Annotated in this window: 52 protein-coding genes and 2 riboswitches (1 of these 54 running past the window's edge); of the genes, 48 read left to right on the forward strand and 4 right to left on the reverse strand. The window is 38.4% G+C overall.

Annotation, left to right across the window (positions count from 1 at the left end):
- Positions 1–37: 37 nt before the first annotated feature.
- Entirely contained in the window at positions 38–1141 is a 1104-nt protein-coding gene (locus tag AB3K24_RS04335) for an ABC transporter ATP-binding protein (RefSeq protein WP_367973972.1), read from the reverse strand.
- Between the two features lie 352 nt (positions 1142–1493).
- Here AB3K24_RS04335 and AB3K24_RS04340 point away from each other — a divergent pair, with 352 nt between their 5' ends.
- The 5 genes from AB3K24_RS04340 to AB3K24_RS04360 all read left to right on the forward strand — a co-directional run bounded on the left by AB3K24_RS04340 (position 1494) and on the right by AB3K24_RS04360 (position 8738).
- Entirely contained in the window at positions 1494–2726 is a 1233-nt protein-coding gene (locus AB3K24_RS04340; RefSeq protein WP_367973973.1) for an extracellular solute-binding protein, read from the forward strand.
- A gap of 61 nt (positions 2727–2787) precedes the next feature.
- Entirely contained in the window at positions 2788–4149 is a 1362-nt protein-coding gene (locus AB3K24_RS04345) for a carbohydrate ABC transporter permease (protein WP_367973974.1), read from the forward strand.
- A 2-nt stretch (positions 4150–4151) separates the two neighbouring features.
- The gene (locus tag AB3K24_RS04350) at positions 4152–5000 is read left to right on the forward strand and encodes a sugar ABC transporter permease (protein WP_367973975.1); all 849 of its coding nucleotides are present in this window, start codon (positions 4152–4154) and stop codon (positions 4998–5000) included.
- Between the two features lie 61 nt (positions 5001–5061).
- Complete coding sequence (locus tag AB3K24_RS04355; protein ID WP_367973976.1) at positions 5062–6054, forward strand: LacI family DNA-binding transcriptional regulator; 993 nt, start codon at positions 5062–5064, stop codon at positions 6052–6054.
- 425 nt (positions 6055–6479) lie between these two features.
- Positions 6480–8738 (forward strand): glycoside hydrolase family 65 protein, encoded by a 2259-nt coding sequence (locus AB3K24_RS04360; RefSeq protein ID WP_367973977.1) that lies wholly within the window; start codon positions 6480–6482, stop codon positions 8736–8738.
- A gap of 189 nt (positions 8739–8927) precedes the next feature.
- Here AB3K24_RS04360 and AB3K24_RS04365 read toward each other — a convergent pair whose 3' ends face one another.
- Positions 8928–9920 (reverse strand): LacI family DNA-binding transcriptional regulator, encoded by a 993-nt coding sequence (locus AB3K24_RS04365; RefSeq protein WP_367973978.1) that lies wholly within the window; start codon positions 9918–9920, stop codon positions 8928–8930.
- 110 nt (positions 9921–10030) lie between these two features.
- Here AB3K24_RS04365 and AB3K24_RS04370 point away from each other — a divergent pair, with 110 nt between their 5' ends.
- From AB3K24_RS04370 to AB3K24_RS04425, 12 genes are all read left to right on the forward strand, one after another.
- Positions 10031–11707 carry a glycoside hydrolase family 13 protein gene (locus tag AB3K24_RS04370; RefSeq protein ID WP_367973979.1) on the forward strand — a complete coding sequence of 559 codons (1677 nt, stop codon included), beginning with the start codon at positions 10031–10033 and terminating at the stop codon, positions 11705–11707.
- 69 nt (positions 11708–11776) lie between these two features.
- Positions 11777–13144, forward strand: a complete 1368-nt coding sequence (locus tag AB3K24_RS04375; protein ID WP_367973980.1) for an SLC45 family MFS transporter — start codon at positions 11777–11779, stop codon at positions 13142–13144.
- A 3-nt stretch (positions 13145–13147) separates the two neighbouring features.
- Complete coding sequence (locus AB3K24_RS04380) at positions 13148–14824, forward strand: glycoside hydrolase family 13 protein (protein ID WP_367973981.1); 1677 nt, start codon at positions 13148–13150, stop codon at positions 14822–14824.
- A 360-nt stretch (positions 14825–15184) separates the two neighbouring features.
- Positions 15185–16483: a histidine--tRNA ligase gene (gene hisS / locus AB3K24_RS04385; RefSeq protein ID WP_367973982.1), complete on the forward strand. Its 1299-nt coding sequence runs from the start codon at positions 15185–15187 to the stop codon at positions 16481–16483.
- On the forward strand, positions 16483–18249 hold the full coding sequence (aspS, locus tag AB3K24_RS04390; RefSeq protein WP_367973983.1) for an aspartate--tRNA ligase: 1767 nt from the start codon (positions 16483–16485) through the stop codon (positions 18247–18249). The genes hisS and aspS overlap by 1 nt, the downstream gene beginning before the upstream one ends.
- Before the next feature lie 132 nt (positions 18250–18381).
- Positions 18382–19248, forward strand: a complete 867-nt coding sequence (locus AB3K24_RS04395) for a YitT family protein (RefSeq protein WP_367973984.1) — start codon at positions 18382–18384, stop codon at positions 19246–19248.
- A gap of 93 nt (positions 19249–19341) precedes the next feature.
- Positions 19342–20163: a peptide-methionine (S)-S-oxide reductase MsrA gene (gene msrA / locus AB3K24_RS04400; RefSeq protein WP_367973985.1), complete on the forward strand. Its 822-nt coding sequence runs from the start codon at positions 19342–19344 to the stop codon at positions 20161–20163.
- Positions 20164–20219: 56 nt separating this feature from the next.
- Positions 20220–20310, forward strand: a riboswitch (TPP riboswitch).
- Between the two features lie 150 nt (positions 20311–20460).
- Entirely contained in the window at positions 20461–20964 is a 504-nt protein-coding gene (thiW, locus tag AB3K24_RS04405; RefSeq protein ID WP_367973986.1) for an energy coupling factor transporter S component ThiW, read from the forward strand.
- A 77-nt stretch (positions 20965–21041) separates the two neighbouring features.
- A complete protein-coding gene (locus AB3K24_RS04410; protein ID WP_367973987.1) occupies positions 21042–22487 on the forward strand; it encodes a cryptochrome/photolyase family protein in 1446 nt (481 codons plus the stop codon).
- Between the two features lie 100 nt (positions 22488–22587).
- Positions 22588–23628 carry an FtsX-like permease family protein gene (locus AB3K24_RS04415; protein WP_367973988.1) on the forward strand — a complete coding sequence of 347 codons (1041 nt, stop codon included), beginning with the start codon at positions 22588–22590 and terminating at the stop codon, positions 23626–23628.
- Between the two features lie 7 nt (positions 23629–23635).
- A complete protein-coding gene (locus tag AB3K24_RS04420; RefSeq protein WP_367973989.1) occupies positions 23636–24307 on the forward strand; it encodes an ABC transporter ATP-binding protein in 672 nt (223 codons plus the stop codon).
- Positions 24308–24432: 125 nt separating this feature from the next.
- The gene (locus tag AB3K24_RS04425; RefSeq protein WP_367973990.1) at positions 24433–25074 is read left to right on the forward strand and encodes a YcjF family protein; all 642 of its coding nucleotides are present in this window, start codon (positions 24433–24435) and stop codon (positions 25072–25074) included.
- 289 nt (positions 25075–25363) lie between these two features.
- Here AB3K24_RS04425 and AB3K24_RS04430 read toward each other — a convergent pair whose 3' ends face one another.
- On the reverse strand, positions 25364–26767 hold the full coding sequence (locus AB3K24_RS04430) for an amino acid permease (RefSeq protein WP_367973991.1): 1404 nt from the start codon (positions 26765–26767) through the stop codon (positions 25364–25366).
- A gap of 126 nt (positions 26768–26893) precedes the next feature.
- Positions 26894–28441 carry a PucR family transcriptional regulator gene (locus AB3K24_RS04435; RefSeq protein ID WP_367973992.1) on the reverse strand — a complete coding sequence of 516 codons (1548 nt, stop codon included), beginning with the start codon at positions 28439–28441 and terminating at the stop codon, positions 26894–26896.
- Positions 28442–28586: 145 nt separating this feature from the next.
- Between AB3K24_RS04435 and AB3K24_RS04440 the strand changes: the two genes are divergently transcribed.
- The 31 genes from AB3K24_RS04440 to aroC all read left to right on the forward strand — a co-directional run.
- On the forward strand, positions 28587–29852 hold the full coding sequence (locus AB3K24_RS04440; protein ID WP_367973993.1) for an MFS transporter: 1266 nt from the start codon (positions 28587–28589) through the stop codon (positions 29850–29852).
- A 46-nt stretch (positions 29853–29898) separates the two neighbouring features.
- The gene (locus AB3K24_RS04445) at positions 29899–31395 is read left to right on the forward strand and encodes a carboxypeptidase M32 (RefSeq protein WP_367973994.1); all 1497 of its coding nucleotides are present in this window, start codon (positions 29899–29901) and stop codon (positions 31393–31395) included.
- A gap of 29 nt (positions 31396–31424) precedes the next feature.
- Positions 31425–31868 (forward strand): ASCH domain-containing protein, encoded by a 444-nt coding sequence (locus AB3K24_RS04450; protein WP_367973995.1) that lies wholly within the window; start codon positions 31425–31427, stop codon positions 31866–31868.
- Between the two features lie 92 nt (positions 31869–31960).
- Positions 31961–32146, forward strand: a complete 186-nt coding sequence (rpsU, locus tag AB3K24_RS04455) for a 30S ribosomal protein S21 (protein WP_010017424.1) — start codon at positions 31961–31963, stop codon at positions 32144–32146.
- Between the two features lie 214 nt (positions 32147–32360).
- Positions 32361–32972, forward strand: coding sequence for a MarR family winged helix-turn-helix transcriptional regulator (locus tag AB3K24_RS04460; RefSeq protein WP_367973996.1), 612 nt, complete (start codon positions 32361–32363; stop codon positions 32970–32972).
- A gap of 54 nt (positions 32973–33026) precedes the next feature.
- A complete protein-coding gene (locus tag AB3K24_RS04465) occupies positions 33027–34796 on the forward strand; it encodes an ABC transporter ATP-binding protein (protein ID WP_409201748.1) in 1770 nt (589 codons plus the stop codon).
- A 313-nt stretch (positions 34797–35109) separates the two neighbouring features.
- Positions 35110–35553: a GatB/YqeY domain-containing protein gene (locus tag AB3K24_RS04470; RefSeq protein ID WP_367973997.1), complete on the forward strand. Its 444-nt coding sequence runs from the start codon at positions 35110–35112 to the stop codon at positions 35551–35553.
- Between the two features lie 93 nt (positions 35554–35646).
- Entirely contained in the window at positions 35647–36513 is an 867-nt protein-coding gene (locus AB3K24_RS04475; RefSeq protein WP_367973998.1) for a CvfB family protein, read from the forward strand.
- A complete protein-coding gene (xerD, locus tag AB3K24_RS04480) occupies positions 36513–37409 on the forward strand; it encodes a site-specific tyrosine recombinase XerD (protein WP_367973999.1) in 897 nt (298 codons plus the stop codon). Before AB3K24_RS04475 ends, xerD begins: the two co-directional genes overlap by 1 nt.
- 28 nt (positions 37410–37437) lie before the next feature.
- A complete protein-coding gene (locus tag AB3K24_RS04485) occupies positions 37438–37806 on the forward strand; it encodes a riboflavin biosynthesis protein RibT (RefSeq protein ID WP_367974000.1) in 369 nt (122 codons plus the stop codon).
- Entirely contained in the window at positions 37773–38549 is a 777-nt protein-coding gene (locus tag AB3K24_RS04490; RefSeq protein WP_367974001.1) for a segregation and condensation protein A, read from the forward strand. Before AB3K24_RS04485 ends, AB3K24_RS04490 begins: the two co-directional genes overlap by 34 nt.
- On the forward strand, positions 38542–39144 hold the full coding sequence (scpB, locus tag AB3K24_RS04495) for an SMC-Scp complex subunit ScpB (protein WP_367974002.1): 603 nt from the start codon (positions 38542–38544) through the stop codon (positions 39142–39144). The genes AB3K24_RS04490 and scpB overlap by 8 nt, the downstream gene beginning before the upstream one ends.
- On the forward strand, positions 39137–39886 hold the full coding sequence (locus AB3K24_RS04500; protein ID WP_367974003.1) for a pseudouridine synthase: 750 nt from the start codon (positions 39137–39139) through the stop codon (positions 39884–39886). The genes scpB and AB3K24_RS04500 overlap by 8 nt, the downstream gene beginning before the upstream one ends.
- 44 nt (positions 39887–39930) lie before the next feature.
- Positions 39931–40066, forward strand: a riboswitch (FMN riboswitch).
- A gap of 67 nt (positions 40067–40133) precedes the next feature.
- Positions 40134–40721, forward strand: coding sequence for an ECF transporter S component (locus tag AB3K24_RS04505; protein WP_367974004.1), 588 nt, complete (start codon positions 40134–40136; stop codon positions 40719–40721).
- A gap of 77 nt (positions 40722–40798) precedes the next feature.
- Positions 40799–41344, forward strand: a complete 546-nt coding sequence (locus tag AB3K24_RS04510; RefSeq protein WP_367974005.1) for a peptidoglycan-binding protein LysM — start codon at positions 40799–40801, stop codon at positions 41342–41344.
- Between the two features lie 13 nt (positions 41345–41357).
- Positions 41358–42029, forward strand: coding sequence for a (d)CMP kinase (cmk, locus tag AB3K24_RS04515; RefSeq protein ID WP_367974006.1), 672 nt, complete (start codon positions 41358–41360; stop codon positions 42027–42029).
- Positions 42030–42131: 102 nt separating this feature from the next.
- The gene (gene rpsA / locus AB3K24_RS04520) at positions 42132–43325 is read left to right on the forward strand and encodes a 30S ribosomal protein S1 (protein ID WP_220734435.1); all 1194 of its coding nucleotides are present in this window, start codon (positions 42132–42134) and stop codon (positions 43323–43325) included.
- A gap of 104 nt (positions 43326–43429) precedes the next feature.
- Complete coding sequence (der, locus tag AB3K24_RS04525) at positions 43430–44743, forward strand: ribosome biogenesis GTPase Der (protein WP_367974007.1); 1314 nt, start codon at positions 43430–43432, stop codon at positions 44741–44743.
- A gap of 209 nt (positions 44744–44952) precedes the next feature.
- A complete protein-coding gene (locus tag AB3K24_RS04530; protein WP_010385704.1) occupies positions 44953–45228 on the forward strand; it encodes an HU family DNA-binding protein in 276 nt (91 codons plus the stop codon).
- A 212-nt stretch (positions 45229–45440) separates the two neighbouring features.
- Positions 45441–45668: a CsbD family protein gene (locus AB3K24_RS04535; protein WP_367974008.1), complete on the forward strand. Its 228-nt coding sequence runs from the start codon at positions 45441–45443 to the stop codon at positions 45666–45668.
- A 253-nt stretch (positions 45669–45921) separates the two neighbouring features.
- Positions 45922–47187: a tetratricopeptide repeat protein gene (locus tag AB3K24_RS04540; RefSeq protein WP_367974009.1), complete on the forward strand. Its 1266-nt coding sequence runs from the start codon at positions 45922–45924 to the stop codon at positions 47185–47187.
- Between the two features lie 90 nt (positions 47188–47277).
- The gene (locus AB3K24_RS04545) at positions 47278–48477 is read left to right on the forward strand and encodes a CCA tRNA nucleotidyltransferase (RefSeq protein WP_367974010.1); all 1200 of its coding nucleotides are present in this window, start codon (positions 47278–47280) and stop codon (positions 48475–48477) included.
- On the forward strand, positions 48474–48974 hold the full coding sequence (locus AB3K24_RS04550; RefSeq protein ID WP_367974011.1) for a dihydrofolate reductase: 501 nt from the start codon (positions 48474–48476) through the stop codon (positions 48972–48974). Before AB3K24_RS04545 ends, AB3K24_RS04550 begins: the two co-directional genes overlap by 4 nt.
- Before the next feature lie 7 nt (positions 48975–48981).
- Entirely contained in the window at positions 48982–49833 is an 852-nt protein-coding gene (locus AB3K24_RS04555) for a DegV family protein (protein ID WP_367974012.1), read from the forward strand.
- A 155-nt stretch (positions 49834–49988) separates the two neighbouring features.
- On the forward strand, positions 49989–50987 hold the full coding sequence (locus AB3K24_RS04560) for a nucleoside hydrolase (protein ID WP_367974013.1): 999 nt from the start codon (positions 49989–49991) through the stop codon (positions 50985–50987).
- Complete coding sequence (locus AB3K24_RS04565) at positions 50984–51529, forward strand: ECF transporter S component (RefSeq protein ID WP_367974014.1); 546 nt, start codon at positions 50984–50986, stop codon at positions 51527–51529. Before AB3K24_RS04560 ends, AB3K24_RS04565 begins: the two co-directional genes overlap by 4 nt.
- A 331-nt stretch (positions 51530–51860) precedes the next feature.
- Positions 51861–53798 carry a transketolase family protein gene (locus tag AB3K24_RS04570; protein WP_367974015.1) on the forward strand — a complete coding sequence of 646 codons (1938 nt, stop codon included), beginning with the start codon at positions 51861–51863 and terminating at the stop codon, positions 53796–53798.
- A 1-nt stretch (position 53799) separates the two neighbouring features.
- The gene (locus AB3K24_RS04575) at positions 53800–54624 is read left to right on the forward strand and encodes a shikimate dehydrogenase family protein (protein WP_367974016.1); all 825 of its coding nucleotides are present in this window, start codon (positions 53800–53802) and stop codon (positions 54622–54624) included.
- Positions 54625–54628: 4 nt separating this feature from the next.
- On the forward strand, positions 54629–55630 hold the full coding sequence (gene aroF, locus AB3K24_RS04580; protein ID WP_367974017.1) for a 3-deoxy-7-phosphoheptulonate synthase: 1002 nt from the start codon (positions 54629–54631) through the stop codon (positions 55628–55630).
- Between the two features lie 33 nt (positions 55631–55663).
- Positions 55664–56725, forward strand: a complete 1062-nt coding sequence (gene aroB, locus AB3K24_RS04585; protein WP_367974018.1) for a 3-dehydroquinate synthase — start codon at positions 55664–55666, stop codon at positions 56723–56725.
- A 58-nt stretch (positions 56726–56783) separates the two neighbouring features.
- On the forward strand, positions 56784–57671 hold the 5' portion of the coding sequence (aroC, locus tag AB3K24_RS04590) for a chorismate synthase (RefSeq protein ID WP_367974019.1). It continues 291 nt past the right edge of the window; 888 of the gene's 1179 nt are visible here — the first part of the coding sequence; the start codon lies at positions 56784–56786; its stop codon lies off the right edge, out of view.

Genomic DNA, 57671 nt, shown 5'->3' on the forward strand with positions numbered 1-57671 from the left:
CCCTCGTAAGTTATTTTCTAAATGTATCGCCTATGAATTAAACGATACGGTTTGTTGTTTCAGAATCGAAGAAATGGCCTTTGTTCATATTGAGAGCCAATGAAATGGTGGCACCAGGTTGATGGTAGTCTCTGGCATTAACACGCGTAATCAATTGCAATGAACCAACTTTGGTGTAAAGCATTGAATCCGCACCCATAAGTTCAGCAATGGTTACCGTGGCAGTCACAGAGTTACTTGGGTAGGTGTCTAAGGCAACTTGTTCTGCATGAATATCTTCTGGACGAATACCAAATACAACTGATTTACCTTCGTAGCCTCGTTCAATCAGTTGCTTGGCCATTCCTAATGGCACATTGAGTGATAAGCCGTCATTAGTTGTGAGAGCATTCTGGTTAAATTGACCTGTGATCAGGTTCATAGAAGGCATGCCGATGAAGGTTGCGACAAATATATTTGTTGGTTTATTGTAAAGTTCTTGCGGTGTGCCAACTTGTTGAATGTCACCATGGTCAATGATAACAATTCGATCAGCCAGTGTCATAGCCTCAGTTTGATCATGTGTAACATAGATTGTGGTTGCACCAATACGCTTGTGAATTTTTGTAATTTCAGCTCTAATTTCGACACGTAACTTAGCATCTAGGTTGGATAATGGTTCGTCCATTAATAAAATTTTGGCGTCCCGAACAATGGCTCGACCCATTGCAACACGTTGTCGTTGACCGCCTGATAAATCCGCAGGTTTACGATCTAAATAATCTTCGATACCCAATATTTTGGCAGCCTCCTGTACGCGCTGTGAAATTTCTAATTTTGGAATCTTTCGTAACTTCAAGCCAAAAGCAATATTATCAAACACGCTCATGTGAGGATAAAGCGCATAATTTTGAAATACCATGGCAATATCACGGTCTTTAGGAGCGACATCATTCATTAATTTATTGTCAATGAAAAATTCACCGCCAGATATTTCTTCTAAACCAGCAATCATGCGTAGAACTGTCGACTTTCCTGAACCAGAAGGACCAACAAAGACAATAAATTCTTTGTCGCGAATTTGAAGATTATAGTCGGCCACTGACGGTATGGTCATGTGGGGATATGTTTTATTGATGTGTTCCAAACGAATTTCAGCCATTTTTTATTCCTCATTTTTTGAAGTATCTTTCGGCACAAGTATTTTATGATAACGCTTACATTGTTTAGATTAGCATATTTTAAAATAAATGCAAGCGTTTCCACAAAAGTGTTATACCAAAGCACAAATCATTCTGATTAATAGAGTGAATGATGTCAAATAGGTAGACGTGATTCACTCAAAATAATAGCTTTTTTCCTTTAAATCATGCTCACATATTATCAAAGGGAATACTATTACTTGACTAGACCAATTTATAAAAATAAAAATGTAAGCGCTTGCATTGTAGGTTAAAATGTTTTATGATGATTGCATAATCAAAAAAAGAAAATTTTATGGAGGAAAACACATCATGATTAAAATGATGAAGATGACGACTGGTGCAATGGTAACTCTGATGGCAGCCTCTGCCGCAGTTGGTTTGTTGAGTATGTCAATTGACTCACCAACAGTCAGTGCTGCTAAAACACAAAAATTGAAGCTATGGGTCGATACAGATACCAAGCCAACCTATGTTCAGGCTGTCAAGGATTTTGAAAAGGCTAATCCAAGTGTCAAGGTAACAATTAAGTACACTAATTCAACTGATGCACTTAAAAATTTACAAAAAGATCCTTCTGCAGCTGCCGATGTTTTCATGTTCCCGCATGATCAAATTGGTTCGTTGGCTTCACAAGGTTTGCTCTATCAAAATACCAAGTATGCGAAGAGTTTGAAATCAACACAGATTACTAACGCAATGAAAGGCGCAACTTATAAGGGCAAAGTATATGGTTATCCTTATGGTATTGAATCTCAAGTTTTGTATTATAACAAAACACAACTTAGTGGTGATGACATCAAATCTTGGGCTAACTTAACAACAAAAGGCAAAATTGGCACTAATTTGGCATCAGCCGGTGCTAATTATATTTTCGCGCCACTCTTTTACACAGCTGGTGATACATTGTACGGTTCAAATGGTGAAAAGGCCAAGGGCACTAATATTGACAACAAAAATGGTGTGTCGGTTCTGAATTGGATTAAAGCACAAAAGGATAACGCCGGCGTTGTTCAAGCTAGTACAAATACGCTGAGTTTGTTACAATCGGGTAAAATATCTGCGACATTGTCAGGCCCTTGGTCATACAATGATTATAAAAAGGCACTAGGTGATAACTTAGGGATTGCACCTTATCCAACTATAGATTTGGGTTCTGGTGAAAAGCAAATGCAAGCGTTCTTAGGCGTGAAGTTGTTTGGTGTTAAGCAGGATACAAAGCAACCACTTGCAGCTATGAAACTAGCAAAGTACTTGTCAGGTGATAAAGCACAAGAACTTGGATTCAAAAATTCACATTACATTCCTTCTTCAAAGAAGGTTCAATTGTCAACTGACATTCAAAATGATGCTTTAGCTAAGGCTGTCGTTGATATGTCAAAGAAGGGATTCTCAACTCCGATGCCTAAATCACCAGCAATGGCTAATTTTTGGACGTCATCTGATGCTTTGTTTAACGACACATACAAGGGTAAAATTTCAGACAGTAAAATGTTACCAAAGCTTACAACTTTGGTTAAAAACGCTTCAAAGTCGGTGAAGTAAAAGTCATGCAGTGAATATCAGTTATTCACTGCGTACATATTTATGAAGGATGGGAAGAAAGATGTTTAAAAGGAAGAAGCACGCGACTTTTGAAGAGCATGTGTCACTAACTAAGTTATTTCAAAAAGCTGATGGCGCAACCAAAGCATCTTATGTTATCATGGGTGCTGCAAATATTGCTAACAAACAGTATTTCAAGGGCGTTGTCTTTTTACTCTTAGAAATCAGTTGGGTCGCATGGTTGTTCACGACGGGTTTGAAAGCCTATCATAATATGATAACTTTGGGCACGCACGCGCAAGGATTAGTTTACGACAAAAAAATGGGTATTTCCGTTTTAAAAGCGGGAGACAACTCAATGCTGTTACTGCTTTGGGGGATGTTGGCGGTAATTATTACTGTGTTGTTTATTCTTCTATATCGTGCTAACTTGTCTTCGGCCCGTAAAATTTGGGAACTTAAGCAAGCTGGGGAGTTATTGCCAACGTTGAGACAGGATTTTGCATCTTTGTTAGACGAAAAAATGCACATTACTTTGATGGCAATCCCAATGACAGGTGTGTTATTTTTCACTATTCTACCTTTAATTTATATGATTGCGATTGCTTTTACATCCTACGATCATAATCATTTGCCACCGAAAAATTTGTTCAGTTGGGTTGGATTTGCTAATTTTGGTAACGTAATTTCTGGGCAAATGGCTGGCACTTTCTTTCCTGTGTTAGCTTGGACGCTCATTTGGGCTGTGGCAGCCACTGTGTCGTCATTTTTCTTCGGTGTGATTTTGGCTATGATGATCAATGCCAAGGGCATCAGGGGGAAAAAAGTTTTTCGGACAATCTTTATTTTAACAATGGCTATTCCAGCATTTATTAGTTTATTAATTATGAACAATATGTTTGCTGATGGCGGCCTAGTGAATACGCTTTTAATTAACTCAGGTTGGATTAAAACATCACTACCATTTTTTACTAATCCTTTGTTTGCCAAATTCACTATTATCGTTGTTAACTTATGGATTGGTATTCCAGCAACGATGCTGGTGACAACTGGTATCTTACAAAACCAATCTGAGGAACAAATTGAAGCTGCCGAAATCGACGGTGCGAATAAATTTCAAATTTTCAAGTCAATTACATTTCCGCAGATTGTTTTTGTCATGGCACCTAGCCTGATTCAACAATTTATTGGCAACGTGAACAATTTCAATGTGATTTATTTGTTAACAGGTGGCGGTCCAGCTAATTCTAATTATTACGGTGCTGGTTCAACAGATTTGCTGATTACGTGGCTGTATAATTTGACATTGAATACTGCCGATTATAATTTGGCTTCGGTTATTGGCATCTTAATCTTTATCCTATCAGCATTGTTCTCGCTTATTGCGTATAAGAAAATATCGAATTCTGGAATGGAGGACTAACTATGCATAGTCTAAAAGGCATAAAACACCGTAATACGCTGATTTTATATGCATTACTTACTGTTATGGCAATTGTTTGGCTCGCACCCATTCTATGGATTGTATTGACTAGTTTCCGTGGTGAGGGTGGTGCATTTGTCAATTACTTTTGGCCCAAAACCTACACCTTTCATAACTATGTGCAATTATTTACTAATGAACAATACCCATTTGGACGTTGGTTCTTGAATACTTTATTTGTTTCAGTTGTGAGTGGTATTATTTCCACAGCGTTGGTGCTTGCAATGGCATACTCGTTGAGTCGCCTGAAATTCAAACTAAAGGGGCCATTTCTGAAAGTTGCGTTGGTTTTGAACATGTTTCCCGGATTTATGGCTATGTTTGCAATTTACTATATTCTGAAGGCAGCTGGTTTAACACAAAGTTTGTTTGCTCTGATTTTGGTTTACGTATCAGGTGCGGGCTTAGTATTTTATATTCAAAAAGGATTTTTTGATACGATCCCGTATTCACTAGACGAAAGTGCCATGTTGGATGGGGCAACTAAATGGCAAATTTTTACTCAAATTACGTTGCCGTTGTCTAAACCAATCATTGTCTTTACAGCATTGACAGCATTTACTGGACCATGGATGGATTTCATTTTTGCACAGGTCATTATGGGCGACAATGTCAAAAACTATACAGTTGCCATTGGTTTATATTCGATGATGACTAAGGAAACTGCTAATTCATTGTTCATGAGTTTCGCTGCAGGAGCAGTAATTATTGCCATTCCTATTACGATTTTATTCATCGTTTTGCAACGTTTCTACGTTTCCGGTGTAACGAGTGGTTCTGTCAAAGGCTAAAAAGATTGGGGCGTCTGTTCCAATCTTTTTCATGTTAAAATAACGTGTACAGGAGGTCAGTATGGTAACAATACAAGATATTGCAAATAATTCCGGCGTTGCTATTTCAACGGTTTCACGCGCGTTAACAGATTCACCAAAAATTAGCGTCCAAACAAAGGAACGCATCAAAAAAATTGCTCAAGAAATGGGCTATACACCAAATTTTGCTGCACGTAACTTAACACAAAGTGAAAGTAACACTGTCGGTGTCGTGTTTCAACCACGGCCATCAGGGAGTGCTGGAAATGACTTTGCAATGCAGTTATTATTTGGAATCAATTCACAATTGGTGGCCCGTCGATATTTACTCACAACTGCAACTGGTAATAATTGGTCAGAAGTTTTTAACGCTGTTAAAATGATGGTTGAGGCTGGTCAAGTACGCCGTTTCATTTTGTTGTATACGGTTGAAAATGATCCTATTACTGAGTTGTTGCGTGAAAATAATGCGCGTGTTGTGGTGACAGGTGAGCCTGAAAAATCGAATAACGTATTGTACGTTGATAATGACAATCGACGGGCAGGGGAGGAAGCAACACGTCTGTTAGTTGAATACTTTGATCTCAAAGCCCCTTTGTTTGTGCGAACGTTGGCGGACTGGCGCTATGAAAGAAATCGTGAAATAGGGTTTCGTGTCGCACAGCCAAATGGTGAAGTTCTGTCGTTACCGATAGATCTTCAAGCACAAAAACAAGTGTTGGAATCTTACTTTGATGCGCACCATGAAATTGATGGGCTAATTGCTAGTGATGACAAAATAGGTTACTTGGCGCGTAATCAGGCACAAGCACATCTCCAAACACATCCAAAATTACCGACGATGGCTTTTAATCGCTCAGAATATGCGCGGTTAGGAGGAAAAGATTTCTACTCAGTCGATGTGTTATCTCGCAGTTTGGGTAGCGAAGCAGTACGATTATTATTCAATGATCAACGCCCATTACTTGAGCAAACAAAGGCAACAAGTGTGATTGTGCCTTACCGTCTGCCTGAAATGGATAACGACACATGATAAATTTGAACGATGTAGCTTGAATTGCTCATGTTTTCAAAAAAATTGAACTAACAATAATGCGAGTGCATCAGAAAATTTATCAAATTAAAAAATGTCAGTAATAGTATTGTGCAAACGCTTCCATTAAATTAAAAAAGAGGTTATACTGTTAAATGTAAGCGGTTACTTTTTGCGGAATTAATCTGCTGAGTGACAGGTCAATATGTGTGGACAGGTGGCATAGTACCTGTAATTATCAACATTTTCCACGCGCTGGATCTAATGAATAATTGGTTGTTAATACGGTGATGACTTGTATTTTAATGCTAATTGTGGTTATTAATGTCGGTTAGATCAACTAAGTTCACAGTAATCTTATGAATGCACAGTAATGTCTAGCGCTGAATCTAAGCCTTAAGAAATGGAAAAGGGTAGAAAATATTATGAAGCGAATTTTTGAAATTGATCCATGGACAGTCACATCACATGATTTGAATTCGACTGATAAGCGTCTCCAAGAATCTATGACGAGTTTGGGTAATGAGTACATGGGCATGCGTGGTATGTTTGAAGAAGTGTACTCCGGCGACACGCATCAAGGTATTTACATTGGTGGGGTCTGGTTCCCCGACAAAACACGTGTTGGCTGGTGGAAAAATGGTTATCCACTTTACTTTGGCAAAGCGATTAATGCTTTGAATTTTGTCAAAGCAGACATTTATGTCGATGGTAATCAAGTTGACTTGGCAAAAAATGATGTCACTGATTTTGAAGTATCTTTGGATATGAAAACTGGTGTTTTGAATCGTACTTTTACTGTGTTTGATGTCACATTCAAAATTACGCGTTTGGTTTCAGTAGCAGTTAAGGAATTGGCAGGCATTCATTATGAATTATCGTCTGCTGATGGTCAAACTCACCAAATTCGCTTTGACGCCAGTATCGATGCTGATGTCGTCAATGAAGACGCTAACTATGATGAAAAATTCTGGCAAGTATTAGATGCTGGAAATGAAACAAATTCATCATTTGTTGCCACGCAAACAATTGAAAATCCGTTTGGCGTACCACAATTTACAGTGGTTGCTCGCCAAAGCTTTGTTGGTGGTGAGAAACATGGCACGAACCGTTCTGAGAAAGAAGTGACCGATAACTTTGATATCGAAGTACCAACTAAGGGTTCGGTGACCTTTGAAAAACGTGTCATTGTCACAACTTCGCGTGATTACGATAGTTTGGAAAAAGTAATCGCTGCAGGTGAAAAATTAACAGCAGAGGTCGCCACAAAATCATACGCAGATATTTACAATGCGCACGCGCAAGAATGGGCTGATCGCTGGGAAAAGGCCGATGTCCAAATTGCGGGTGATGATGCTGCACAACAAGGTATTCGCTTCAATTTGTTCCAATTATTTTCAACCTATTATGGTAACGATTCGCGCTTGAATATTGGGCCAAAAGGTTTCACTGGTGAAAAGTATGGTGGTGCCACTTATTGGGACACTGAAGCGTTTGCTATTCCGGTTTATCTTGGTGTCGCTGATCCATCAGTGACACGTTCATTGCTCCAATATCGCTTTGATCAATTAGGTGGTGCTTTCCACAATGCCAAAGAACAAGGTTTAAAGGGTGCTTTGTATCCAATGGTGACCTTTGATGGGATTGAATCACACAACGAATGGGAAATTACGTTTGAAGAGATTCACCGAAACGCAACCATTGCTTATGCGATTTACAATTACACCAACATTACAGGTGATCACTCATGGTTAGTGGGTGATGGGGCACAAGTTTTGTATAACATCGCCCGTTTCTGGGCAGATCGTGTTCATTATTCGGCACGCAATGACAAGTATATGATTCACGGCGTTACTGGGCCAAACGAGTATGAAAATAATGTGAATAACAATTTCTACACCAACTGGATGGCTAAATGGGTGTTGCAATATGCGCTTGAACACTATGATGAAATTAATGCTGATGAAAAAGCTCAGTTGGCACTGACAGACGACGAATTGGCTAAATGGCAAGAAATTGTTGATAAGATGTATTTGCCAGAAGCTGATGTTGAGACTAAGACAGGTAAAAAGCACATCTTTGTGCAACACGATACATTCTTGGATAAGGATTTGACGCCAATTGCTGACATGCCACAAGATAGTCGACCAATCAATCAGAACTGGTCATGGGATCGCATCTTGCGTTCGCCATACATTAAGCAATCTGACACATTGCATGCGATGTTCTATTTTCCAGATGCCTTCACAGAAGAAGAGAAGCGTAACAACTTTGAATTTTACGAACCATTGACGGTGCACGAATCGTCATTGTCACCATCTGTTCATTCAATTTTGGCGGCTGACTTGCAAATGGCAGACAAAGCCGTTGCAATGTATGAACGTGCGGCACGTTTGGACTTAGATAACTACAATAACGATACATCTGATGGTTTGCACATTACGGCGATGACAGGCTCATGGTTAGCTATCGTGCAAGGTTTTGCTGGTATGCGTGTACGTGAAAACAAGCTTTATTTGAAGCCATTCTTGCCAAAGAACTGGACGAAGTATGCGTTTCGTTTGGTGTTCCGCGGTCATGTACTTGAAGTGTCAGTAGATGAGCAAGGTTCCCATGTTAATTTGATTTCAGGTGAACCATTGGTCATTGATTTGTTGGGCCAAGATGTTAGTTTGACAAAGTAATGAGCGAGAAAACGGTATCATTGAAGGTAGTAGGAAAAGAATTTTGACGGTTACCTGACGGCAAAATTGTGATGGCGAAAATCAGAAATTGCTAGTACAGTTTGATGAGATGCAGACGCTGCCTGACAGTTTTGAAATGAAATAAATGGTCAATAAAAAACGCCGGTTTAACCGGCGTTTTTTGCTATTTTAACCGATTGTTGCAACTGTTCCACCCGGAATAAGGGTGATGTCGGTAAAAATAACGCTATGTGGTGAGCGTGAAGGATTCGCGAGATTAGTAATCGCCAATTCGCCCATTTGAGCGAAATTTTGTTGCGTGGCTGTTAAAATAGGACGCGTTAATTGTGTTAATTCCGTACCATCAACAGTTACAATAGATAAATCGTTGGGCACAGAAATACCAGCATCTAGGGCACCATTAAGTAAACCAATGCTGATGATATCAGCTGATCCAATGACGGCAGTAAATGGTAGTGGTAAGCCAAATTTTTTAATGGCATCTATTCCAGTTTGAAAAGCCATTTCAACGCCCCAAATAAAATCGGGATTGTACGTGATGCCGTGAGATGCCAAAGCATCAATATATCCCTGACGTCTCAAAATTGCAACAATAGGGTCGGGATCAGAAGCGCCAATTAGCGCCATTTGACGATGACCATGTGCGTATAAATAATCAACAATGGTGTGCATCATGGCATAATTATCAGACGAAATTGAAGGAATATCATTATTAAGCTGGTTAGAGACACTCAAAAGCTTAACATCAGCACTGTTTAAAACATCAAGCACAGCGTCTTCAATATCAATCGCTAGCATGACAACTGCTAACAATTGTCGCGACAAAAGTGATCGCACAGTTTTTATTTGTTGTTGACTATCAGTTTCAACAAAAGCAATTAATAATTCATAGCCTAGTTCGTAAGCTTTTTTTTGCATGCCTTTTATGATTTCATCAGCGAAATTTGTATGGTTTGTAGGCACTAAAATACCGATCACGCGACTTGTTTTTTGTGACAGGTCTGCGGCTGATTGATTTTTAAAGTAACCCATTTCATTAGCTAATTCTCGTACCCGCTGTGCCGTTTCTTCACTAAAACGCCCACGATTTGTTAAAATTCGTGAGACGGATGCTGCTGATATGCCAGCTTTATTTGCAATGTCTTTAATTGTAATAGCCATAATTTATATTATAACTCAAAACGGGTTGACAAATATAATGAAAGCGTTTACAATAATAATGCGTAAACGTTTACTCAATTTATTTAACTAAGAACTAGTGAGGCGAGATAATGGTCAAAAATAATTGGTGGCAAAAAGCGGTTGTCTATCAAATTTACCCATGGAGTTTTCAGGACAGCAATGGCGACGGCGTTGGTGATATCCATGGTATCGTCCAACGGCTGCCATACTTAAAAGAACTGGGTGTGCAAGTGATTTGGTTGAGTCCAATTTACCAGTCACCAAATGATGACAATGGTTACGATATTAGTGACTATCGTAAAATTTTACCGGAATTTGGTACGATGGCTGATGTGCAAGAAATGATTTCGGTCGCCCATCAGCTGAACTTAAAAATTATGATGGATTTAGTTGTTAATCACACGTCTGATGAACACGAATGGTTTCAGCAAAGTCGTCAATCGCGAGATAATCCGTACCGTGATTACTATATTTGGCGGGATCCGGTTGCGGGGCATGAACCAAATAATTGGTTGTCAGATTTTGGTGGATCAGCTTGGGCATTTGATGACAAAACTGAGCAATACTACTTGCATCTTTTTTCAAAGAAACAACCTGACCTAAATTGGGAAAATCAAATGCTGAGGCAAGACATTTACGATACGATGTCTTGGTGGCTAGAACAGGGGATTGATGGCTTCAGAATGGACGTCATTAATTTGATTTCTAAGCAGAAAAGTTTACCAAATGATCCAAATGTTAATGCTGACAGTCATGGTTCATCGATGACATTTGTGGCTAATGGGCCAAAAGTGCACCAATATCTGCAAGAAATGAATTCAGAGGTATTATCACAACATGATATTATCACAGTGGGTGAGACACCTGGGGTGACGACCACAGATGCGATTCAATATGCTGGTTTCGATGCTCGCGAGTTACAAATGATTTTTCAATTTGAGCATACTGAAATAGATAATAGCCAGGAAGGTCTTGGTAAGTGGAGTGATGCGCGCTTTAATTTAGTTGATTTAAAGAAAATTTTCTCTAAGTGGCAAAATGATTTGGCAGGAAAAGCTTGGAACAGTCTATATTGGAATAACCATGATCGTCCCCGCGTTGTGTCACGTTTTGGCAATGATTCTGAAAAATATCGTGCTTTATCTGCCAAAATGTTGGCGACAACGTTACATTTTATGCAGGGTACGCCTTACATTTACCAAGGTGAGGAAATCGGCATGACTAATGTCAATTGGTCGTCAATCACTCAGTATCAAGATATTGATACGCTAAATGCCTTTGAAGATTTAGTTAATCAGCAAAAACGTGTCACCTCAGAAAAAATGATGACGTATGTGCACCATTCATCCAGAGATAATGCTCGGACGCCGATGCAATGGGACAGCAGTGAAAACGCTGGTTTTACAAAAGGGAAACCATGGCTAAGTGTAAACGATAACTATTCAACGATCAATGTTGCGCAATCACTAGCCGATCAGCAATCTATCTTCTATTTTTACAAAAAGTTAATCACTTTACGGCAACAAATGCCAATTATCACCAATGGTCATTATCAGGTCTTGGATATGGATGATGAGTCAGTATACGCCTACAACCGCATTGACCAAGATTCAGAGTTGCTAATAATTAGTAACTTTACAGATCAAATTCAAACGCGTCATTATTCATTGAAGGATAGCGCGAACCTGCTTATCAGTAATTACGAAGATGATCAAGGTGACAGATTACGACCTTATGAATCAAAAGTTTATTTTGAAGGCACTTAACTTTCAAAAATGTAAGCGGTTACTTAAGTGCGTAATCACTAACTAAAATCACTTAAAAGGAGAGTGAATATGTTAAATAGTAAGACGCAAACAAAAGGTCAGTTACCAAAGCTCACAAGTATGCAATTGTTTTTAATGACATTTGGTTATGCTGGCGTACAAGTTGCTTTTTCAGTTCAGACCGGTAACATGGGCAGAATATTTCAAACATTAGGAACTGATCCAACCAAGTTAGGCTTTTTCTTCATTTTACCCCCATTGGCTGGTATGATAACGCAGCCACTAATTGGTTTATTTTCCGATAAAACATGGCTACCAAAGTTAGGGCGGCGTATACCGTATTTGATTGGTGGTTGTTTAGTATCGATTATTGTCTTATTATTATTACCCAATACAGGTTCGTTTGGCTTTGGCTATGGGTCTATGACCGCACTGTGGTTTGGAGCGGTCACTGTCTTATTTATGGATTTATCTGCGAATGTTTCCATGCAGCCATTTAAAATGATCATTCCAGATATGGTCAGCGAGCAACAAACAGATAAAGCATGGACACTACAGAATATGTGGGGAAGTTTAGGCGGTGTGATTGCCTTTATATTTCCATTTGTTTTAACGGTTTTTGGCATTTCTAATACGGCGGCTCGAGGTGTCGTACCTGATTCGGTCAAAATATCATTTTATGTTGCAGCAGCAATTTTGTTGCTGTCTACAATTTTTACTGTCATCAATGTGAAAGAATATGATCCAGAAACACTGGCTTATTACCACGGTATCACAGTTAATAACGACAAACGTGATTCGCTTGTTGATATCTTAAAGCATGCGCCTAAAGTATTTTGGACACTAGGCATCGTCGAATTCTTTGTTTGGTTTGGTATTCCATATATGTGGACCTATTCAACTGGTGCTTTATCAGAGAATATCTGGCGTGTTTCTGATCCTGCCTCTGCAGGATATCAAGCAGCAGGTAATTGGTTTGGTATTTTACAGGCAGTCTATTCAGTAGTAGCAATATTAGTAGGTATTTTTTTCCAACATCTCAATAAGAAGACACGTAAATGGGCGTTTTTCTTTAGTTTAATTGCTGGGGGAATTGGGTTTATCGTTGTTGCATATGGGCATACACATATGTCATCGTTGCTTGGCTTCATATTAATAGGTATTGGCTGGATTGCTATTATTTCTATACCCTTTACCATATTAACAAATGCTTTAAATGGCAAACATGATGGTATTTATCTCGGATTATTTAATTGTTTCATATGCATTCCCCAAATTGTCGCTTCAATTGCAAGTTTCGCTATTTTCCCAATGGTTGGCCAATCAATGGCACATATGCTGGCCATTGCTGGTGTGGCTTTAATAATTGGTGGTTGCTTAATTTGGATAGTTCAAGAAGACGATTCACACACGAAAAAAATAAAAAAAGGAATATAAATCATGACAGAAGATATTAAATGGTGGCAAAAAGCAGTTGTGTATCAAGTTTATCCGCGCTCATTTCAAGATGCTAATGGCGATGGCATTGGTGATTTACAAGGCATTGAACAACGATTAGATTATATTGAAAAATTAGGGGCAGATGTTATTTGGTTAAATCCAGTATATGCATCACCTGATAAAGATAATGGTTATGATATTTCAGATTATGAAGATATTAATGCTAAATTTGGTACAATGGTAGATTTTGATCGTTTACTTAGTAAGGCACATGCTAAAGGCATTAAAATTTTAATGGATTTGGTGGTTAATCACACGTCTGACCAACATCAATGGTTTATTGAAAGTCGGTCATCTAAAGATAATGACAAACGTGATTTTTATATTTGGCGTGACCCTGTTGCGGGCCATGAACCAAACAATTGGGGTTCATTCTTTTCAGGTCCAGCTTGGAAATATGATGAACGTACTGGGCAATATTATCTGCACTTGTTTGTGGACGAACAACCTGATTTAAATTGGGCTAACCCTGAGGTACGTCAATCTGTGTTTGATATGATGAATTTTTGGGTTGATAAAGGGATTGATGGTTTTAGAATGGATGTCATCTCACTAATTTCAAAACCAAATGGCTTACCAGACGGTGATGTGCCTGCAGGTGGGGATTATGGCAACGCCGACAAAGCAGTAGCCAACGGACCGCATGTACATGCGTATCTACAAGAAATGCGACAAAAAGTATTGAACCGTGCCGATATGATGACGGTTGGTGAGGCTTCTGGTGTTGATATCAATAACGCGATTAAATACGCTGACAAGAATGCCTCCGAATTGAATATGGTCTTTCAATTTGAACATATGGGATTAGATAATAATCCTAATTCAGCACTTGGTAAATGGTATGATAAAAAAGTTTCGTTGCTTGATTTGAAAGAAAATCTATCTAAATGGCAAAATAAGTTGGCTGGAAAAGCTTGGAATTCGCTGTATTGGGATAATCATGATCAGCCACGTGCTGTTAGTCGGTATGGTGATGATAGGCCAGAATATCGCGTCGTGTCAGCTAAAATGGTTGCCACATTATTGCACTTTATGCAAGGAACCCCATATATTTACCAAGGTGAAGAAATTGGTATGACCAACGCTTATAATTTAGAGCGATCTGATTTTGACGATATTGAGATTAAAAATGCTTTTAAGTACTTAGTTGATAAAGATCATTTGATTGATGATGAAACTATGTTGTCTTATGTACACGCTAAAGGACGAGACAACGCACGAACACCTATGCAATGGGATGAAACGAAAAATGCTGGCTTTACAACAAACACGCCATGGTTGAAATTAAACGATAATTATCAAGATATCAATGTGAAACAGGCCTTAGCAGATGAGCATTCAATTTTTTACTATTATCAAAAATTAATACAATTACGTCATGAAATGCCCATTATTACAACAGGGGAGTATCAGTTGTTGGATGCAGAAGATGATCAAGTATATGCTTACCGTAGACTTGGGGATGGCGAGCAGTTGTTAATTATCAATAATTTCACCAATCAAAAATTAACACGTCATTTTGACGTACCAAGTCAGGCAACAATGCTGATTGGCAATTATGATGATGACCAGGGTGATCGATTACGACCTTATGAGTCGAAAGTGTATTATTTTTAGGGTCAGTAGATTATAGTGGACTTGACTTTACAGTTAAATAAAGCTATGATTAAAACAATATTAAAGCCGATGAATTGGAAAAATCATAGTTTGGACAAGTAGAAATTTTGCGGATGATGCAAGCAAAACGATAACGTGATTTGCGACACCTTGGAGGTCACTGTTGTTTAAGGCAGTGCGTGGTTGCGCGATAAGCAGACCAAGAGATACATAAATGTGTATCAGTATTTAAGGTGGTACCGCGCAAAAGCGCCCTTAACGAGCAGTCGTTTGGGGGCGCTTTTTTCAGGTTAAATATTAAAATTTTAAAGGAGAACGTTGTTACCTTAGGATAACTGATGATAGCAACGGTTAAATAAAATGGCAAAATCAACATTTCAACGACCAAAAGGAACGGCCGACTTATTACCGGACCAAACAGCACAATGGCAGCATATTGAAAGTATCGCGCGTTTATTATTTGGCGATTATCATTTTAAAGAAATACGGACGCCAATATTTGAAAATTTTGATGTCTTTTCACGATCAGCAGGAGATACATCTGATGTTGTGACCAAAGAAATGTACGATTTTCATGATAAAGGTGAGCGTCATATCGCGTTACGTCCTGAAGGAACGGCTGGCGTTGTGCGTGCATATGTTGAAAATAAATTATATGGCCCAGAATTTGACAAACCTTATAAAACCTATTATATGGGACCAATGTTTCGTTATGAACGTCCGCAAGCCGGTCGTTTTCGTCAATTTCATCAAATCGGCGTCGAAGCATTTGGATCAAAATCACCTGCTTTAGACGTTGAAATTATCGCAATGGCTGTCGACTTATTTAAAACATTAGGACTTAAAAATTTAAAAGTAGCCATTAATACATTAGGTGATCAAGCCTCACGATCAGCTTATCGTCAAGCTTTGATTGATTATTTAAAACCACATGTTAATGAGCTATCGGCTGATTCACAAAATCGTCTAGAACAAAATCCATTACGCGTTTTGGATTCAAAAGATCCGCGCGATAAAATATTTGTCGCTGGTGCACCAGTCATATTAGATTATTTATCTGAAGAAGCCATGCAACATTGGCAACAAGTACAGGAAATGTTGCAGGCGCTAAACATTAATTTTGATATTGATGCCACAATGGTTCGTGGTTTGGACTATTACAATGATACAATATTTGAGATTATGACGATTGATGACAGTTTGAAAGGTGCTGCCACAATTGCTGGTGGCGGCCGTTATTCTGGACTAGTAGCAGAATTCGGTGGGCCAGAAACACCTGGTGTTGGCTTTGGCATTGGAATGGAACGCCTGATAAGTTTACTTAACGCGCAAAAGGTGACGCCAATAATTGATGACAGCTTAGATTTTTACGTGGTTAACATTGGGGAAGATACGGACGTTGCGGCAATGCAGACATTGCAAGCTATTCGATCATTTGGCTATGTTGCAGAACGCGATTATCTTGGTCGTTCTGCCAAGGCGCAGTTTAAAAGTGCTGACCGTAACCATAGCAAATATGTTGTGACAATCGGTGATCAAGAATTGGTTGACCATGTTGCTAATGTCAAAAATATGGCAACTGGCCAGCAGCAAACTGTAAAATTAGCAGATTTGTATACAGACTTACCAACAATCATTGCTTCAGAAGGAGATAAATAATGAAACGAACAACATATGCAGGATTAATAGATGAAAAATATCTTGGGCAAACGGTTACTTTGTCAGGATGGGTACAAAAACGTCGTGATTTTGGAGATCTCATTTTCGTTGATTTGCGTGATCGTGAAGGCATCGTTCAGTTGACCTTTAGTGCGATGAATCAAACTGCATTATTAGTGGCAGAAGAGATGCGTAGTGAATATGTGATAGCAATTACCGGTTTGGTTGTTAATCGAAATGATAATCAAGTCAATAGCAAAATTCAGTCTGGAAAAATTGAAATTAATGTTACTGATGCAAAAATTTTAGCCACTTCGAAAACACCACCATTTTATATTGAAAACGGTGTTAATGCTAACGAAGAATTGAAATTAGAATATCGCTACTTAGATTTACGACGTCCAGAAATGCAACAAAATTTGCGCATTCGTTCAAAGATCATGTCGAGTGCGATGCATTTTATGGATCAAAATGACTTCATTAATATTGAAACGCCAATTTTAGCAAAATCAACACCTGAAGGGGCACGTGATTACCTTGTCCCATCACGAATCTTTCCTGGCTCATTTTATGCATTACCACAATCGCCACAGTTGTTTAAACAGCTTTTAATGGGTGCTGGATTTGACCGTTATTTCCAAATTGCACGTGCATTTCGTGATGAAGATTTAAGAGGCGATCGGCAACCAGAATTTACGCAGTTGGATGTTGAAATGTCATTTATGTCTGCTGATGAAATCCGTGATTTGGTAAATGCTTGGGTTAAGACTATGATGCACGATGTCATCAATTTTGATCTCAACACAGCAGAAATACCAACGTTGACTTGGCAAGAATCAATGGCTAGATTTGGTACAGACAAACCTGATTTACGTATTGCTTATGAATTAAAAGAGATATCATCTATTGTCAAAACGTCAGATTTTGGTGTTTTTGCTAATGCAATCAAAGCTGGTGGTGTAGTTAAAGCTATTGCTGTCCCAGGTGGTGCGGATAAGTATTCACGTAAAGACATTGACAAATTGGCACAGTATATTGAACGTTTCGGGGCTAAAGGTTTAGCTTGGCTAAAAGTGACTGATGAAGGACTTACGGGACCCATTGCAAAGTTTTTCCCAGAAGCTGCTGACTTAATTGCGGCAATTGGTGGAAAAGTTGGGGACTTATTGTTATTTGGTGCCGGCCGGGCTGATGTGGTTAACGCAACTTTGGATTACCTGCGTCGTCAGACAGCTGAAGAATTAGAACTAATCGATCAAGAAAAGCCATGGGCTTTTGCTTGGATTGTTGATTGGCCATTATTTGAGTATTCTGAAGACTTTGATCGCTGGATTGCAGCGCATCATCCATTTACCATGCCAAATGAAGAAGATTTACATTATTTGGACGAAGGTGAGGATCCTCATCAAGCGCATGCACAAAGTTATGACTTAGTATTGAATGGTTACGAACTGGGTTCAGGTTCAATTCGTATCCACAATATGGCGGTTCAAGAAAAAATGCTTAAGGCACTTGGGTTCACACCCGAAGCAGCACATGAAGCGTTTGGTTTCTTGCTCGAAGCCATGGCATTTGGTTTCCCACCAATGGGCGGAATTGCGCTAGGATTAGATCGTTTGGCAATGTTACTGGCTGGACAGAAAAATATTCGTGAAGTGATTGCTTTCCCTAAAAATTCTCGTGCTACTGAGCCTATGACAGAAGCACCAACACGTGTGGACGGGAAACAATTGAATGCACTTGGTTTGTTTGTGTCAGAAGTTTAATCATCAAAATATAAAGATGTTATAATTACAGCATAAAGAATTTACAAATTATAACGCTTATTTTCTAACGTTCACTAGCAAGACAGTTAAAATACTTTATTTAAAAGGAATGTACGAATAAGTACAAAAATCATGCAAAAATTTTTCCATAATTTTATGAAACATCGTTACACTGGCCGCGTTGGTGGTGCCATATTCTATGCCGTGATTGTTGCTGTTGCAATGAACTATTTTTGGCGACCAGGGCACGTTTATTCGTCCGGTTTTACAGGATTTGCGCAGCTCGTTTCAACATTAACAGGTGGGAGAATACCTGTCGCATTAGCATTAGCACTGGTCAATTTACCCATGTTAATTATTGCGTGGTGGAAACTGTCTTGGCGATTTGCAACTTTTACAACGCTAGCAGTGCTATTGAGTGCCGCACTAATGCCGCTATTTGATACCACACGTGTGTTAACACCTGATCCGTTAATTAACGCATTATTTGGTGGTGCTTTAAATGGGATGGCAGTCGGAACTGCACTCAGGTATGGGGTAGGTACTGGTGGTCTTGATGTCATTGGCATGCTAGTGAAAAAGAAGTTCGATCTTAAAATGGGACCGGTAAATCTAGGCTTTAACGCGTTAATTATGATTGGTGCCGGCTTAACTTATGGTTGGAAGTATGCGCTTTACTCTATTGTCGGTGTTATTGTGAGTTCGCGGATGATTGATGCCTTCTTTACACGACAACAGCAAATGCAAGTTATGATTATTACGACAAAACCTCAGGAAATGGTACAAGGTATTTATGATAAAATGCGGCGTGGCGTCACAATTATTAATGACGCGCGTGGGGGCTATACTGGTGAAGATCGTGCGGTGTTGTTAACTGTTATTACACAGCAAGAACGTTTTGAATTACGGGAAGCCATTAAATCTGTTGATGATCATGCTTTCTCATCAACTTGGAAAATTGAACATACAGTTGGTCGATTCTATGAACCAGAATTATAAAAATAATTAAGGTGTTGATAGCGTTAGTTTGATAATCATGAGCGCTTGGACAGTTAAATATACTGAAAAAATAGTATACAGGTGGTGTGACATATGCGTTTAAATCCAGATGACATACAACAAGAAATCTATAATTTAATTCTGAATCCTGCCACAAGGGAATGGGAACGCGATTTGCTAGTACAGGCAAAAGACGACCAGTCTGGCGTACGTTTTAATGAACGCCTTGATGTACTAAATAATGGCCTGAAACCTTTAGCTACAAGAAATAATTTGACACCAGATGTGATGGATTTTTATTTAAAAATAAATGGGCAACCACAAAAAGATTCGCAAGATAAACTGGATCTGCATGCTGCATCAAATCCACCTTATCAAGAGCGTGCAATTTTTGCTGGTGGCTGTTTCTGGTGTATGGTGGAACCTTTTGATACACGTCCTGGTATCATAGCGGTTATTTCAGGTTATACTGGCGGTAACTGGCAGTCACCTACTTATGATCAGGTTGTTGGGCAGTATACTGGACATGTTGAAGCAGTTGAAATATTATTTGATACGCGATTGATAACTTATCAACAATTAGTTACTATTTATTGGCAGCTGATTGATCCAACTGATGATTTAGGTCAAATTGATGATCGTGGTGATAATTATCGACCAATTATTTTTGTAAATAGCGCGCAACAACGACAAATTGCTGAGCAATCAAAGCAAGCAATCATTGCGTCGCAACGTTATTCACGACCAATTGTGGTAGCAATTGAAAGCGCCACCACATTTTGGCCGGCTGAAAACTTTCATCAAGATTTTTATAAAAAAAATAAAGTGCGTTATCGAAAAATAAAGCATGCACGACAACTATATTTGTTTTTACAACGCTTAACTAACAAGGCTCATAGAATATTTAAAAAATAAATCGTATATTAATTTGATGTGGCTGATGCGCGAAAGATAGTTATATGATACAATAGTTTTTGTACTAGGGGCGCCGGAAATGGCTGAGAAGAACCCTTTGAACCTGAACCAGATTATACTGGCGTAGGAAAGTGCTACACTGATGACTTTTTAGGTAGCATTTTTCTCTAGTATGAGAAAAATGCTTTTTTATTGTGGTGAATTTATAATGCAATTGTAACATCACTTTAAAAAAACAATCCGTATCAGTGACGATAGTTTTGAGAACTAAACCAATCATATTAGGGAGCTCATATAATGACTGTACAAATCAAGAAAATAACTATTGTGACAATCATGGTAGCATTAGATGTTGTGTTATCACCAATTTTTAGAATAGAGGGCATGGCACCAATGTCAAGTGTGATGAATATTATTGCGGGTATCCTATTAGGACCGTTTTATGCTGTGATTATGGCAATCATTACTGGTGTTATTCGAATGATGGTATTAGGTATACCGCCATTGGCGTTAACTGGTGCGGTTTTTGGTGCTTTTGGTGCCGCAATTTTTTATAAGTATGGCCATCATATTTTTTGGTCTATGTTTGGCGAAATTTTAGGAACAGGTATCGTAGGTTCGTTATTATCATACCCAGTTATGGTTTGGTACACTGGTTCTCAGCAAAGTATGTACTGGTTTATTTATACGCCACGTTTTGTTGGGGCAACTTTGATTGGTTCAGTCATCGCTTATTTTATTTTAGGTAGGTTAACAAAAATTTCTGCTTTTAAAGATGCACAAAGCATATTTTTACATTAAAAAAATGCACGTCATTATGATGAAAAAGTGTCGTTAACTTGCTAGACTTTAAATAATTTACGGGTTACGATAGAAATATGGAAAAAAATTTGAGTCAAACAAGTGTCATGTGGTTTCGTAGGGATTTAAGAATAACTGATAATGTGGCTTTGGCAGAGGCAATAAAGTATAGTGACAAGGTGTTACTGATTTTTATTCTAGATCCACAGCAAGTAAATAAACGAAGTACGGTTAATCAAAGCGCATTTTTTGCTAGTGTTAAACAATTGAAAGATGATTTAATACATAAAGATATTCATCTTCAGATTTTACAAGGTGATTTAATATCGGTTTTTAGCAAAATAAAGCAGTTGCTGCCTAACTGGCACAACCTTTATTTTAATAATGATGAGAATGGTTATGGTAGGTTACGAGATCAAAAAGTGGCAAAATACTGTCGAGAAGTGTTAGGTGTTAGCTCACATTCATTTGTTGATTATAATTTACATGGGGCAACTGAAATTAAAAAAGATAACGGGGAAAGCTATAAAATGTTTACCCCATACTTTAAAAAATGGCTTCAGTTACCAAAAAAAGCACCTATTCAAATACAATTTGATGATATACGTCAAAAAAATATGAGTTTATCACTCACAAATTATGATGGGCAATTGAATCAACTCATCAATGAACATCACAAATATGCAGTGATTGATCAAGTTGGTGAAGCATCTGCAAATAAACTATTAAAGGCGTTCATTCAAAATAAAATAAGTTATTATGAAGAAAAACGCGATAATCCGATGTTTGACGGTACGAGTCACTTGTCAAGATATTTGAGAACGGGTGAAATCTCTATTAGAACAATTTATGAAGCTGTCAGACAAGCACCAGATGGTGATGGACGTCTCACGTTTATAAAAGAACTTTGTTGGCGAGACTATTATAATATGATTTATGCAAATTACCCTGACCAACAAACGCATGCTTTACGATCTGAATTTCAAAATATTGTTTGGAAAAACAATGCAGTAGACTTTAAAAAATGGCAAACTGGACAAACTGGTTTTCCACTTATTGATGCAGCCATGAGACAGCTCAATACGACGGGATGGATGCATAATCGTTTACGAATGATTGTTGCCTCTTTTTTAACAAAAGATTTATTAATTGATTGGCGCTGGGGAGAGGCATATTTTCGTGATATGCTAGTTGACTATGACCCAGCAAGTAACATTGGTGGGTGGCAATGGGCAGCATCTACAGGCACAGATAGCGTACCTTATTTTAGAGTATTTAATCCAACGTTGCAATCAAAAAAATTTGATCCAAAGGGGCAGTTTATTGCCAAGTTTGTGCCAGAATTAGCGCGTATAAAAGGACAAAAAATTCACGAGCCAAATTTATTAACATTGGTTGAACAAAAAGAATATGGTGTTAAGTTGGCATTAACTTACCCATCACCAATTGTCAATCATAAACTTGCTAGAACGCGAGCCATTGCTGTCTATGAGGAAAGCAAAGATGTTTTTAATAAGGCTTAGTAAACTTATTTTTACTTTTGAAAAGGGTTATTAATAGATTTTATCAAGCGATAAGTGTAAACTGATTGTACAGTAAAAATTTGTATATGAGGAGATATCAATGTTTTTAGCCATTAAAGAAATACGATATGAAAAGTTGCGATATGGATTAATTATTGCACTCATATTTTTAGTCAGTTATTTATTGATTATTTTAACCGGCTTGTCATCAGGTTTGGCCAATCTCAATAAGGCGGCTATTAATGAGTGGGGCGCTAAAACAATTATTTTAGATAAGGACTCTGAGGGGCGATTAAGTCAATCATTTTTATCTGCTCAAACACTCAAATCTACTCAAGGAACGCAGATTTCGCAATATAGTTCGTTGGTCAAGTCTGACAAGGATTTAAAAGAAAATGCCCAAATCATTGCGTTGCCTAAAAAGTCATTTGTTTATAAAAATTTAAAAGTGACACAGGGTGATAAGTTTTCAGCTAAAAACACAGCTTTTGTATCAGATGTTTTTAAAAATGATGGGTTTAAAATTGGGGACAAATTACAAGTAGCTAACTCAAATGTAAAATTAAGCATTGTTGGTTTTACACCTCGTGCAACGCTGAGTGTGTCACCGGTTATTTATACATCGTTTGAGACAATCAAACCAATTAATCGTGGTGTCATCAGTGCTATTTTAACGCTAGACGCCCCGGGGAAATTGGCAAAATCCAATAACACTTTAGCGATGAGCATGAATCAATTTATTAATAAATTACCGGGATATCGTGCTCAAAATTTAACCTTTAATTTTATGATTGGTTTTCTGTATGTTATTATTTTTATTGTTATTTCAATTTTTTTGTATATTTTAACGGTCCAAAAATTACCAAATTTCGGTGTCCTCAAGGCACAAGGCATTTCAACCAGTTATCTTGTGTTAAATACGTTGGTCCAATCGTTAATTATGTCAGTTATTGGCGTCGCTTTAGCTATTATTATTGGTGCAATAACTGCTATGATTATTCCAAGTGAAGTACCAATTATGATTAATGTGTCTAATATCTTATCAACGAGTGTTGGCGTAATCATGATGTCGTTGTTTGGTAGTATTATTCCAGTTCGTCAAATCACTAAAGTTGATCCGTATACAATTATTGGAGGTTGAATAGCATATGGCAAATTTTGTTTTTTCATCAGTTAGTAAAATATTTGGCCAAAATACCAGTGAATATGTTGCCTTGGATAAGGTTAATTTTGAGGCAAAGAGCGGGCAACTGATCGTTGTTGTCGGACCATCAGGTTCTGGAAAAACGACATTTCTGACAATTGCCGGTGGGTTACAGACGCCAACGTCAGGCAGGGTGATGATTAGTGGCCAGTCAATAACCGAACTCACAAAAAAAGCGCAGGCGCAGTTGAGACTAGAAAAGATTGGTTTTATTTTACAATCTTATAACTTGGTACCATTTTTATCCGTTAAAGAACAGTTTACTTTAATTCATAAGATTAAAAAAGACAACATGTCAACGCATGAGTTGAATCAATTACTTGATGATTTAGGCATTCTTGCTTTAAAAGAAAAATATCCTAGTCAGCTGTCTGGTGGTCAAAAACAACGTGTTGCCATTGCACGTGCATTATATACTAATCCCGAATATATCTTAGCTGATGAACCAACAGCGGCTTTGGATACAGAACGCTCATTAGAAGTAATGATGCTCTTAAAAAAATTGGCACATCAACATAACAAATTAATTATTGTTGTAACGCATGATTTACGACTCAAAGAAATGGCTGATAAAGTATATCAAATTATAGATGGAAAAATGTCTACTTTATCATAAGATGTGATAAAAAATAAGTAGTCAGATGAAGCAGCAAAGTGGAAATCATTCTGTCAAGTATGGTAAATTTAACATTGAAGCAGAGTATTGTATATTATTGATAATTTGAGGAAAGCAGGTATTTTATGAAGAAAAATCGTCAAAATAATAACGTCGAAATTAATTCAGATGAAGCGGAGTTTAAATCATTTTTTTCAGATGTGTTAAAACAAATGCCAACTAAAACATCAAAAATTATACAGCATACCTTTGATAAATCCAGAGTTCAAGCTGAAAAAGTATTATCTAAGAGTCAACATCAATTCAAACGTACTTTTTCAGAATTTTTAGTTGGTGTAGATGATCAAACTAAAATAAAATGCCATCGAATTATTCATGCAGCCTCTCTAAGTGCAGCAATTGTTGGTTGTTCACCAATACCGTTTTCGGATGCTTTTTTGCTCGTACCTATCCAGCTCACAATGATGTCACGATTACACAAATTGTTTGGCCAATCATGGTCGGCAAGTGTAGGAAGGAGTTTATCTAAGGAGCTTGTAGTGGTTGGCTTGGGCAGGAGCGCTGTTGGTAATATCATCAAGTTTGTTCCTGCTGTCGGCACTGTGGCAGGCGCCGCAATAAATGCATCTGTGGCTGTGTCCATCACGGAAGCTCTGGGATGGACAACCGTGAAAATGTTAAATGATGGCGAGGATTTATTTGAACAAGCGATGTCTTTTAGAGGCCAGTTTAATATCTTGTTTAAAGCATTGTATAAATCAAAGTAGCAATAATCTATTCAGCTCTAATGTTTGTTTGAAAGTAGCCGTAATTTGTCGTTGTCCCGTGTAATTGCGGCTAAAAAACCTTTCATTTGCTGTTAATATAAAATTAATAAACAAAAATTTCTCATTGCTATTGTTTTCAAATCATAACAAAATAATAATTATCATGTTTGAGTCAGTTTCCGGAATTGAACCCGGTGATTGGCTTTTTTAATTTTATTTCCGTAATAAAATACCCGAAATGTTAGACAACATTTCGGGTATAAGGCGTGCTATTTTAAAGTGTTTTTAATTATATATCAGTAGCTACCTTTGCAAACTTTCGATGAGCTAGATACCCAAAAACAATGGTAAATATAACAGCACCAATAGCAGATACGCGAGAATCTGATTGGAAGAATAGACTGAAATAGATAGCAACAAAGAATAGTAATGTCAGGGGACTTGTGAATTTATATCCTGGCATTGTAAAGCCATCTGGTAGATAGTCAGATGATTCACGGAACTTGCGATGGGCATACATTGTCATAGCATAAACAATAATGTACATGTTTGAAGAAATTGATGTGATGAAACTAAATGCAGAAGTAATTTGTGGTATAGCATTAATAACGGGTGAGAGTAGTACTAATACTGCTGTCAAAAGAATTGCATTAGCAGGAACCCCATGTGTTGAAATTCTGCTAAAGTGAGACATGAGTGGTGTCTTTGAGTCCTCTGCGAGTTGATAAAAATGACGACCAGCAGAATATATTGCAGAATTTAAAGCTGAAGCAGCAGATGTCAAGACAACAAAGTTAATGATAATAGCGGCGGCTCGTAAGCCAGCTAATTGGAATACCATAACGAAAGGACTTTGATCTGGTGTTCTGGCAATAACGTGCCAATTAATAATTGACATAATGATAGTCATTGCCCCTAAATAAAAGATTAAAATACGAATAATAATTGTATTAATGGCCTGTGGTAACACAGCCCGAGGATTTTGCGTTTCAGCTGTTGTGATGCCAATGAATTCCATACCTTGAAAAGCGAAGAAAACCATCGGGAAAGCAGCAATGAACATGCTTGGACCATTTGGGAACATTGAGAAATTGTGTGTAATGTTGCTAAAGGATGCAACCGTGTGGCCACCTGAAGCAGGGGCTTGAAAGCCAGTAAAAATCAAAACCAAACCGGTAACAATCATGGCAACAATTGCAATAATCTTAATCATGGCAAACCAGTATTCTGTCTCACCAAAAATTTTAACGGCAACCAAATTAATTAGTGTTAAAACAGCTAAAAAGGCAATTTGTATGATCCAAGTTTGCCAATGCGGGAACCAAAATTTGACATAAGTTGAAACAGCGGTTAACTCGGCCATTGCCACGAAAACTAAACCGATCCAGTATGACCAACCTGCGAAATAACCAGCACCAGGACTAACGTACTTACTGATAAAGGAGACAAATGTATGCTGCGAAGGATCTGCGTACAACATTTCGCCAATACCACGCATCATAAGGAAGAAAAAGGCACCTAAAACAGCATAAACAATTAAAATTGATGGACCAGTACGGGCAATAGAATTACCAGCACCTAAGAAAAGTCCTGTTCCGATGGTACCGCCAATCGCAATCATTTGGACGTGTTTCTTTTTGAGACCACGTTTAGTGCCATCAGCGTTTGTTGTGATATCTGTCGACTCGATCATATAAATGAACCTCCCAATTTGTAAATGACTATGAAAATAGTCGTTGAAACTATACTATCATTTTCATCATTTTTTACTCATTTAAAAAGCACAAAAAATATTTTTTGTTTTGTGCAACATGCACAGTTAAATCAATAATAATGCCAATTGAATATCCGCAAGGACATCCGGCATGTCTAAGTCAATCTCTAATAGTGCGCTAATGCGTTTAAGACGATAATTAATTGTGTTGCGATGTACAAATAGAGCTGTCGCAACAGCAGTGACGTTTTGATGTAAAAAAATGTAGCTTTTTAGCGTTTCCAATAATTCCGGATTTTTTAAAATCTTACCCAACGTTTTTTCTACAAAAACATCACGTTCTTGTGTGGGTAGTAGATGTAGCAATTCTTGTGCATTTTTTGGTCGAAACTGCATGATTGGGTGTTGACTCGAGGTTAATTTTAAGGCATTATTTGCTTGATCATATAGGTCCGCTAACTTATGTATAGGCTGAGCAATTCTTGAAAAACCAATTGTAAAAGGATAATGTAGTGCTTTTTGCAATTTTAAAAATTGAAATAATTGTTTCAAAAATTGCCGTGTATCGATATCTTCATCAATCAGTAGTACAAGCTGCTGACTATGCGAAAAGGTTAGGACTGGCAAATGGTGTTCGGAAATAAACCACCGTACGAGTTGTTGGCGAATTTCAAATTGATGTGATTCTATGATTTTATTTTGTTGAACAAAATCTATTATGGCCACACGAAAACATTGTTTGTTGTCAATATTTGCATCGTGTAAATAATTATCTATGGCCGTATCGCTTAAGCCACCTTGCATCACATTCAAGAAAAATCCGGAACGGTTACGAAAATCAGTTTCGTTTAATAAGTCCGTTCGAGAATTAGCGAGGCCTAAGGTATTCATTACTTGTTGTTGTCGTAACATTTGAAAATCTGATGGTTCTGATTCGTTGACAACAAACGCAGCAAACGCTTTATTTTCGTTTAACGCTGAAAAAATTGGTAAGATATCAATCTGTTGATGATTAAACGTCATGCGCGTTGCTGTTGATAAGTTAAGATAATCGATACCAGATTCATGGCGCAAATAATATGTTAAAAATTCACGTTGAGCAACCCACTCACTACTAGCATATATTGCTGTAAAATGAGAATTCAATAAAGCCAGTGGTGTTTTTAACACTTTAGCACTTTGATCAAGTAAATGTTGATAGGTAATGTTTTGCGCGTTTAAGTCTGATAATCGCTGGTTAATAGCGATGATTTGCCGTAGTTCAGTATTTTGTGTTTCCAAAATAACGGCTGTGAGACGCTTGACCGTTAAAGATAAAAAATCATCCGCAGGTGTCCAAAGTATAGGAACAGCTAATTTATCTGCTAAAATAACAATGTCTGCTGGTAAGCTAGATATGTAACGGCCTGATTTGATTGCAATGCCGCCTGCATTTATGTCATGCATACCAACAATGAGATCATGTAATAAACGCGGATTTTTAGTAAAGTGAAAACCAGAAGTCACTAATAATTGGCCTTCAAAAAGGAAATCCTGAATATCGGGTGCATCGATCATACCCACTTGGGATACATCACGAGATAAACCGCTGACACCAGCAGCGACTTGAATGTTCTGAAGTGACGGGTGTTTTAGTATATCGTTTAGTTTCATTATTTTAACCTCATAATTTTATTGTTATTCTACCGTACTTGTCTATTATGCACAAGGATTATATAAGTATTATGCAATGCGTACGAAGACGTTCATGCGATAACATGTTAAATTACGTCATAACAGGGTTGTAGGAGGATTGATTATGCGATCAGAAAAGAAAATTATTAGTAACGTCCTAAAAGGATCACTAGGCAATTTAATTGAGTGGTTTGATTGGTATGTTTATGCATCTTTTGCAGTTTATTTTGCACCATCATTTTTCCCGTCACATGATAAAACGGCTGAGCTACTTAGTACAGCTGCGGTATTTGCAATAGGTTTTTTGATGCGTCCGTTAGGTAGCTTAGTGTTGGGGAAATATGCGGATCAACATGGCCGACGAGCTGCATTAACGCTGTCAGTGCTTATCATGGCAAGCGGCTCATTTGTTATTGCTCTTACACCAAGTTACGCTCAAATAGGTATTTTTGCACCAATTATTTTAATTTTAGCACGTCTATTTCAAGGTCTATCTTTAGGTGGTGAGTATGGCACTTCCGCCACCTATTTGTCAGAAATGGCCAGTGCTGGGCATCGGGGATTTTATGCATCATTTCAATATGTGACACTGATCAGTGGTCAATTGATTGCTCTGGGTGTTCAGATTATTTTGCAAATGACAATGACAGAAATAACTTTGATGGCATGGGGTTGGCGTATACCATTTTTTATTGGCGCTATGGGAGCACTTGTGGTGCTAATATTACGATTGAGCATGGAAGAGTCTGATCAGTTTATGGCTCAAAGTAAGAAGGCAAAAGGCAATTTGCGTGAATTGATGCGCTATCCGAAGGCGATTTTAACGGTGGTTGGTCTCACATTAGGCGGTACGATTGCTTTTTATACTTATACAACCTATTTACAAAAATTTATGATTAATTCTGTGGGTTTGCCAAAACAACAAGTTGCTTGGATTAATTTTGTAGCGCTGTTTATTTTTATGATTTTGCAACCGTTGGCAGGCGCACTTTCTGATAAAATTGGCCGTAAGCCATTACTGTTTTGGTTTGGTGGCTTAGGAACTGTATTGACGATACCAATCTTAACGTTGTTATCACATGTTAAAAGCGGTTGGGCAGCTTTTGGCCTGATGATGGCTGGCCTAATTATCGTAACGGGTTATACATCAATCAATGCTATTGTTAAAGCAGAGATGTTTCCAACTGAAATTAGAGCGCTGGGTGTTGGCTTGCCTTATGGTTTAACTGTTGCTATTTTTGGTGGGACTGTTGAATATGTCGCCCTATATTTAAAAAAGATAAATCATGAAAATTGGTTTTTTATTTATGTTACGCTGGTGATCGCGATTAGTTTGGTCGTTTATTGGCGAATGACAGACACAAAACACACTTCTAAATTAGATGAATAAATGATAAGATAATTATAAACAAATATTTAATTTATTAGGAGTAAATATGACGACACAGCAAGATTTATTTGAATCAGTTAAGGAGCAAACAGTATTATCGCAACTTTCAGCACTTTCAGGTTGGGATGCCTTAACGGGCATGCCAAAGGATGCTGGACACTTTCGAGCGGATACTGATGCTTATTTGGCTGAAAAGTTATTTCAGGTAGCAACGGGCGATAAAAGGCGCCAAATTTTAACAGACTTAACCTCTGATGGACAGGCATTAAATGAATTGGGCCAGCTCGTGTTGAAAAAGGCACGCGAAGATTTTGAAATCACTGGTAAAATTCCTCAAACAGATTTTGTTGCTTTTGAAAAAACGCTTTCTGAGGCACAAGATTATTGGTCAAGAGCACGCGAAGCAAACAACTATAACATTTTTAAACCTTATGTTGAACGCATTATTGGTTACTTGAAACAGTTTATTCCTTTGTGGCAAAAAGAAGAAGCAACGCCTTATGATGTGTTGCTTAATCAGTATGAACCAGGTTTAACGGTCAAAAAATTAGATGACATATTCGAACAATTAAAGGTGGGCATAACGGCTTTAAGGTCGCGATTGTCTGTGTCAGGTACAGTACCCGAAAACATGTTTTTATATCGTGAAGTGTCTAAAAGGCAGCAAAGTCAATATGCCATGTCAGCCGTACAACGACTAGGTTATAATTTAAATAAGGGGCGTTTGGATGATACAATTCACCCTTTTATGGAAGCTTTGAATCGCGATGATGCGCGTATAACGACGCGATGGGACGAAAAAAATTTTCAAATGGCAGTGCTTGGTATTTTTCATGAAGCAGGGCACGGCGTATTTGAACAAAACGTTGATCCAAAATATGATGATGCACGTGCTGTATTGCCAATCAGTATGAGCATCCATGAATCTCAGTCGTTATTTAATGAAGTCATTATTGGCCGTTCAAAAGAATTTTGGACATCGGAATACCCGAAACTTCAAGCGACTTTTTCACCTGTATTAGATGATATTTCAGTGAATAAATTTTATAAAGGGTGGTTAAAAACGGATGCAACTTTGATACGTACAGAAGCTGACCCACTAACTTATCCGTTGCACATCATTATTCGTTATGAAATTGAAAAAGCTATTTTTAATGATCATGTCGACCTGGCTGATTTGCCAGCGCTTTGGCAAGCCAAATATAAAAAATACCTTGGCCTAGAGGTACCAGATGATTTAAACGGTATTTTACAAGATATCCATTGGGCAGGCGGATCATTTGGCTATTTTCCAAGTTACGCTTTGGGACACCTATATGCTGCGCAATTTAAGGCAACAATGGCTAAGACGCTTGATTTCGAAGCTATTTTTAAATCAGGTGATTATTCACCTATCTTTGATTGGCGGCAAGCACATATTTGGCAGCATGGTGGCGCAGTGGATCCAAATGAAATTTTGGAAAATGCGACGGGTGAGTCATTGAATCCAAAATATTGGCTTGATTTTATGACAAAATTATATGAAGATGCTTATCAGTTATAACTTTATCGGTATTATTATAGGAGAAAGACATGGCACACGAGCAAATTTGGCTTGATTTTATGACGGAATTTCCAATTTTTTCTAATAGTCCACGTACGTCATGGCAGTTTGGTGTTGATCCAACGGCGTTGGCACAATTAGTCATTGCAGGCAAAAAAACAGCCACTTCAAGTTATTTTTTGGATTACACAAATGATAATGAAATAGTCCCCACTGTCGGTCATGTGAATTTAATTTTAGACAATGCCGCGCAACCAAAGGTAATTACAGTCAACACAAAAGTTGTCTTACAACCTTACAAACAAGTTGATGACGAAATCGGTTATTTAGAGGGTGAGGGGACACGAAATTTGGCTTACTGGCATAAAGTACATGCGCCTTTTTTTAGTGATGTGGCGCAAGAAATTGGACATACTTTCACGACAGATGATTTAATAGTCACAGAGTTTTTTAAGGTATTGAAAGTTTTATAACATTGACAACAAGTATTATTTCTGATAGAATTAGTGAGTATTTACAGCATGTCGTTAAAACGAAATAAAATGCGAGAGAGGAGGGTTATCACATGGCAAAGGTCATCGTACGTAAGAGCGAGTCTTTGGATGATGCATTGCGTCGCTTTAAGCGTGGTGTTTCAAAAGACGGTACTCTCCAAGAATACCGTAAGCGCGAATACTATGTTAAGCCTTCAGTTGCTCGTAAATTGAAGTCTGAAGCAGCACAAAAGCGTAACAAGAAGAAGGGCCGTTAAAGGTTCTAAACGTCACTTTGGTGGCGTTTTTCTTTTGCGTCAAAACGACTGAAGTATAAGTTGTAAGGAAATGTCACGCCTTACAATTTTTTTACATCAATTAGTTAGTTTCTAATTGACTAAACTAACTAATTGATGTAAACTGAATTTATATTAAATTAGTTAGTATAAAAATAAATAAACTAAATAAAATAACCGACAAGAGGAAATCAAAATGAATAATCAGACATTATTTAATGAGTTGGGCGAATTAGTCCAACAGCCACTAATTTGGTTGGCTGCACAGCATAGCGTTGGTGGCGGTAACGGGCGATCGAATAACAGTCATCGCTTGTTACGTATTTTGTCGGAAACTGATAAAGAATTAACGGCCGGTGCAATTGCTGAAATTTTAGATATTCGCCCAGCATCAGTTACAGCTTTAATTAATAAACTTGCAACTGACAGCTTAGTTGTTCGTGTGAAAGATGGTAATGATGCCCGTGTCGTTAAAGTTAAAATTACAACAACTGGTCGTCAACAATTGCAAGATGTTGATGATTCACGTCAAGGATTTCAAGAATCGCTATTCAGTGTTTTAAATGATAACGAACGTCTACAACTTGCTGAAAGTTTGCATAAATTAAATACACATGTGGCTTCGGAAGAATTTACAGAACAATTGACGAAAAATATGGATAAGCATCGCAAGATGATGTTTGAACACTTAACCAAAGCACGTGGTCATCAGAATGATCATATGCGACGAGGATTGAGTCAATTAAAACGTCAAATAGATCGTGAAACATTTGATAAGCATGAAGGGCATTGGCCGTGGTGGCCTTAATTTCATAACTGAATGACCCATGTTTCAAAAAATAGACATATCGAGGACATAACTATGAATGACAATGGAACCAGGGGTGCCAGTAGGCGGCCTAAAAATAAAGGGAAATTTAATTGGTCACATTTTTTTGGTTTAATCAAAATGGCTCATCCGCAATGGCGGTATTTAGGCACCGGATTAATTTTGGGTATCGTCGGTGTCGTTGGGAATTTAGTGACGCCGGTTTTTGCTAGTCAAATTATTTCAACCTTCAAAGATGGTTTGAACAAGCAATTAATCACTGTGGCATTGGCACTTTTTATTGGCGCTGCCATAGTGACTTCTGTTGGTAATTTCTTGTTAGGCGTTGCCGGTGAACAAATCGTACAGAATTTGCGCAAAACATTATGGGATAAATTAGTTGTTTTAAAAGTTAAATATTTTGATGAAGTCAAGTCTGGGGAAATGATTTCTCGTTTAGTGAACGACACGTCACAAGTTAAGAATCTGGTAGCCAATAGTTTTCCTAATTTTATCACGGGAATCATTCAATTATTAGGTGCTGTTATCTTAATGTTTATAGTAGACTGGCATATGGCATTACTTATCTTAATTGCTATTCCACTAGCCGCAGCGACTATGGCGATTCCTATGATTTGGGGTTGTAAAATTGGTAGAGCGACACAAGACGGCATTGCTGAATTTAGTGGGCAATCTACTGACACACTATCTGAAATACGTTTAGTTAAATCGTCTGGCTCTGAAAAACAAGAACTAGAACGTGGACATCATCAAATTACGCATTTATTTAAATTAGGACGTCGTGAAGCTATTATTGATGGTGTATCACAGCCTTTAATGACTATGGTCATGATGGGTGTATTCATGATTATCATCGCGTTTGGTGCTTATCGCATTTCTCAAGGAGACATGACGACAGGAAAATTAATTGCTTTTATGATGTATTTATTTCAAATGTTACCACCAGTTGCGACCATTGCAACGTTTGCAACGACTTTGGCCAAAACGCAAGGAGCAACTGAGCGAATTGGTGATATTCTTGATGAAGCTGGCGAGGATTTACAAGCTGGTGACATAATTGATGTGACAGGTAAGATCTTGTCTATGAAACATGTGACCTTTGGTTATAAAGATGATGAACCGATTTTATATGATATCTCATTTGAAGCTAAACCCAACACAGTTATTGCTTTTGCTGGTCCTTCGGGTGGTGGAAAATCAACAATATTGGGGTTATTAGAACGATTTTATATGCCTAACGCTGGTGAGTTTAAGATTGGGGATATTAATGTTGATCAAATAAGTTTGGCATCATGGCGTAACCAAATTGGTTTTGTATCACAAGATTCACCAATCATGGCGGGCAGTATTCGAGATAATTTAACCTATGGACTTGTTGCTACTTATACAGACAATCAGCTTTGGGAAGTACTAGCCCTTGCTTACGCCAAAACATTTGTTTCGGAGATGAAAGATGGCTTAGATACGGAAGTTGGTGAACGTGGGGTTAAAATATCTGGTGGTCAACGCCAACGGTTAGCGATTGCACGTGCATTTTTACGCGATCCAAAAATTTTAATGTTAGACGAAGCCACTGCATCGCTTGATTCTGAATCGGAGTCGATGGTCCAGCATGCGCTTGAAAAATTGATGCAAAATCGCACAACGTTAGTTATTGCTCATCGTTTGTCAACAATTGTGACTGCGGATAACATATATTTTATTGAACAAGGTACAGTAACTGGTTCCGGGACGCATCAGGAATTATTAAAAAGTCATGCGTTATATGCAAAATACGTTTCTGAACAAGTAGTTACCAGCTAACAGGCAGTTGTTTGGCTAATTTGTTAAAAATAATGAACACAATCCTGTCACGCGTCGCAAGAATCGCGTGCTTTTTTGTTGCTGAATTCATAGTTTGACTCTTTTTCGATGTATGCAGTCAAGCAGTTTATGGCAAAAAGTAATGTGCCAGTAAAAAAATGATAACGTGGTCATATGATAAAAGTCCATACAAAAAGAAAAACGCTATTTGTGTTACAATATTCTGTGATAGTCAGAATATTAAATGTAATAAAATGCGCGCATGTTCATACAAAATAGAACATGAGCATTTATGGTAGAAAGAAGAGAAAAAATGACATTACTAGAAACCCTTAACTCTGATATGAAGCAAGCTATGAAAGACAAAAATAAAGGTGCTTTGTCAGTGATTCGTATGGTTAAATCAACTGTTATGAATGAGCAAATTAGTTTGGGACACGATTTGACATCAGACGAAGAATTGACAGTCTTATCACGTGAGGTAAAGCAACGTAACGAATCTTTGTCCGAATTTGAAAAAGGTAACCGCGAAGATTTAGCAGTCGGTATTCGTTCAGAACTTGCCATTTTAGCAAAGTATTTGCCGGAGCAATTAACTGAAGAAGCAGTTCTAGCCATTGTTCAAGCAGCTGTTACCAAAACTGGTGCAACCTCATTAAAAGATATGGGTAAAGTCATGGGAATTGTGACACCACAAGTAAAAGGAAAAGCTGATGGTAAGTTAGTGGCTGATCTTGTCAAGTCAACATTATCGTAAAAATTGTTTTTTTTATAGATTATGTTAACTTATCCATGGTAAACTAGGTTACTAAAGAAAAAGCACGTGAAGTTGCGTGTCAGAGGAAAAATAATGACAAATCCAGCAGTTGGAACAATTATAAAAGCAGATGTGACAGATGAAAACGATCGTTACTTTTTTGCTCAAGTAGACGGTAATACATATGAAATTGATAAGTCAGAACTTGAAAAACCCCTAAAAATAGGTGGTTTGGTAACAGGGTTTGCCTACGAAAATGAAAATCATAAATTTCAGATAACAAAGCAACTGCCCACAGTACAAAAAGATGTTTATGGTTGGGGAACTGTTGTAGCTAATCGACATGATTTGGGTGTTTTCGTAGATATTGGGTTGCCCAACAAGGATTTAGTTGTATCGTTAGATGATTTACCAACAATTTCAACTTTATGGCCACAAAAGGGCGATAAATTGATGTTGGCTATGAAAGAAGACAACAAGGGTCGACTATGGGGTGAAATTGCGCAGCAATCAATTATTGATGCTGTTTCTCGTCGTGCACCGCAAGAATTAAAGTCAAAAACAGTTAAAGCAACTGTTTACCGTAATAAAATGGTGGGGACGTTAGTCGTAACAGACGAGTACTATCTTGGTTTCATTCATCCCTCACAACGTGATGATGAACCACGTTTGGGACAAGTTGTTGATGCACGTGTGATAGGCGTCCGTGAGGACGGCGCGCTCAATTTATCATTGAAGCCTTTAGCCTATCAAACGATGGATGAAGATGCACAATTCTTGTTGTTGCAATTGCAACGTCGGGCTGACCACTTCTTGCCATTTAATGATAAAAGTAATCCAGAAGCAATTAAAAGACAGTTTGGATTTAGTAAAAGCCAATTTAAACGCGCCTTGGGACATTTGTATAAAGACCGTGCCATAGAACAAATTGATGATGGTATTAAGCTAATCGAGAAATAATGACACATAATATAGATAACGCGATTGCTGACTATTTGCATTACATACGAATTGAGCGTGGCCTGTCGGATAATACCATTAAAAGTTACCATCAAGATCTACAGCAGTTTGCGCTTTATGTGACGACTGAAGACTTGCAATTAAATGCTATTGACCATATTGTCATATTGACTTGGTTAAACCATTTACGCGAGCAAGGTAAGTCCAATAATTCAGTGATTCGAATGGTCACGTCGTTGCGTAAATTTTTTGGTTATTTAGTGCAAGAAAAACTTGTGGTGCATAATCCAATGACTGATGTGAAGCCACCAAAAAAAGCGGCACATTTGCCATCTGTGTTAAGTGTTGCAGAAATTGATGATTTGCTTGCCGTGCCAACTGAGAAAACACCCTTGGGTGTACGTAACCGGACACTAATTGAAGTACTATATGCTACTGGTCTACGCGTGAGTGAACTGGTTAATTTGAAAATGAGTGATTTACACTTGCAACTTGGTTTGATTCAAACCATTGGCAAAGGTGATAAGGAACGCATCATCCCAATTGGAGAAGTTGCTGCAGAGTGGTTAGAAAGATATTTTTATAATAGTCGTTTGATGTTATTAAAAGATGGTGAGTCACCTTTTGTTTTTTTAAATGATCGTGGCAGCCAACTGAGTCGACAAGGTGTTTGGAAAATTATCAAAAAATTAGTTTTAGAAGCCGGTATTAATAAGAATGTTTCGCCACACACACTGCGTCACTCATTTGCAACTCATATCCTTGAAAATGGCGCGGATTTGCGAATTGTGCAAGAATTGTTAGGACATGCAGATATTTCGACGACACAGATTTACACGCATATTTCCAAAAAAAGGCTGAGTGAAGTGTATGATAACTTTCATCCGCGCGCATAATTTTTACGAATAAGATGCAGGAGAAACAATGTTAACACAGGTTAGAAATGACAATCAGAAAACGGTTATGGGTATTCTATCATTGTTACCAGGACTGCGAGAATTATCTCATTTAAATGCGGAAATTGCTTGGTATAATGATCGTGATACACGTCTTTTGTACATTTGGCAAAGTGAAAGTCGGGTACAGGGTGTTTTAGGGGTCGAACTATTGTCACAAGATATTGCATTGATTCGACATGTAGCTTTGACGCCAGAATCCCGTACAGCAGCCAATTATTTTGCGATGCTCTCAGAATTTCAAGGTCAAAATCAGACAGCATTTATTATGGGGACATTGGATAATCAAAAATTGATTAATAAGTGGAGAAAATCGTCATCGGAGTCAGTAGTTTAACAATTAAATTAAACGAATTTGAAGGGCCATTAGATTTATTACTCCATTTAATTAAGCAATCGGAAATGGATATTTTTGATTTACCGATCGCCAAAATTACAGAACAATACCTGGTCTTCATTCATGAGCAGCAAAACATGCAATTGGATGTTGCAAGTGAGTATCTAGTTATGGCAGCGACCTTGGTTCAAATTAAGTCGGCTGATTTGTTACCCCAAGAAACTGTTGAAGAGGACTTCATTGAAGAATCATATTTTGATCCGCGAGAAGAATTGATGCTGCAGTTGCTGACTTATAAGCAATTCCAAGCAGCCAGTGGTAAATTACGTGAGCGTGAGAACCAGCATCAGCAATCATTTGCTCGATTACCTATGTTAGTACCAGCAGATGTCAAACTAGAAACAAAATTAGCACCAGGGCTTGGATTAATTGACCTACAAACGGCATTTGCACATTTATTAAGTAAAAAAAGGCAACAAACACCTATTAGTCGACGTGTTATTAGTGAAAAATATACAATGACGACAGCTATTAATAACATTAGACAACGTTTTATGACTCAAAAAGTGGGTGATGTTGTAACCTTTGAGTCGCTGTTTGATGACCTATATGATCGCGATCCGTTGGTCATGACTTTTTTAGCTTTACTTGAGATGGCTAAAGAGGATAAAGTTACAATGCATCAGGCAAGTGTACAATCAGAAATATTTTTAAAAATTGAAAAGTTGGACGATAATGAATAATCTAGCTCAAGTAGAAGCCCTACTGTTTGTGGCGGGGGATGAAGGTATCAAAATCGAAGACATTTGTCTTATGACACAATTTGCTAAACCAGCTGTGGTGACATTAATTGATGACCTAGCAACAAGTTATGCTAACAATTTAGCGAGTGCCTTAGAGATTCGAGAATCAGATGGGGCTTATCGTTTGGTAACGAAACCAGAGTTAGGTGCTACCGTGAAAGGCTATTTTGAGGCACCAATTAATGCGACTTTATCACAAGCACAACTAGAAACACTTGTGATTGTTGCTTACAAACAGCCGATCACGCGTGTAGAAATTGATCAAATCCGCGGTGTGCAATCTTCAGGAACCTTACAAAAATTAGCATTGCGCCAATTAATTGTGATGATAGGTCGAAAAGATGAGCCTGGCAGGCCAATTATGTATGGCACAACGACTGAATTTTTAGACTATTTTGGGTTAAAAGAATTAGCAGAGTTACCATCTTTACCAGATTTTGATACATTGGAAGTTGGCGATGAGGGTGGCGAGTTATTTACCAGCGCGTTTGAAGCACGCGTGGCAGAAACGGAAGAAGAGAGTAAACATGTCTGAAGAAGCACAACGGTTACAAAAAATTATTGCACAAGCTGGGTTAGCCTCGCGACGGGGTGCAGAAGAATTAATTGCCAAAGGTCGCGTAAAAGTTAATGGACAAGCGATTACTGAACCTGGTATGAAGGTCGAACCAAGTGATACGGTTGAAGTAGATGGTTCACCAATTGAGGGTCGTGAGAAGCTGGTTTACTATTTGTTAAATAAACCGCGTGGCGTTGTCACGACTAATAATGACGAAAAAGGGCGTCAGACAGTCATAGATCTTTTGAGTGATGTTAGCCAACGTGTTTATCCTATTGGTCGGTTAGACTATGATACGACCGGTGCGTTATTGTTGACTAACGATGGTGTGATTGCGAACCAGTTAATGCACCCTAAATCACGTGTAGATAAGGTGTACATGGCTAAAGTTGAGGGTATTGCAACGGATGACAAGCTAGCGCCTTTGAAACATGGTGTCGTCATTAAAGGCCGTAAAACAGCACCTGCGCGCGTAACAGTTGAACGCGTTGATAAAGATAAAAAAACAAGTATGGTTCGCGTGATTATTCATGAGGGCCGTAACCATCAAATTAAAAATATGCTACAAAAGGTGCATTTGCCAGTTGCTAAGCTGACACGTGAACAGTATGCTTTTTTTGATTTGATCGGTTTACAATCTGGTGAGTATCGTAAGTTGACTGGGGCTGAAGTTAGACGATTAAAAGCAGAAGATTACAAGAATTATCGTAGAAAATGATAACTTGTTTTTAATTTGTGGATTTGATATAATAATAAAAATTGAATAAACTTCAGGGTCGGGTGAAAATCCCAACCGGCGGTGAAACATGCATGACATGGCAAGCCCGCAACCTGCGAAAGCAGTTGATCTGGTTAAAATCCGGAGCCGACCGTAAAGTCGGGTATAAAGAAGTTAAAAAAGAAAGTTAAAACTGCCTTTTTGTGATACCCTGACAAATTGTGCAGTTTTTTTTGAGGATAAAAATATGGCCATTTCTACAACAACACGAACACAAAAGTTAACATTGATTGCAATATTAAGTGCGATCTCGTTTGGCTTAATGTTATTTCCACAAGTGCCAATTATGCCTGGCGTTAGTTTTTTAAAGCTAGATTTTTCGATTATTCCGGTCATTATAGCGGGCTATTGGCTTGGTATTTCTGCGGCTATGTGGACGGTTATCTTACGTACGATATTAAAATTAGTTTTGGCAAATGAAGGTGTCAATACTTATTTGGGCTTACCAGTTAATTTAGTTGCCGTCGTTATTTTTTCTGTTATTATGTTGTGGATAATGCCGTATGTCGCATCTAAAAACATTGGCAAAAGTCTATTAGCGGTTATTGTGGCAACAATAGGGATGACTGGATCAGCTGTTATCATGAATTGGTTTGTGGCCGTACCATTATATGCACAATTTGCGAATTTTGATATTGCAAAAGCAATTGGCTTAAGTCGTTATTTTATTGCCATAGTGTTACCTTTTAATTTGATACAGGGGATTGTTTGGGGAAGCGTGAGTTTAGTTGTGTTATCCCTGCTAAAACCATTGCAACATAAATTTATTTCTTAATGAAACATTATCAACACGAAAGCGTGCAATGTGGTAAAATTTTAAGTGAATAATATTATAGTGGAGGTCGTGATATAATGAACGATTTTGATCCAAATCATATGAGCCGATCAGCGAAGAATAAGAACAAAAAGGTTGAACCAAAGTTTGCGCGCGTAACAGATAAAAAATTAGGTGAACACAAGGGATTACGGGTTCTTTTGATTGTATTAGCCTTCTTAATTTTGGCAAGTGTACCGGTCTATGGTTATTGGGCAAATAAAAAAGAGCCACAAGGGCAAACAGCCACATCGGTTAGTCATAAAGTGTCATCGTCTACTCGAAAGACAACAACATCTTCAGAAAGTCAATCTGAGGCATCATCAAGTTCAGAAGCTGTATCAAGTAGTATTGAACCGAGTTCGGAGGTCAGCTCAGCGCCATCTTCTAGCGAGGCAACAAGCAGTAGTGCTGATGCTGCCTCAAGTGTAACAGGACAAACTGCGGTTCTTGGTGCAAGTCAGACCTTGTATAATTTTGCAGTTACTCATGGTATGACAACCGATCAAGTCGTTGCATTGAATCCTGGTTTGACAGTCGGTAATTACACACAATATGCAGGCAGAGATATTAATATTCAATAGTCTAGAGGAAACTATGACAAAAAATTTTCAAATAGCGATTGACGGACCAGCATCAGCTGGTAAATCAACTATTGCCAAAATATTGGCCACTAATTTAAAATATGTGTATGTTGATACCGGTGCAATGTATCGCGCGATTACGCTGGCTGCTAGTCGTGCAGGGTTATCATATGAAGCGGAAGAAGAAATAATAGCCTTACTTCCTAAAACCGTCATACGCTTTGAACCTGGTACACCTGGTCAACGTGTTTTTCTAAATGACGACGAAGTAACTGAGGTTATTCGTTCAACAGAAGTCACTAATAATGTCTCACTGGTGTCATCCTATGCAGCTGTTCGTGAAGATTTAGTTAGTAGGCAGCGGAACATTGCAAACAGCCAAAATGTCATTATGGATGGGCGAGATATTGGGACGACGGTTTTGCCGAATGCTCAAGTTAAAATATTCTTAGTAGCCAGTGTTTCAGAGCGGGCACAACGACGTTATAAAGAAAACCTTACTAAAGGTATGACAACCAGTTTAGCAGATTTAGAAAAAGATATTTCGGTACGTGATTACAAAGATTCTCATCGAGAAATTAGCCCATTAGTGCAAGCAAAAGATGCTATTTTAGTCGATACAACAGGTCAAAGTATTGAAGAAGTGGTGTCTAAAATTACCGAAATTATCAAAAATAATCAGTAACAGTAAAAAACAGCGTGAAAACGCTGTTTTTTTACTATACAAGAGCAGACTATTCTGGTAAACTATATTCATAGTGTAAATTGTAGGAGGACGTTAGACGTCATGAGTGAAACAAACAACGAGTTCTTAGCAGCTCTCGAAAGCGCAGCAGATCAAATTAAGGTGGGAGATGTTGTTATAGGTGAACTTTTAGCCATTGACAACGATAACCAAGCAGTAGTTGGTTTGCCTACCGGTGAAGAAGGAGTTGTGCCAGCACGTGAGTACTCAGACGATCGTAACATCAACCTGGCAGACGAATTGAAAATTGGAGATAGCATCGAAGCTGTTGTTATTTCTAACGTAACGAGTGACAAGGAAGGCGTAGCCTACTTGTTATCAAAGAAGCGATTAGATGCACGTAAGGCATGGGAAAACTTGAGCTTCGGCGAAGGTGATACAGTAGATGCCAAGGTTATTAACGCCGTTCGTGGTGGTTTGATCGTTGATGTCAACGGTGTTCGTGGTTTTGTACCAGCATCAATGGTTGCAGAACGTTTCGTTTCTGATTTGAACCAGTTCAGAAATAAAGATATTAAAGCACAAGTTATCGAAATTGATCCTGCTAATGCACGTTTGATTTTGTCACGTAAAGCTGTTGCAGCCCAAGAACGTGCTGCACAGTTAGCTGAAATATTCAGTAAGTTGTCTGTTGGTGAAGTTGTTGAAGGAACTGTTGCGCGTTTGACAGACTTTGGTGCCTTCGTTGACTTAGGTGGTGTGGATGGTTTGGTTCACGTTTCAGAAATTTCGCATGACCGCGTTAAAAACCCAGCAGATGTTTTGACAAAGGGTGATAAGGTCAATGTTAAGATTTTGGCTTTGGATACTGAAAAAGGTCGCATCTCGTTGTCAATTAAAGCAACACAACGTGGACCTTGGGACGAAGCAGCAGAACAAATTGCTGCTGGTGCAGTTCTTGAAGGTACAGTTAAGCGCGTAAAAGATTTTGGTGCTTTTGTTGAGATTTTGCCTGGTATTGAAGGACTTGTCCATGTATCACAAATATCAAACAAGCGTATTGAAAACCCTTCAGAAGTTTTGAAGTCAGGTGATAAGGTACAAGTTAAGGTATTGGATATTAAGCCAGCCGAAGAACGTATCTCATTGTCAATGAAAGCTTTGGAAGAAAAGCCACAACGTGAAGATCGTCGTGGAAATGACGGAGCAGCATCACGTGCGGATATTGCTGCTTATAAGCAGCATGGAGATGACTCAGGTGCAACATTGGGTGACATCTTTGGTGATAAGTTGTAATATGAGTAAAATAAAAGAGCTGGTTAGCCAGTTCTTTTATTTTTGAAGAAAATTTGAGTGGGCATTAGTGGAAGCCCACGGTAAGAAAAGAAAGAGGTGCCATTATGGCAGCACCAATAGTAGCAATTGTTGGTAGACCCAACGTCGGAAAATCAACAATATTTAATCGCATGGCAGGTGAGCGAATTGCCATTGTTGAAGATCAACCAGGGGTCACACGTGATCGTTTATATGCACCAGCAGAATGGTTGAATTATGAATTCCGTATGATTGATACCGGTGGTATCGAACTCGGAGATGCACCTTTCTTAGCTGAAATTCGTGCACAAGTTGAGTTAGCAATTGATGAAGCTGACGTGATTGTTATGATTACATCAGGTCGTGAAGGTGTCACATCAGCCGATGAAGTTGTGGCAAAAATGTTGTATAGGACACACAAACCAGTTGTTTTAGCAATTAATAAAGTCGATAATCCTGAAATGCGACAAGATATTTATGATTTTTATTCACTCGGCTTAGGAGATCCTTTCCCCGTGTCTGGATCCCATGGTCTTGGATTAGGTGATTTGTTGGATGAGGTAGTTAAACACTTCCCAGACGAGGCAGCCGAACAAGATGACGAAGGCGCAATTAAATTTAGTATTATTGGGCGACCAAATGTCGGAAAATCTTCAATTGTTAATGCAATGCTTGGCGAAGACCGAGTGATTGTGTCTAGCATTGAAGGAACCACGCGAGACGCTATTGATTCCCGTTTTGTAACGCCTGAAGGCGATGAGTTTATCATGGTAGACACAGCGGGTATGCGTAAGCGTGGTAAGGTGTATGAAAACACTGAAAAATATGCCGTTATGCGTGCACTTAAAGCAATTGATAACAGTAACGTTATTTTAATGGTTGTTGATGCGGAAGCAGGCATTCGTGAACAAGATAAGCACGTAGCCGGATTTGCACATGAAGCTGGACGAGCTATGATTATTGTTGTTAATAAATGGGATGCAGTCGAAAAAGATGATCATACGATGAAAGAATTTGAAAACATGATTCGCTCTGAGTTTAAATTTTTAGATTATGCCCCAGTTATTTTTGTTTCTGCAATAACAGGGCAACGTTTGGATCGTTTGCCACAATTAGTGAAAGACGTTGATAACAATCATCGTAAACGCATTTCGTCTTCAACTTTAAATGATGTGATTATGGATGCAATTGCTATTAATCCAACACCGTCAGATAATGGTCGCCGATTACGCGTTTATTATGCCACACAAGTAGCGATTCAGGCACCAACGTTTGTTATTTTTGTTAACGATGTTGAATTGATGCACTTTTCGTATGAACGTTTCTTAGAAAATAAAATTCGTGAAGCCTTTGATTTTACTGGTACGCCAATTAAATTAATTGTTCGTGCACGTAAATAATGAGTTGACGCAACAAAATTAGTATCATTGGGACTTTTCTTTGCATAAACATGATTTTTATGTAACAAAAAGATTACGAAACAGTGAAAACCCGCGTAAACACTACACATTCGGGCTTTCTTATGGTATTCTAGTTACATGAAATAATGTTTCGACACATTTCAAAAACCGCTCGACGGTTAATAAATACTCTCAGGAGAAGCAAAAAAATGGCTAACAAGCAAGAATTAGTAGATTCAGTTGCAAAAGCAACTGGTTTAACAAAGAAAGATGCTACTGCATCAGTTGATGCAGTATTTGCCTCAATCGAAGCAGCTTTGAAAAATGGCGAAAAAGTGCAATTAATTGGCTTTGGTAACTTTGAAGTTCGTGATCGTGCAGCTCGTAAGGGTCGTAACCCACAAACTGGTGCAGAAATCGAAATTCCAGCATCAAAGGTACCAGCATTCAAGCCTGGTAAGGCTTTGAAGGAAGCTGTTAAGTAAAATTTTGTTAAAAATGTAATTTAAATTTTTTTGAAGAATGACAGTCGCATGAGTTTATGCGTTAATTAACATTCTTCAATGTGAAAAACAATTCTTTTAAAGAATTGTTTTTTTATTAATAAGCAAGTCCTAAGGCCTATTGTTATACAAAAAGCAGTCGATATGGTAAACTGACCTTGTAACATCAAATAAAATTTCAAGGAGAAATTCTTATGACAGTTGAAGAAAAGTTTGATAACGCCAAGGACAAAGTTGCTGGTAAGGCAAAAGAAGTAGAAGGTAAGGTTACCGGTGACAAAAGTCGCGAAGTAGAAGGTAAAGCACAAGGTTTGTTTGGTAAAGCTAAGGATAAATTGGTAGACGCTACCGAAGTTGTGAAGGATAAAGCAGAGGATGCTTTTGAAGCAGTAAAAGATGGCGTTGACAATCTTAAAAAGTAGTATATGTACTGTGAAACGTTATCCCAAAAAGGATAACGTTTTTTATTGCACATTAAAGCAACTGTAAAAATTAACCACTGACTTTGTACATTAAGAAAGTGGTATATAGCGTTTATAAAGTTATTTTATGTTAAAATAGTATGTTAATAAAAATAAGGACATTAATCAAGTGCTACAGTCATTTTCAATTAAATGGCGTGCATTCATATATATTATTTAGAATGTTAAAAGTGCACGTCTAAGGGAGCAAATTATGGCAACAAATTATGCACAGCAGATGTTAGATACTTTGTCACGTGGGCAGTTAGAAGAAGCACAACGACTGTTTGCACAATCTTTACGACATGATGATGATAATTTAATATACAGTTTAGCCGAAGAGCTATATGCGCTAGGCTTTTTAAATCAATCACGACGGGCGTATAAAAAATTATTAGAAAAATATCCAGAAGAGGATGGTATCAGAACTGCATTAGCAGATATAGCGATTGAGGACGATGAAATTGATGACGCCCAAAATTATTTAGCACAAATTAAACCTGAATCAGACTCTTATTTGCGCGCATTACTTGTAAAAGCAGATATTTATCAAACAGAAGGACTAAACGAGTCCGCTGAATATAGTTTGTTACAAGCAGAAGAAATAGCGCCAGATGAAGAAGTGATTCAATTTGCATTAGCAGAGTTCTATTATGCTAACCAAGCCTTTCAAAAAGCTATCACACGCTACCGTGCTTTATTATTAAAAGGACAACGAGAAATGAGTCGTGTAGACATCGTTTCTCGTATTGGCGTTGCTTATGCCCAAGTAGGTAATTATGACAATGCCATTGGCTATTTAGAACAAATTAAGTTGGATAAAATGACAACGGATACACGTTTCCAGTTGGCCATCTTATACCAAGAAAATAAACGTGAAGATGAAGCAATTCATATCTTTAATGATATTTTGGAAACGGATCCCAAATATACATCAGTTTATCCGCTATTGGGACAAGCCTATGAAAACAAACAGCAACTAGATGACGCTTATCGTACATATCAGGCAGGTCTAGCACAAGATGAGACAAATACACGCTTATATCGGTTGGCAGGTACTGCGGCGGTAAAAACAGGAGATACAGCGACAGCTGAAACATACTACAGGCAAGCTTTGGCTATTGATGATGCTGATGTCATGACAATTATTGTGTTATCTGAATTACTTTTTGAACAGCACAGGGTTGATGAAATTATTAATATGCTAACGCAATACTTAGCTGATGATGTATCAGATCCACAATTTTATTGGTATCTAGCGCGCGCTTATCAAGCTTCAGGTAATGACGACAAAGCACAAGCCTATTTTGAGTCGGCATTGCCTTTGTTTCAGGAAAATGCCACGTTTTTGTTTGACTTAATAGCTTGGTATCATCAACAAGGTAACCGTGATGCGGAAATATCGGCAATGAAACAATACTTGTTTTTAGACCCAAACGATGCGGATATGCAGCAACGTTTGGAAGATCTTGCTTTTTAAAGATATTCGTAACTGTGCTTTAAAAAATAACGTCTCGTTTAAGGGTATTCACTGTATGTTTTTGGTATAATTTGATTAAGGACTTTAGTAATGAAAATGAATGCGTTACCACAAGAATTTATTGATGCACAGCCTATTTTAAAGATACTCGAAGATGCTGGATTTGAAGCATATTTTGTTGGTGGGGCAGTGCGTGACATGATTTTAAATAAACCAATACATGATGTTGATATTGCAACTTCTGCTTTCCCCGAAGAAGTTAAATCGTTGTTTAAAAAAACAGTAGACACTGGTATTCAGCATGGTACGGTCATGGTTTTGGATCATGGTGCGGGCTATGAAGTAACAACCTTTAGGACAGAGTCAACCTACACAGATTTTCGTAGACCTGATAAGGTAAAGTTTGTTCGTAGCCTTGAAGAAGATTTAAAAAGGCGTGATTTTACGATTAATGCACTAGCAATGAATTATTCTGGCAGTGTAATCGATTTATTTGATGGATTAACTGACTTAAAAAATCGCGTTGTGCGTGCTGTTGGTCAGGCCGAAGGGCGTTTTACAGAAGATGCGTTGCGCATGATGCGCGCGCTACGATTTAGTGCGCAACTTGGATTTGATATTGAAATAAATACGCAACAAGCATTGCAAAAATTAGCACCTAATCTTGAAAAAATTGCGGTTGAACGTATTCGAGTAGAATTTGAAAAGTTATTGATGGGATCACAAGCAGCTAAAAGTTTGCAAATTGCGATTAGAGATCAAGTTATGTCATACTTACCTGGTGATATGGGATCGTGGGATTTATCGTTAGTGATGGCGGATCTCACGTCAAGTCAGGCACATTCTGAGCAAGTGGCCTGGGTTCATTTGTTGGCACGTTCGAATTTGAATACAAAACAAATGAGTCATTTTATGCGTATATGGAAAATGAGTCGTGAAGATGTAAAAGTAGTTTCGCTTATTGTGCCAATAGTGCGGCATATTACAGATAGCCATGTCATTGAACTTTATCAGGTCTACACATATCGTGATATTCTGTTAGAAGTATTGCATTTGATAAAAGTATCTGATGGGATGCTACGACACGTGAATCGCATATTTGAAACGTTACCAATTTCTAAAAGCGCCGAGTTAGCAATTAATGGCGCTGACTTAATAGCAATGGGCCTAGTGGCACCGGGTCCTGAAATGGGACGCACACTAAGAATGACTGAACGTGCAGTTGTGCTTGGCAAAATTGACAACAAATACGACGCATTAATAGCATATATAAAGGAGTCGGTGACATGAGAAAAATTAAAATGGTATGGGCAGAAGACCAACAGCATGCTATTGGCAAAGATGGGAAATTGCCTTGGCATATTCCCGCTGATTTGAAATTATTTCGTGAAGAGACAACTGATACATTGATGATTATGGGGCGTACAACGTGGCTAAGTATTGGCCGACCTTTGCCAAATAGAACGAGTTTAGTGTTAACTAGACAACCAACATGGCAAACTGATTTTGATGATGTTTTGATTGCACATTCTCCTGATGACGTGTTAGCGTCTATTAAAAATGATTCAAGAGATGTATCTATTGCTGGTGGGGCATCAATTTACCGCACTTTTATGCCATATGCGACGGATTTAATTGTGACCCGTATTGACGCTGTGATTAATGGGGATACCTTCGTAGATGACATTGATTTAACGCAGTTTGAGTTAATCAGTCGACAGCCCCACGAAAAAGATGATAAAAATGACTATGCGTTTGTTGTGGAACGTTATAAGCGCAGGAATTGAGGAGAAAATGTCTAATATTAAGATTGTAACAGATTCAGCTGTGGCTTTGACACCAGAAGAAATAAAGCAATATGATATTACTGTTATACCCCTAACTGTCCAAATTGGCGGTGTTGTGTATGAGGATGGCGTGACGATTCAACGTGATGAGTTTTTAGAAAAAATGGTAACAAGCCATAGCTTACCACAAACGTCTCAGCCATCAATTGGTAAATTTCAAGCAGTGTATGAGGCGATTCACGAAAAAAATCCGAATTCAGAAATTTTAAGTATACATTTGTCTTCCGGTTTGTCAGGGACTGTTCATGCAGCTGATCAAGCAGCCGCGCTAACTGCTGCTAAAATAACTACCTTTGATTCATTGAATGCCGATCGCGCACAAGCTTTTTGTGTTTTAGTTGCGGCTAAGATGGCACAAAATGGTGCTGAGATGTCTGAGATTTTGACTGAAATTGAAAAAGTACGTTCAAATTCACACACATTTTTAAGTTTCACTTCGCTTGATAATATGGTTGCTGGTGGGCGGTTAAGCAAAACTTCTGGTCTCATTGGCAATCTATTGAACATTAAAGTTGGTGCCGGTGTCGATAAAACTGGGTCAGTTGAAGTAATTACCAAGGGACGTGGCATGAAAGCGCTCAGCAAATTTAACGATGGTGTGATTGCTAAAATGCAAGAATATTCTGAAATATTAGCGATTGGTGTTTCGCATGCGGGTGTGCCAGAGGTTGCTGAAAAAATGGCAGTTAGGTTAAATAAAATTTGGCCGGATATTAAAATTGAAGTGATGACAACAGGGCCTATCATATCAACACATACCGGTGTTGGTGCATTGGCTATCTTATACTATGCACGTTAAGCACAATAAAACCCAAAACTTAGTTTTGGGTTTTATTGTGCTTAAATTTTTGGTACACTTAATAAGCATTTATCAAAATCAATACGTTGTTATTGGACTGGTTCGAAAACTGCCCAGGATAAAAAACCAAGTAACCTTGAAAGGTAGGAAAGATAATGCAGACACACAAAGTAATTATTGATATGGATCCGGGAATTGATGATAGTCTTGCGCTCTTAGTCGCACTCAATTCACCAGAACTAGATGTGATTGGTATTTCGATTGTTGCAGGTAATGTACCAACCGATATTGGTTTTCAAAACACATTAAAAATTTTACGAGAGGTTGATCGTTTAGATATTCCTGTCTTTTCTGGCGCGATAGCACCATTAAAACATGAATACGTTAGTGCACAAGATACACATGGTATGGATGGTTTAGGTGAGAGCGGGATACCTGCTGTAACAGATTATAAACTGCCTGTCGATTTAAGCGCACAAGCGGGCTACGCAACATTATTGAATCAATATAATAATGTGTGGTTTATGGCACTTGGACCGCTCACTAATGTTGCGTTATCATTGCAACAACAACCGCTCATTTGGCAGCATGTCTCTCGTTTGATTGTGATGGGTGGGGCTTACAAGACAAATGGGAATACGTCACCCGTTGCAGAATATAATTTTTGGGTTGATCCAGATGCGGCAGATTATGTTTTTAAGCATAGTCCTGTTGAAATTGAGCTTGTGCCACTTGATGTGACGCGCAAAGTTGTTTTGACACCAAACATATTACAAATGATGACCTATTTAAATCCTGAAAAAACAGCGTTTATCACGAAAATAAGTCGTTTTTACTTTGATTTTCATTGGCAGCAAGAACATGTATTAGGTGCGGTGATTAATGACCCGCTGGTCATTGTTTATGCATTACATCCTGAACTAACTAGATACATCCATAAGTATGTTACTGTGGTAACGCGTGGTATAGCATTAGGACAAAGTATTGTTGATGTGGCTGATTTTTGGCAAAAGCCAGCTAATGCAAGGATTATACAAAATATTGATGCAAAGCGCGTCATGGCCTACATTGTGAGTGGCTTATTGGCCAGTGATGTTGATGAGATTGAACATGAACTCAATATGATCGCTACGAATTTGGAGCGGTTATCATGAGAAAAAACTTTTCAGCGCAAAAAATTGCACTTTTGGCATTATTTATCGTGATTAATATCGTAGGTGGGCACTTGGCACTTTATGCACGTTTGCCAATTTATTTAGATACGATTGGGACGCTTTTAGGCAGTGCATTTTTTGGTCCAATTGGCGGCGTAATTACTGGTATATTGACGGCACTCATAAATGGGTCAACAGGAGATCTTTTTTCAATTTATTTTATGCCGAGTCAAATAACGACGGCACTCGTTTCTGGGTTTGTTTATAAAAAATTTAGGGCAACCGATTTCAAAAAAATTTGGTGGTTAGCATTAATTATCTCAGTGCCAGCGACAATTGTTAGCACGCTTATTACTGTTATCTTATTCCATGGTATTACATCCTCAGGTTCAAGTATTGTTGTTCAAATTTTACACGGTGTGGGCATGAATCAAGTGGCTTCGATACTACTCGTACAAACTTGTACTGATTATTTAGATCGAATCATTGGTGTATATGTTGTAGCAATAATCTATAATACGGTACATCGACATTTTAAGTGAGTGAAATCTCATGTTATTTTTAATAAAAAGTTGACAAATTTAATGACCCATAGTATACTTAAAATATTAAATAATGATAAGAGAATAAATTAATGACCAAACAAACTTTGAAAAACAAAAATAATAGTTACTATTACTTCTGGTTTATGTAGAACCGTCGCATGCTAAGTGCGTCGGTTTTCGACGCACTTAGCGACCAGAAGCTTTTCAAGGTTCAGTCACTAAGTGGAATTTTAACACTTAGTGACTTTTTATTTGGCAGAGTATAACTGTTTTAATAAACCGTACTAGGTGAAACCACATTAGTACGGTTTTTTATTAGGAGAAAATTATGAATGAAACATTAGCGTTACCTACTGAATCATTAAAATTAGTCAACAGTTTACGTTTGCTTGCTAATCAAATGATTTCTAAAGCTGGATCTGGGCATCCAGGTATTGCGCTTGGTGCTGCGCCGATTTTATATGAATTATATGCAAACCAGTTAGTGATCGATCCAAATAATCCGGATATGATTAATCGAGACCGCTTCGTATTGTCAGCTGGACATGGTGCTGCGTTGCTTTACGCCACATTATATGCCGCTGGTTTTGACCTATCGTCTGATGACTTGGCACATTTTAGATTACCACACTCAAAAACACCTGGTCATCCAGAAGTCGGCGTAACACCTGGTGTTGAAGCGACAACAGGACCATTAGGACAGGGACTAGGTATGGCTGTGGGTATGGCTATGGCTGAGGCGAAATTACATGATCAATTTCCAAGTGTCGTTGATCATTATACATATGTTCTTGTTGGAGATGGTGATCTCATGGAAGGCGTCAGTCATGAAGCAGCGTCATTAGCTGGTAAACAAGCTTTATCGAAATTGATTGTTATCCATGATGATAATAGTATTAGTCTTGACGGTGATAAAAGTAGATCAGACATTTCAGATAATATGGCACGCTTTGCAAGTTACGGCTGGGATGTACTCGATGTACCTGATGGTCATAATGTTTCTGCAATTCACCATGCGATTGAGCAAGCTAAGCGCACCTTAAAACCAACATTTATTGCAGTTAAAACGATAATTGGTGACCACGGGCCCTTTGCTGGCACCAACAAAGCGCATGGCACGCCGTTAACATCAGAACAAATGGCTACTTTGGCAGTTAAGTTAAGTACGAAAATGAGTGGGTTTGAAATAGCGGCTGACATGCTTCAGGATATGCGTCAACGCATTCAAGTACGATTAAGTCAGCAGAGTTCACCAGATGTGGATGAACTAACAGCCTATAAATTTTTTACGCAACATCAAGTGACAACGACACCAAAATTGACAGATAGCGTTAAAAATATGGCTGGCCGTAAAATTTCGAAATCTGTTATACAATCGTTTGCTAAACAAATGCCCCAGTTATGGGGTGGGTCGGCTGATTTAGTCGCCTCAACTAATGCCGAAATTGTCGCATCACCGTTGTTTGATAAGCATAATCGTACAGGCCGTAATATTGCTTTTGGCGTCAGAGAATTTGGTATGGGAGCTATCATGAATGGTATTGCATTACATGGTGGTACCAAAATTTTTGGATCCACATTTCTAGTGTTTTCAGATTATATGAAAGCAGCTATTCGTTTGAGTGCCTTGCAAAAATTGCCAGTGATTTATGTTTTCACACATGACAGTGTTACGGTCGGAGAAGATGGGCCAACTCACCAACCGATTGAACAAATTATGAGTTTAAGATTGATTCCAGGTATTGATGTTTTACGACCTGGAACAGCCGAAGAGATTGCAGTGGCGTGGCAAAAAGCACTCATGTCCGTCAATCGACCAACCGTTTTAATTTTGAGTCGTGGCACCATTGGTTCTCAAGGAACATCGCAACAAGCTAACTTAGCGATTAAAAATGGTGCGGTTAAAATTGCGACACAGCCAGAAGCTGTGATAAATTTAATTGCTTCAGGATCAGAAGTACAACTAGCTTTGGCAGTTAGCCAGCAATTGAATGTACCTAATCGTGTGATTTCAATGCCTAATTTGCAGCAGTTTTTGTCTCTAAATACTGCAGAGAAAGCACAAATCATCCCCAAAGATGCTGCAAAAAATGTGATAATAGAAGCAGGAACAACACTTGGGTGGCAAGTATTAACCGGTGAAAATGGCCTCATATTTGGTATTGATCAGTTTGGTATGAGTGCTGAACCGCAAATCATTTTGGATGAATATGGTTTGAACGCAAGTGTAATTGTTAAAAAAATTACGCAATATTTGGAGAAATAAAATGACGATATATGGTTTAATAGCACATCCAGCAGGGCATTCTCAATCACCCGTTATGCAAAATAAAATGATTGATGAACGGCATATTGACGCTTATTATCACAGCTTTGATGTGCAACCGGAGAACTTAGCAACAGCTATTAAGGGGCTAAAAGTTTTAAATGTTGGTGGTTTCAACGTGTCAACGCCTTATAAAACAGATATTATCCAGTATTTAGATGAGTTAACACCATCAGCACAACGCTTACAGGCAGTGAACACAGTCAAGAATGTGAACGGCCGCTTGATTGGTACGAGTACTGATGGCGACGGATTTTGGCAAAGTATGAACCCTAATCAGCCACACGAAAATGTTGTGATTCTTGGTACCGGCGGTGCAGCAAGAGCTGTTATTGCATCAGCGAAATTGTATGGCGTTCGACATTTGACAGCCTTTAATCGCGCGCATTCAGATTGGTCTCAACGCGAAACGGCCATTGCATATTTGAGTCAGGGTATTGGGCAACTCGCTGATTTATCTAATAATCATGCTTTATCAGATGCGTTACAACAGGCAGATTTGCTAATCAATGCCACAACAGTAGGCATGAACGATGCGAGAACCCTGTTAACAGACTATCAAATCGGATTGTTACCGCAACATGCATTGGTCGTCGACATGATTTATCGTAACCAACAAACAGGGCTATTAAAAGCAGCCAATAAGCATCGGCTACTGACACAAAATGGCTTATCGATGTTAGTTGGTCAAGGTGCATTAAGTTTTGAATATTGGTTCAATCAACCCGCTGATCGGCAATTAATGGCACAAGCCATAGAAGGATAATAAGATGATATTAATTACAAAAAACAATGACATGGCGCAAAAAATTGCCGAAAAATTAGATACTAAAAACCCTATTAAACCAGTGTTTGTACATGAGAATCGGGTGGCTTTGGCAGGTGTTAAAACATTGCCTGAAAGTACTTTGAATGAAATATCACAAGATATTGTTGAAATAATCACAAATCATCATCAAGCGATTGTTTCGTCACGTGATTTCCATCCACATGATACAATTATAAAGACAAATCATTCAATTATTGGCGGCAATAATTTCGTATTTATGGCTGGACCTGATTCGATTGAGAGTGCAGAACATGTGCTTGAAATGGGTCGACAAGTTAAAGCGGCAGGCGCAACAATTTTGCGTGGCGGGGCTTTTAAACCACGGACATCACCCTATTCTTTTCAAGGGAATGGTGAAGTAGGGCTAAAAGCCCATCGTGCCGCGGCCGACGTACTCGGTATGGACATGATTACTGAGATTTTAGATACACGTGATGTTGACTTAGTTGATTCATATACTGATATTTTTCAAGTTGGTACGCGGAATATGCAAAATTTCGCTTTGTTGAAAGCTTTGGGCCAAAAACGTAAGCCAGTTGTTTTGAAGCGTGGCATGTCAGCAACAATTGATGATTTGTTAAACGCTGCCGAATATATTGCAGCAGGCGGCAACCATCAAATCATGCTAATGGAACGTGGTATTCGGACGTACGATAATAAATATACGCGTAACACGATTGATGTGTCAGCCATTCCTGTTTTACAAAGTTTGACGCATTATCCAGTTATCGCAGATGCTTCCCATGCAGCAGGCGTGGCAAAGTTTGTGACACCATTGGCACTGGCGGCTACGGCGGCTGGTAGTCAAGGTCTTATGACGGAAATACATGATGATCCAGCTCATGCATTCGTGGATGGCGCACAAGCATTGACACCAGATGCTTTTGCTAAATTGGCTAATAAAGTGAGACAGATACACGATATTGTTGCGCACGATAATTGAGAACATTGATGCTTGTTTTAGAAAGGAATAGCTATGGCAACCGTACATGTATCATTTGATCAAACAGCATATGATGTTAAAATTAATAACACAGCACATACACGAATCGGTTCTGAAATTTTGGCTGTTTGGCCGCTTCGTAAAATTGCCTTATTGACAGATAGCCATGTTGGACCACTTTACTTGACTAAAACACAGCAGCAACTTGAAGCAGCAGGATTTGATGTCCTACCTTTACAAGTACCAGCTGGTGAACAATCAAAGTCATTAACGGTGGCTGGTGATTTGATTGCCAAAATGGCTAAAGCGGGATTTACACGTGGCGATGGCTTAATTGCTTTAGGCGGCGGAGTTGTTGGCGATTTAGGTGGGGTTGTGGCCTCACTGTATATGCGTGGTATTGGCTTTATTCAAATTGCGACATCACTTACCGCACAAGTTGATTCGTCAGTTGGTGGCAAAACGGCTGTTAATTTGGGTGATACAAAAAATATTGCGGGCACATTTTACCAACCAGATTTAGTTTTGGTTGATAGCACTTATTTGGACACGCTAACTGATCGTGATTTAGTAGAAGGTTATGGTGAAGTTGTTAAGACTTCTGCACTGGATAGTCAAGAGTTCTTCGACTTCACTGGCACCATAAAATCAATCCATGACATTCGCGTGCATGCACAGGAACTGTCGCAACGCGCCATTGCCTATAAAGCAAAAATTGTGATGCGTGATGAGAAGGAAGCCGGGCAACGACAGTATCTTAATTTTGGGCACACGATAGGACATGCGATTGAGTTACTAGCTCATGGGGAACTACGTCATGGTGAGGCCGTGGCTATTGGTATGATAGCGATGACTGAGCGAATGGCTCGCGATGGTGTCTCATCTGATGATTTGACTACCGCGCTCAAGGCACGTTTAGAGGCGGTAGGACTACCAACAAGCTCAAATTTAATCGGTACGTCTGAATTTTTTGACCATTTGATCAATGATAAAAAAAATCGTGGTGGTATTTTAAACCTTGTTGCACTTAAAAAAATTGGCAATCCTGTGATTGTTCAAAAAAGCATGGCAGATATGCCGACGTTTATTAAATAAAAATCTGAAAGGAATGTGTGAGAGGGCAGTTATTATGTATCTCACACAATAAATAACTATGCGTTACACAACAGCTGGCGAGAGCCATGGACCAGAAGAAATTGCTATCATTGAGGGAATCCCAGCAGGATTACATATTACGCAAGAAGATATTAACGAAGAATTAGCACGTCGTCAACATGGTTATGGTCGTGGTGAGCGTCAACAAATTGAAACAGACACGGTGACTTTTCTGACTGGTGTGCGACATCAAACAACACTAGGATCACCCATAACATTAAATGTACACAATGATGATCACAATAGTTGGTCAAAAATCATGGCCCCTAATGACCCTGCAACACCAGAAAATACGCTGCGTAAGGTTTTGCGACCACGTCCTGGACATGCTGATTTAGTAGGTGGCATGAAATATCGTCATCACGATGATTTGCGCAACGTTTTGGAACGCTCGTCAGCCCGCGAAACAACTATGCGTGTTGCTGTGGGAGCAGTAGCAAAAAAATTATTGCGAGAAATTAACGTTGATGTTCACGGATTCGTTGTTAATGTGGGACCTGCAAAATCAGATTTAAATGTCTTAACCCAGTATAAAAATTTGCAAGAATTACGTGCTGTGACTGAAAGTTTTGCAACACGAGCCTTAACAGCGGAAGCTGATGAAGCGATTCGTCAAGTGATTGATAAGACTAAGCGTGACGCAAATACAGTGGGGGGACAGGTACAAGTTATAGCAACAGGCATGCCTGTTGGACTTGGATCATATGTATCAGCTGATGAGAAATTAGATGGTAAAATTGCACGTGCAATTGTTGGTATCAATGCTTTCAAAGGGGTACAATTTGGCGGTGGATTTGATAATTCTGAAAAATATGGCGATCAAATTATGGACGAAATTTTTTGGGATTCAGAAAAAGGATTTTATCGCGGAACTGATAATTTGGGC

It is taken from the genome of Leuconostoc aquikimchii (genome assembly GCF_040838325.1).
In the GTDB taxonomy this organism is placed as follows: Bacteria; Bacillota; Bacilli; order Lactobacillales; family Lactobacillaceae; genus Leuconostoc; species Leuconostoc aquikimchii.

Bases quoted from the DNA above. Each gene is read 5' to 3' on its own strand.
- AB3K24_RS04395 (WP_367973984.1), top strand. From the start codon at position 18,382: ATGCAAAAATTTTTCCATAATTTTATGAAACATCGTTACACTGGCCGC.
- AB3K24_RS04410 (WP_367973987.1), top strand. From the start codon at position 21,042: ATGGAAAAAAATTTGAGTCAAACAAGTGTCATGTGGTTTCGTAGGGAT.
- AB3K24_RS04460 (WP_367973996.1), top strand. From the start codon at position 32,361: ATGAATAATCAGACATTATTTAATGAGTTGGGCGAATTAGTCCAACAG.
- thiW (WP_367973986.1), top strand. From the start codon at position 20,461: ATGACTGTACAAATCAAGAAAATAACTATTGTGACAATCATGGTAGCA.
- AB3K24_RS04435 (WP_367973992.1), bottom strand. From the start codon at position 28,441: ATGAAACTAAACGATATACTAAAACACCCGTCACTTCAGAACATTCAA.
- aroB (WP_367974018.1), top strand. From the start codon at position 55,664: ATGGCAACCGTACATGTATCATTTGATCAAACAGCATATGATGTTAAA.
- AB3K24_RS04505 (WP_367974004.1), top strand. From the start codon at position 40,134: ATGGCCATTTCTACAACAACACGAACACAAAAGTTAACATTGATTGCA.
- aroF (WP_367974017.1), top strand. From the start codon at position 54,629: ATGATATTAATTACAAAAAACAATGACATGGCGCAAAAAATTGCCGAA.
- AB3K24_RS04535 (WP_367974008.1), top strand. From the start codon at position 45,441: ATGACAGTTGAAGAAAAGTTTGATAACGCCAAGGACAAAGTTGCTGGT.
- AB3K24_RS04355 (WP_367973976.1), top strand. From the start codon at position 5,062: ATGGTAACAATACAAGATATTGCAAATAATTCCGGCGTTGCTATTTCA.
- cmk (WP_367974006.1), top strand. From the start codon at position 41,358: ATGACAAAAAATTTTCAAATAGCGATTGACGGACCAGCATCAGCTGGT.
- AB3K24_RS04530 (WP_010385704.1), top strand. From the start codon at position 44,953: ATGGCTAACAAGCAAGAATTAGTAGATTCAGTTGCAAAAGCAACTGGT.
- AB3K24_RS04430 (WP_367973991.1), bottom strand. From the start codon at position 26,767: ATGATCGAGTCGACAGATATCACAACAAACGCTGATGGCACTAAACGT.
- AB3K24_RS04575 (WP_367974016.1), top strand. From the start codon at position 53,800: ATGACGATATATGGTTTAATAGCACATCCAGCAGGGCATTCTCAATCA.
- AB3K24_RS04340 (WP_367973973.1), top strand. From the start codon at position 1,494: ATGATTAAAATGATGAAGATGACGACTGGTGCAATGGTAACTCTGATG.
- AB3K24_RS04370 (WP_367973979.1), top strand. From the start codon at position 10,031: ATGGTCAAAAATAATTGGTGGCAAAAAGCGGTTGTCTATCAAATTTAC.
- AB3K24_RS04420 (WP_367973989.1), top strand. From the start codon at position 23,636: ATGGCAAATTTTGTTTTTTCATCAGTTAGTAAAATATTTGGCCAAAAT.
- AB3K24_RS04475 (WP_367973998.1), top strand. From the start codon at position 35,647: ATGACAAATCCAGCAGTTGGAACAATTATAAAAGCAGATGTGACAGAT.
- AB3K24_RS04365 (WP_367973978.1), bottom strand. From the start codon at position 9,920: ATGGCTATTACAATTAAAGACATTGCAAATAAAGCTGGCATATCAGCA.
- AB3K24_RS04375 (WP_367973980.1), top strand. From the start codon at position 11,777: ATGTTAAATAGTAAGACGCAAACAAAAGGTCAGTTACCAAAGCTCACA.
- der (WP_367974007.1), top strand. From the start codon at position 43,430: ATGGCAGCACCAATAGTAGCAATTGTTGGTAGACCCAACGTCGGAAAA.
- AB3K24_RS04560 (WP_367974013.1), top strand. From the start codon at position 49,989: ATGCAGACACACAAAGTAATTATTGATATGGATCCGGGAATTGATGAT.
- AB3K24_RS04545 (WP_367974010.1), top strand. From the start codon at position 47,278: ATGAAAATGAATGCGTTACCACAAGAATTTATTGATGCACAGCCTATT.
- AB3K24_RS04540 (WP_367974009.1), top strand. From the start codon at position 45,922: ATGGCAACAAATTATGCACAGCAGATGTTAGATACTTTGTCACGTGGG.
- AB3K24_RS04335 (WP_367973972.1), bottom strand. From the start codon at position 1,141: ATGGCTGAAATTCGTTTGGAACACATCAATAAAACATATCCCCACATG.
- AB3K24_RS04445 (WP_367973994.1), top strand. From the start codon at position 29,899: ATGACGACACAGCAAGATTTATTTGAATCAGTTAAGGAGCAAACAGTA.
- rpsU (WP_010017424.1), top strand. From the start codon at position 31,961: ATGGCAAAGGTCATCGTACGTAAGAGCGAGTCTTTGGATGATGCATTG.
- xerD (WP_367973999.1), top strand. From the start codon at position 36,513: ATGACACATAATATAGATAACGCGATTGCTGACTATTTGCATTACATA.
- AB3K24_RS04425 (WP_367973990.1), top strand. From the start codon at position 24,433: ATGAAGAAAAATCGTCAAAATAATAACGTCGAAATTAATTCAGATGAA.
- AB3K24_RS04510 (WP_367974005.1), top strand. From the start codon at position 40,799: ATGAACGATTTTGATCCAAATCATATGAGCCGATCAGCGAAGAATAAG.
- aspS (WP_367973983.1), top strand. From the start codon at position 16,483: ATGAAACGAACAACATATGCAGGATTAATAGATGAAAAATATCTTGGG.
- AB3K24_RS04415 (WP_367973988.1), top strand. From the start codon at position 22,588: ATGTTTTTAGCCATTAAAGAAATACGATATGAAAAGTTGCGATATGGA.
- hisS (WP_367973982.1), top strand. From the start codon at position 15,185: ATGGCAAAATCAACATTTCAACGACCAAAAGGAACGGCCGACTTATTA.
- AB3K24_RS04470 (WP_367973997.1), top strand. From the start codon at position 35,110: ATGACATTACTAGAAACCCTTAACTCTGATATGAAGCAAGCTATGAAA.
- AB3K24_RS04500 (WP_367974003.1), top strand. From the start codon at position 39,137: ATGTCTGAAGAAGCACAACGGTTACAAAAAATTATTGCACAAGCTGGG.
- rpsA (WP_220734435.1), top strand. From the start codon at position 42,132: ATGAGTGAAACAAACAACGAGTTCTTAGCAGCTCTCGAAAGCGCAGCA.
- AB3K24_RS04360 (WP_367973977.1), top strand. From the start codon at position 6,480: ATGAAGCGAATTTTTGAAATTGATCCATGGACAGTCACATCACATGAT.
- AB3K24_RS04555 (WP_367974012.1), top strand. From the start codon at position 48,982: ATGTCTAATATTAAGATTGTAACAGATTCAGCTGTGGCTTTGACACCA.
- AB3K24_RS04485 (WP_367974000.1), top strand. From the start codon at position 37,438: ATGTTAACACAGGTTAGAAATGACAATCAGAAAACGGTTATGGGTATT.
- AB3K24_RS04440 (WP_367973993.1), top strand. From the start codon at position 28,587: ATGCGATCAGAAAAGAAAATTATTAGTAACGTCCTAAAAGGATCACTA.
- AB3K24_RS04565 (WP_367974014.1), top strand. From the start codon at position 50,984: ATGAGAAAAAACTTTTCAGCGCAAAAAATTGCACTTTTGGCATTATTT.
- AB3K24_RS04465 (WP_409201748.1), top strand. From the start codon at position 33,027: ATGAATGACAATGGAACCAGGGGTGCCAGTAGGCGGCCTAAAAATAAA.
- AB3K24_RS04570 (WP_367974015.1), top strand. From the start codon at position 51,861: ATGAATGAAACATTAGCGTTACCTACTGAATCATTAAAATTAGTCAAC.
- AB3K24_RS04550 (WP_367974011.1), top strand. From the start codon at position 48,474: ATGAGAAAAATTAAAATGGTATGGGCAGAAGACCAACAGCATGCTATT.
- AB3K24_RS04450 (WP_367973995.1), top strand. From the start codon at position 31,425: ATGGCACACGAGCAAATTTGGCTTGATTTTATGACGGAATTTCCAATT.
- AB3K24_RS04380 (WP_367973981.1), top strand. From the start codon at position 13,148: ATGACAGAAGATATTAAATGGTGGCAAAAAGCAGTTGTGTATCAAGTT.
- AB3K24_RS04345 (WP_367973974.1), top strand. From the start codon at position 2,788: ATGTTTAAAAGGAAGAAGCACGCGACTTTTGAAGAGCATGTGTCACTA.
- AB3K24_RS04350 (WP_367973975.1), top strand. From the start codon at position 4,152: ATGCATAGTCTAAAAGGCATAAAACACCGTAATACGCTGATTTTATAT.
- msrA (WP_367973985.1), top strand. From the start codon at position 19,342: ATGCGTTTAAATCCAGATGACATACAACAAGAAATCTATAATTTAATT.
- scpB (WP_367974002.1), top strand. From the start codon at position 38,542: ATGAATAATCTAGCTCAAGTAGAAGCCCTACTGTTTGTGGCGGGGGAT.